Origin of the sequence: Streptomyces sp. NPDC059398 (assembly GCF_042751845.1) — a bacterium.
Taxonomy (GTDB): domain Bacteria; phylum Actinomycetota; class Actinomycetes; order Streptomycetales; family Streptomycetaceae; genus Streptomyces.
The window spans coordinates 1-43,106 of record NZ_JBHYWP010000073.1 but is presented as its reverse complement, the minus strand read 5'-3'; the positions used below and the strand labels follow the sequence as shown (position 1 = coordinate 43,106).

Sequence of the window (43,106 nt, the reverse complement as noted above, 5' to 3'; positions counted from 1 at the left end):
CTCACGTGGTGGGCCCGCCGCGCGCGGGGGGCGCGGGGGGGCGGGGGGGGCCGGCTCAGCCGTCCAGCTCGGCCAGAGTCGCGTTCGACGGGCCGCGTTCGGTCCGGAGGGTGCGGGAGACGTCCTCCGCCGCGCGCAGCACCCGTACCGCGTTCTGCCAGGTCAGCTTCGCCAGGTCCGGCTTCGACCAGCCGCGGGCGATCAGCTCGCCGATCAGGTTCGGATAGCCCGCCACGTCCTCCAGGCCGGCCGGGGTGAAGGCCGTGCCGTCGTAGTCGCCGCCGATGCCGATGTGGTCGACGCCCGCGACCTCGCGCATGTGGTCCAGGTGGTCGGCGACCGTCGACGCGGTGGCCATCGGGCGGGGGTGCGCCTCCTCGAAGGCGCGCTGGACCTTCAGCCCGGCGGGTGTGGTGTTCAGGTGGTGCAGCCCGTGGGTGCGCATGTTCTCGTCCGCGCGTGCGGTCCAGGCGACCGCATCGGGGAGGATGAACTTCGGGACGAAGGTGGCCATCGCGATGCCGCCGTTGGCCGGGAGCAGCGCGAGTACGTCGTCCGGGATGTTGCGCGGGTGGTCGCAGACCGTACGGGACGAGGAGTGCGAGAAGATCACCGGCGCCGTCGATGTCGCCAGCGCGTCACGCATCGTGGACGCCGCCACGTGCGAGAGGTCCACCAGCATGCCGGTGCGGTTCATCTCGCGGACGACCTCGTGGCCGAAGGCGGTGAGCCCGTGGGCCTTCACGACATCGGTCGCGGAGTCCGCCCAGGCGATGTTGTCGTTGTGCGTGAGCGTCATGTAGCGCACGCCCAGCGCGTACAAGGAGCGCAGCGTGCCCAGCGAGTTGTTGATGGAGTGGCCGCCCTCGGCCCCCATCAGTGAGGCGATCCGGCCCTGGCTCCTGGCCTTCTCCATGTCGTCGGCGGACAGCGCGCGTACCAGGTCGTTGGGGTAGCGGGTGAGCAGCTGGTCCACCGCGTCGATCTGCTCCAGCGTCGCGCTGACCGCGTCCTCGCCCGCCATGTCGCTGCGGACGTAGACCGACCAGAACTGCGCGCCGACGCCGCCCTTGCGCAGCCGGTGCAGATCGGTGTGGAGGTGGCCCGTCTGGTCGCGGGCGATGTCCAGCGCGTCGAGGTCGTACCGTACGTTCTCGCGCAGCGCCCAGGGCAGGTCGTTGTGGCCGTCCACCACCGGGTACTCGGCGAGCAGGTCAAGCGCTTCGGTGAGGTGATTGCTCATGAGGACCGCCTACTTTCCGAATCCGAAGGTTTCCGCCCCCGCCGCCCTGGCGCGCAGCCGGGCGCCCTTCTCCGTCGCCTCGTCGTTCAGCTTCTGCTGGAACTCCCGCATCCGCTCCTGGAGACCGGCGTCGGATGCGGCCAGGATGCGGACCGCGAGCAGCCCCGCGTTGCGCGCGCCGCCCACCGAGACCGTCGCCACCGGGACACCGGCCGGCATCTGCACGATGGAGAGCAGCGAGTCCATGCCGTCCAGGTACTTGAGCGGTACGGGGACGCCGATGACCGGCAGTGGGGTGACCGATGCCAGCATGCCCGGCAGATGGGCCGCTCCCCCGGCGCCAGCGATGACCGCCCTGAGGCCCCGGCCGTCCGCCTCCTCGCCGTACGTGATCATCTCGCGCGGCATCCGGTGCGCGGAGACGACGTCCACCTCGTACGCCACCCCGAACTCGTCCAGGGCCTTGGCCGCGGCCTCCATGACCGGCCAGTCGGAGTCCGAGCCCATCACGATGCCGACGACGGGGGACCCGGAGGCCGTGGAAGCTGACGGAGAGGTCATTCGGTGATCGTCCCTCGCAGATATCCGGCGGCGTGACGGGCGCGCTCCAGCACCACGTCGAGATCGTCGCCGTAGGTGTTGACGTGGCCGACCTTGCGCCCCGGCTTCACGTCCTTGCCGTACATATGGATCTTGAGCTGGGGGTCGCGGGCCATGCAGTGCAGGTACCCCTGGTACATGTCCGGGTAGTCGCCGCCCAGGACGTTGCACATGACCGTCCAGCGGGCGCGCGGGCGCGGATCGCCGAGCGGGAGGTCCAGGACCGCGCGCACGTGGTTGGCGAACTGCGAGGTGATCGCACCGTCCTGGGTCCAGTGGCCGGAGTTGTGCGGGCGCATCGCCAGTTCGTTGACGAGGATGCCCGGCGTGCCGTCGGGGCCGCGGACCTCGAAGAGCTCGACCGCGAGATGGCCGGTCACATCCAGTTCGTCGGCGATCCGCAGGGCGAGCTGCTGGGCCTCGCCCGCCAGCTCCTCATCGATGCCGGGCGCGGGGGCGATCACCGTGTCGCAGACCCCGTCGACCTGCCGGGACTCCACGACCGGATAGGCCACGGCCTGGCCGTGCGGGGAGCGGACGACATTGGCCGCCAGCTCCCGTACGAAGTCGACCTTCTCTTCGGCGAGGACCGGGACACCCGCCTTGAAGGGGGCCTCGGCGTCCGCGAGGGAGCGTACGAACCAGACGCCCTTGCCGTCGTAGCCGCCCCGGACCGTCTTGAGGATGACCGGGAAGCCGCCCACCTCGTCCGCGAAGGCGACCGCGTCGGCCGGGTCCGAGACGATGCGGTGGCGCGGGCAGGGGGCGCCGATCGCGGTGAGCTTCTCGCGCATCACCCCCTTGTCCTGGGCGTGCACCAGTGCGTGCGGGCCCGGCCGGACGGGAATGCCGTCCGCCTCCAGGGCGCGCAGATGCGCGGTGGGCACATGCTCGTGGTCGAAGGTGATCACATCGCAGCCGCGCGCGAAGTCGCGCAGCGTGTCCAGGTCGCGGTAGTCGCCGATGACGACTTCGCTGACCACCTGGGCCGCCGAATCCTGCGGGGTGTCACTGAGCAGCTTGAATCTGAGGCCGAGGGGGATACCCGCCTCGTGGGTCATCCGGGCGAGCTGTCCGCCACCGACCATGCCGACTACGGGGAACGTCACGTACCCCAGGGTATCCGCAGCCCAGGACCGGCGTACCAGCACGTCACGGCCTGGCCGGGGCACCCGAACGGAGCACTGACTAGCATGGGCGCGTTGACACACTCGACCGAACGGGGCTTTCCACCACCATGAGCGATTCCGGCGGGATGCGGACGCGGGTGCAGCGGCTCTGGCGCGAGGTCGCCAAGTTCGGCGCGGTGGGCGCGCTGGGCCTGCTGGTCAACATGGCGGCGTTCAATCTGCTCCGCCACACGACATCCCTCCAGGTGGTACGGGCCAGTGTGCTGGCGACCGTCATCGCGGTGGTCTTCAACTACATCGGTCTGCGGTACTTCGCCTACCGGGACCGCGAGAAGAGCGGCCGGGGCAGGGAGATGGGGCTCTTCCTGCTGTTCAGCCTGGTCGGGGCGGTCATCGAGAACGGGATCCTCTACGCGGCGACGTACGGCGCCGACTGGAACTCGCCCCTGCAGAGCAACTTCTTCAAGTTCCTCGGTATCGCCGTCGCGACGCTCTTCCGCTTCTGGTCCTACCGCACCTGGGTGTTCCGGGCGCTGCCCGCGCAGGTCCCGGCCCCCGGGCCCCTGGTGGAGGCCGGGCCGGAGTAGGGCCCGCACCGGGCCACCGGGCCACCGGGCCAGGGTCACCGGATCGTCGGCCGCGGGTTCCCGGAGTTCTGCGAGGGGTCCTGCGGGCCCTGTTCCTTGGACGGGTTCCTCGACACCCGGCTCAGGAAGAGCGCGAAGACCGGCGGATGCTGCTGGAGCATTTCGAGCCGCCCGCCGTCCGCCTCGGCCAGATCGCGGGCGACGGCGAGGCCGATGCCGGTGGAGTTGCGTCCGCTGATGGTCCGCTCGAAGATCCGCGCCCCGAGGTCGGGCGGCACCCCGGGCCCCTCGTCGGTCACCTCGACGACCGTCTGTGTACCGGTGACCCGCGTACGGACCGCGACGGTGCCACCACCGTGCATCAGCGAGTTCTCGATCAGCGCGGCCATCACCTGGGCCACCGCGCCCGGCGTGCCGATGGCCCGCAGCCCGCGCTTGCCCGACCGTACGATCGCGCGCCCCGCGCTGCGGTAGGCCGGGCGCCACTCCTGGAGCTGCTGGGTGACGACCTCGTCCAGATCGAAGGTGACGGCGGAGCTGGTGCGCGGGTCGCGGGAGTTGGTCAGCAGCCGCTCCACGACGTCCGTCAGCCGCTCGACCTGGGTCAGCGCGATGGTCGCCTCCTCCTTCACCGTGTCCAGGTCCTCGGTGAGGGTGATCTCCTCCAGCCGCATGGAGAGCGCGGTCAGCGGCGTACGGAGCTGGTGGGAGGCGTCGGCCGCGAGCCGGCGCTCGGCGGTCAGCATCCGGGTGATCCGCTCGGCCGACGAGTCCAGCACATCGGCGACCCGGTCCAGCTCCGGCACCTGGTACCGCTTGTGCCGGGGGCGCGGATCGCCGGAGCCGAGGCGTTCCGCGGTCTCGGCGAGGTCGGTGAGCGGCGAGGTGAGCTTGTTGGCCTGGCGTACGGCGAGCAGCACCGCCGAGACGATGGCGAGGAGGGCAACCGCGGCGATGATCAGCAGGGTGCGGCCGACCTCGCGGGTCACGGTGGAGCCCGCCTCCTCGACGGTGACCTCCTCACCGTCGGCGCCGGTCGCCCTGGACCGGATGACGCTGCCCTGCGGCTCGGTGCCGAGCCTGATGGTGTCCCGGCCGGGGATCTTGATCACCGCGTAGCGGTGGGCGTCGACCTGGTCGTGCAGGATCGTCTCGGTGACCTGTTCGTCGCTGAGGATCCGGCTCTCGACGATGCTCGCGAGGCGCAGCGCCTCGGAGTCCACGCTCTCCTGGGCGCTGTTGCTGATGGTGCGCGTCTCGACGATGACGAGCGAGACACCGAAGACGGCGATCACGACGAGTACGACGGCGAGCGTGGAGTTGATGAGTCGGCGGCGCATGCGGCAAGTGTCGCAGTCGGCGCCCGCGGGGCCGGGACGGTGCCGCCCCGGCTACGGCCCCCGGCCTCAGCTCTTCTCGAAGCGGAAGCCGACGCCCCGCACGGTGGCGATATAGCGCGGGTTCGCCGCGTCGTCGCCGAGCTTCTTGCGCAGCCAGGAGATGTGCATGTCGAGCGTCTTGGTCGACGACCACCAGGTGGTGTCCCAGACCTCGCGCATCAGCTGGTCCCGGGTGACGACCCGTCCCGCGTCCCTGACCAGAACCCGCAGCAGGTCGAACTCCTTGGCGGTGAGCTGGAGTTCCTCGTCGCCCATCCAGGCGCGGTGCGACTCGACATCGATCCGTACGCCATGGGTGGCGGGCTGCGGGGCGGTGTCGGCGGCGCCGCGCCGCAGCAGGGCCCGCACCCGCGCCAGCAGTTCGGCGAGGCGGAACGGCTTGGTGACGTAGTCGTCGGCGCCGGCGTCCAGGCCGACCACCGTGTCGACCTCGTCGGCGCGGGCGGTGAGCACCAGGACCGGCACCGTGTGCCCGTCCGCGCGCAGCCGCCTGGCCACTTCCAGACCGTCCATGCCGGGCAGGCCCAGATCCAGGACGACCAGGTCGATCCCTCCTTGAAGGCCGGCGTCGAGCGCGGTCGGTCCGTCTTCCCGCACCTCGACCTCGTAACCCTCCCGACGCAGTGCGCGGGCCAGCGGCTCCGAGATGGATGCGTCGTCCTCGGCGAGCAGTACACGGGTCATGAAGGTGATGGTAGACCGCGACAGGTCGTGCTCGTGAGGTGATCGCACAGGGCTGCGGGCGCGGGGGCTCCGGTTTGAGCCAGGCCGGATCCGGACGGTGGACCCTGGGCGGCCGTACGGGTTGTTACCTTCGAATACGGTCGCCGGTTCCGGCATTCACCTGTGATCCATGTCTCAACCCCTTTCAAATGCCGCAGCTGCCTCTTTATGGTGGCGAGACGCCTGTAGCAGTACGTGGACGTCTTTGGCATGCCTTGTTGCGCCAAAGACTCCTTCTTCTGTGCGCGGTTGGCACCCCGGCCGCGTGGACAGTGAATGACCTAGCGGCCGGGCCCCGTGTGCGAGGAAGCACGTGGAGCGTGGATCCCGACACGGTCTCCCCCTTCGGTACGGAACCCATCCGGCTGGCCCCTCTGGCGTGGGGCGGGGAAGGACCGTGCCGGTGCCGGCCACCCCCCACCGGGCGCGTCACCGATCTGCGACGCGTCCCGAAAAGCAAGGAACGACCATGGCGTCAAGCCTGACGAAGGCTCCGGAGACCCCGGAAAAGACCTTCTTCGGACACCCCCGCGGCCTGGCACCGCTCTTCATGACGGAGATGTGGGAGCGTTTCAGCTTCTACGGCATGAGGGCGCTGCTCCCCCTGTACCTGGTGTCCAGCGCCGGCCCGCATCTGAGCGGGGCCACCGCCACGGCGATCTACTCGATCTACCTGGCGATGGTCTATCTGCTCACCATGCCGGGCGGCTGGTTCGGCGACCGTGTCTGGGGTGCCCGCAAGACGGTCACCATCGCGGCCTCGGTCATCATGGTCGGGCACCTCGTCCTGGCGCTGCCCGGCACAGGCTCGTTCTTCGCGGGTCTCGCGCTCGTCGCGTTCGGTTCCGGACTGCTGAAGGCCAACATCTCCACGATGGTCGGGCACCTGTACAAGGGCCCCGACGACCCGCGCCGGGACGGTGGCTTCACCGTCTTCTACATGGGCATCAACATCGGCTCGTTCTTCGCGCCGCTGGTGATCGGCACGGTCGGCGAGAACGTCAACTGGCACCTCGGCTTCGCCCTCGCGGCGGTCGGCATGGGTCTGGGCCTGCTGCAGTTCCTCATCGGCACCCGCCATCTGAACGAGCGCAGCTCGATCGTCCCGAAGCCGCTGTCGGCGCAGGAGCGCAGCTCGGTCCTGACCAAGGGCCTGATCTGCCTGATCATCGCCGCGGTCTTCTACGGCATCGTGGTCTTCAGCGGCGCCTTCACCCAGAACTGGGCGCTCTACCCGATCACCGTGCTCGGGCTGCTCATCCCGATCGGTGTCCTGGTGCGCATGAAGCGCGACCGGGAGCTGTCCGGCCTGGAGCAGAAGAAGATCTCCGGGTACATCTGGTTCTTCGTAGCCGCTGCCGTCTTCTGGATGATCTACGACCAGGGCGGCTCCACGATGTCGCTCTTCGGCGAGAACTCCACGACGAACAGCCTGCTCGGCTTCCACTTCCCGACGTCCTGGTACCAGTCGGTGAACCCGGTCTTCGTCATGGCGCTGGCCCCGGTCGTCGCCTGGATCTGGCTGGCCCTCAACAAGAGGGGCAAGGAGCCGAGCACGGTCGTCAAGTTCGTCTCGGGTCTCTTCCTGATCGGTGTCTCCTTCTTCGTCTTCATGCTGCCGCTGATGTCGACGACGGACGGCTCCAGGGTCAGCCCGATGTGGCTGGTGGCGATCTACTTCGTGCAGACCGTCGGTGAGCTCTGCCTCTCCCCGGTCGGCCTCTCGGTGACGACGAAGATGGCGCCGGCGAAGTACGCCAGCCAGATGATGGGTGTCTGGTTCCTCGCCGTCACGGCGGGCGACTGCGTCACCAGTCTGCTGTCGCTCTCCGGCGTGAACCTCAACAAGTCCGGCATGGTCGGCCTTGAGGCGGCGCTCGCGGTGGTCGCGGCCGTCGCGGTCTGGATGTACCGCGGCAAGGTCAAGGAGCTCATGGGCGACGTCCGCTGACGCGTTCCGCTCGTGCTGTACGCAGGCCCCGCCGCACCGGTCAGGGCGGCGGGGCCTGTTCCGTAGGTGCGGGGGCCTGTTCCGTAGGTGCGGGGCCCTGTTCGTAGGTGCGGGGCCCTGTTCGTAGGTGCGGGGCCCGTCGCCGTGAGGGTGGCGGGCCGTCGGCCCCGTGTCCGGGGTCAGCGGGTGCCGCGCAGCCTCCTCCAAGGGGTGAAGGTGAAGACCGCGCCGCCCAGCAGGATCACCGTGCCGGCCACCAGGCCGAGCGCCCGCAGGCCGCCGTTGTCGCTCGCGCCGGTCTCGGCGAGACCACCGCTGGTGCTGGCGGAGCCGCCCGAACCGCCGGTCGCCGAGCCGCCGGTGGCGCCGCCGGTCGATGTGCCGCCCGACGCACCGCCCGGCTGGGCCGAAGTGTCGAGTTGCAGGGAGACGGCGACATTCGCGGGCGGGGTGCAGGTGGTGGTCGTACCGAGCGCCTTGACCGTCAGTACGCCGGGGCTGAGTGTCGTCTTGCCGTCCGCGCCCGGCTTGTAGGTGCCGGTGAGATCGGGGATCTCGATGGGCGCGCCCGACTTGATGGCCGACTTGTTGGCCGGGCCCGCCACATGGACCGTGCCCTTGTCGGAGCCGCCGAGCTTGACCTCCATGGACGGGACGACCGAACCGGCGGGGATGTCGGCCGGGCTGTCCATGACGGACTTGCTGAACTTCACGGTGAGGCCGTAGTCCCCGCCGCTCTTCTTCGCGTTGATCTGGACCGGCGATGTGGCGTTCTTGTCGCCGATGGGCGTCTTGCAGGCGTACGGGACGGAGACCTGCTTGCCCGTGAAGTCCGTGGCGCCCCCGGTGCCGCCCGAACTGCTGCCGCCCGTGCTGCTCCCACCGGTGGTGGTGCCCCCGGTGGTGCTGCCGGCCGTCGTGCCGCCGGTGGTGGTCCCGCCGGTGGTACCGGCCGTGGTACCGCCGGTCGTGGAGCCCGCGGTGGTGCCACCCGTGGTCGTACCGCCCGTGGTGGTGCCGCCGCTGGTGGTGCCGCCGCCGTCCGTGACCTTGATGGTGGCCGACGACTTCACCGTCTCCTTGGGCGAGCACTTGGTGTCCGTGGAGATCGGCTTGCTGACGTTGATGTTGTACTTGTCGGCCGTCAGCGTGACGTCACCGGCCTTGGTCAGCTTCAGCTTCCCCGTCATGTCGGAGAGGACCATCGGGGCGCCCTTGGCGATGGGCGGATTGGTCCGGGGCCCCTGCATGGCCAGGTCGGCGGTCTGCGCCCCGGCCACCTTGACCGTGCCGGTGGGCTGCACGGTGTTGGCGTCCAGGTCGAGGATGTCCGGGTTCTTGGAGGCGGCCGAGACCGTCTTCCACACGACGTCGACCTCGTCGCCCACCTTCGCTGTGGCGGGCGCCGTGATCGCCACCTCCGTCGTGCCCTCGATGGCCGGCAGGCCGGAGATCGCGGGCGGTATGCACTCGGTCTTGTACGAGACGTCCGCGGCATGGGCGGGGCCCGCGGCCAGCATGATCCCCGCACCGCCGAGCATCAGCGCGAACCCTGCCGCGCTCATCCTCCGTTGTCTGATCACGGGTTTCCCTTCGTCGTGGGGTGCTTCTCGGCCGGGTGGTTCTCAGACAGGTGGTGCTCGGACGGTGCGGTGTCCGGGGTGAACCACGGCAGAGCCGTGGTCGTCGGGGGATGCGGCCCGGCACCGGACGGCGGTGCCGCCCGCTCGGGCCTGCGGAAGGCGGGCATGCGTACGGTGATCCCCGGCAGCAGCGCGTTCCGGTGACGGCCCGCGCCACCCGGCGTACCGCGTGCGGCCCGCGGCCTGACCTTGTCGACGACCGCCATGCCGATACGGAAGACGGCGGCCGGTACGACCACGCACAGCAGCAGCCAGAAGAAGGTGACGCCCCAGGGGCGCCCCACCCCCCAGGGCTGCTCGATCAGCACCTTGCCCGCGTACTTCACCGCGATCTGGTAGTCGCCGTGGGCGCCCGCCGACAGTTCGGCGTCCAGTCTGATCCGCGCCTTCTTGCCGGGCGCGACCGTGCCGTGCCACTGGCGGTCCTCCCACTGCGGGGCGAACACCCCGTGCGAGGTGCCGAGGGAGAAGAGCGGGTCCTTGACGGGCGTCGAGCCGAGATTGCCCACGGTGAAGACGACGGTCCTGCTGGGCGGCGCCCCGAACCAGGTGAGGAGGCCGCTCGACCCTTCGAGCCGGGCGCCGGAGAGTACCGCGAGCCGCCCGCCCGGCGGGGGCTTCGGCAGGGCCGCGACCGGATGGCCCGCGACCTTGAACACGACATCGGCCGCGGCCTGTTCACCGGTCACCGTGGCGATGTGCACCACGCACGGGCATGGTTTGGGCGGCTCGGCGACCGGCAGCTTCTTGGTGAACGCGCCCTTGGAGTCGGTGGTGACGGCCCGGCCCTCGGAGTTGGCGCAGGCGTTGGTGCCGCCGATCACGCCACGGGCCGGGGTGGCCTGACCGCAGATCAGCAGCATCAGCAGCGCGTCGCGGCGCCAGCCGGTGCCCTTGACGGTGATGTCGCCGCCCTTCCCCGCCTGTTGCTGGGAGAGCGTAGCGCCCGGCTTCCCGGCCGCGGCGGCGCCGGGGGCCGGTACCAGGGCCAGAGCGGGCAGCAGCGCCAGGAGGAAGGCCAGGGACGCCCCCCAGCTCCCGAGGGCCCGCAGCCACCGGGCGGGTTCGATCTTCACGTTGCCGCTCCCGCCGTCGCCGGTTCGCTGTCGGTGGTGCTGGTGCTGGTGCTGGTGCTGGTGCTGTCAGTGCCGCTGTCGCTCTCGTACGCTCCCGTGTCCCGGGCACGTCGGCGGCGTACGGTGAACCAGCCGCCCGTACCGGCGAGCACCAGTGCCACCACCCCCGCCACCCGCCACCACGGCACGAACACCGCGGAGGCCGATCCCGTCCCGCGCGCCCCTCCGCCTGCCGTCACCACGAGGTGCACGGAGGCCGAGTCGAGCGCCGGCGGATGCGGCCACTTCTCCGTGAGCCGTACGCGCCGTCCGGGCAGCAGTTCCACCGGGAGCGTGCGCTCCTCGATGGAGTGGCCGCCGCTGAGAAGGCCGTCGGAGCGCAGAGCGAGGTGCGGGGTGAGGGCCGTGTTGCCGCGGTTCACCAGCGTGTAGTGGACCAGCCCCGGGCCCTTGTCGACCCGTACGTCCTCCACCGTCAGGGCCGAGAGCGTCGGCCCGCTCACCCGCAACTGCACCCGCACCCCGGTCTCGTGGCCGCCGGACGCCGCCACGATCGCGGCCGGGTGGTCGCCCGGTCCTGCGGTGGCGGGGACCGTGACGCTGAAGGGGACCCGGGCGCTGGTGCGCGCCGGGACCTTCACCGTGCGCGCCGCCGGGGTGATCCAGGTGTCGTCCGCGGCGCGGAGCGCGGACCCGCCGGATGCCGTGTTGTACGCCTCGGCGCCCCGCAGCCGTACCGTCACCGCCTTCCTGCCCGTATTGGTCAGCGCCAGGGTGTCCTCCAGGACGGTTCCCGGCGCGCCCTCCAGATAGAAGTACGGGCGGCCGTCCGCGCTGGGCCTGGTCCCCTCGCCGGACGCGGGCGCGGCCGTCCAGCCGGGCCCCGCGGCCGACGGCCCAGCGGCGGACGCGGACGCGGGTACGAGCGCGGGCCCGGCCGGACAGAGCAGTACGGCGGCCGTGAGCACGGCGGAACGGATGGTGCGCGTGAGCATGAAAGGGCTCCCTGTTGCTGTGCCGGTCGGTCTCAGACCGCCTCCCTGTGCCCGGCGGGTCTCACGCGGACCGCTGGCTCCGCCGGGTCAGCCACAGCACGCCGGCGGCTCCGCTGAGCAGCACGGTCCCGCCGAGCGTGCCGAGCGCCATCGTGGAGTCGAGCGGCCCGGTCTTCGGCAGGCTGCCGCCCGACGCGCTCTGCGACGTACCGGAACCCCCGCTCGAACTGCCGCCGCTGCTGCCGCCCGTGGAGCCGCCGCCCCCGCTCGTACCGCCACCGCCCGATCCGGCGACCGTCAGCTCCAGGGAGGGCTTCGGGCTGTTGGACGGGGTGCAGGTGGTCGTCGTGCCGAGCGCCTTGATGGTCAGCGTCGACGCGGTGAAGGTGACCTTGCCGCTCTTCTTGGGCGTGTAGGTGCCCGACAGGTCGCTGATCTTGATGGGTGAGTTGGCGGGGATGGCCGCCGAGTTGGTCGCGCCCGAGACCGGGACCGTCCCGCTCTCCGCGCCGCCGAGTTTGATGAGCGCGCTGGGCTTCATGGCGCCCTTGCCCAGTTCGACCGGGCTGGAGGAGACACCCTTCTGGAAGGACATGGTGAGGGTGTAGCCGCTGCCGCTCTTGACGCCCTTGATGTCGATGGGCGAGACGGCTCCCTTGTTCCCGATCGGCGTCTTGCACTGGTAGTTGACGTCCACCACGTCGGCCTGAGCTGCTGGTGCGGTCATCAGCACCACCGAGCCCGCGACGGCCGCCGCCAGCGCAAACGCTGTCCGCTTCTGGTACGACACCTCGAAACCCCTTATGCCGGATGCCGCCGCTGGGTAACTGACGACACATCAGATTGGGCGCTCAAGGTACGCCCGAGCCCTTGCCGAGGGAAGACAAAGAGCGCACCGGATCGGCGCGTTCACGGGAGATGCCCGAAGTGCAGCGCACCGGGGTTCAGCGCCCCGGACCGGTCGGAACCTTTCCGGAGCGCGCTTCGTCCTGCCCTGTGGCTGATCAACACGAGCGGCCCGTACGGAACGAACAGCACGAGGCGCCCGGACGCCGTGACACCGGAGGAGAAGAGAGCAGTTGCGGAACGGCGAAGGAGACAGCAGCGAACCCCAGGCGGCCGAGGACCCGCCGACCGGCGACGAACCCTGGTGGGCGGGGACCGGCGGGCCGGGAGGCGTACTCCTCATCGCGGCCGGCGTCGCGCTGCTGCTGTGGTTGCTGCTGTCCGGCAAGTCGGCCGACGACGACTGGGCCCTCTACTACGGAGCGGGCAAGGTCATGGCCATCGGATGCGTGGCCGCCGGGTCGGCCCTTCTGGCCCGTCGCCGCCGGGGAGACGGCTGAGGGCGGCCCGGCGGGCCGTGTCGCGGGCACGGAACCAGGGGTGACGGTGGCTGCCCAGCGCGTCAGCCACTGCCCGGCAGCCGCTGACGCCCCCTGTCAGCCATACGAGCCATATGAGCCGTCAGGGGGCTGAGCGGTCGGCTCAGGCCGGTGCGGCCAGCTCGGCCCAGACCATCTTGCCGGGACTGCCCGGTGTGCGGACCACGCCCCAGTCGAGGCAGAGCCGCTCCACGATGAACATGCCGTGCCCGCCGGGCCGGCCCGCCCGGTGCGGGCTGCGCGGTGCGGGCTGGCCCGCGCCGCGGTCGTCGACCTCAAGACGGAGCACTTTCTGCCCGTACGAGACACGGAGTTCCTCGGGGCCCTCGGCGTGCAGGCACGCGTTGGTCACCAGCTCGGACACGACCAGCAGGACGTCCTCAGCCGCGGCACGGCGGTCGGCGCTCTCGGCGGGCAGCCAGGCCCAGTCGTAGAGCGCCTGGCGCGTGAAATCACGCGCCAGAGGGACAATGCCGCTCGCGCTCAGCAGGGAGAGCGTGCGGCTACGGCCTTCGGCGGACACGGTAAAGGCTGGTCCGGCGCCGTCGCGCTCGGGGCCGAGGTCCCCCGGCGGCTGCTGCCGGGTGGTGCTCATCAGCGCTTCACCTCACCGATTCACCAGTTCAAAAAAGTCAGCGGTACAGAGATTGCGGAGGGACTCCTGCCCTGCTTAATGGTGACAACACTCATTTCTTTCTACAGAGTGTGCGGATCAGTCGCGCAGCGCATCTTCAAGAGAATCGTGCACGGTGAAGACCGCCTCGGCACCTGTGATCTCGAACACCCTGGCCACCACAGGGAGCATTCCGGCCAGATGAACCCCTTCCCCGGCGGACTCCGCCTTGAGGCGGGCCCCCAGGAGCACGTTCAGCCCCGTCGAGTCACAGAATTCCAGCTGGGAGCAGTCGATGACCAGCCGTGACCGGCCCTGCTCCAGCGCTTTGTCCAGCGGCTCGCTCAGCAAACCGGCCGTGTGGTGATCCAGCTCACCGGCCGGAGTCACGACCTCGCTCCGGCCCTCGGACCTGACTTCGACCCGAAGCCGGCCCTGGTTCGCGCTGCCGACCGTCCCGCGGTCCATGTCCGTCCCTCTTCGCCGTGTTGGAGATGTCGCTGACGTGCGACGAAGACTACGCCTTCCGCACGCCGACCGGTAGCGGAACAACCCCAACGAACTAGTGCAATACGGACATTTGACACTTGCGCTTGTGCATCCGGAGCCGATAGGGGTAGTAGCGACCACATTCGAACATGGCCGGCTTCGGAGGCGCCGCTACACCGCAGCACACAGGCATCGGCAGCCATATGCCGAGAACCATGGAGGACACCATGTCACCCCAGCTCGACGAAACCCACAGCGGTACGTCGACTGCACGTCCTACCCCGTCCGACCCGATCGAGTCCGGCATCGAGGATTTTCCTGAGATTCCGCCGTACACCGAAGTGGGTCCGCTGGACGCCAGGGCACTGTCGAAGACGCTCTTCTCGCGGCTGGAGTCCCTCCAGGAGGGAACGCACGAGTACGCGTACGTGCGCAACACGCTCGTCGAGCTCAACCTGGCCCTGGTCAAGTTCGCCGCCTCCCGGTTCCGCTCCCGCAGCGAACCGATGGAGGACATCATCCAGGTCGGCACGATCGGCCTGATCAAGGCGATAGACCGCTTCGAGCTCAGCCGCGGCGTGGAATTCCCCACCTTCGCGATGCCGACGATCATCGGCGAGATCAAGCGCTTCTTCCGTGACACGTCCTGGTCGGTGCGGGTGCCGCGCCGTCTCCAGGAGCTGCGTCTCGACCTCGCCAAGGCCGGTGACGAGCTCGCTCAGCAGCTCGACCGCTCCCCGACCGTGGCAGAGCTCGCCGAGCGTCTCGGCCTGAGCAAGGAAGAGGTCGTCGAGGGGATGGCGGCGAGCAACGCGTACACCGCGAGCTCGCTCGACGCCCAGCCCGAGGAGGACGAGTCCGAGGGCGCGCTGGCCGACCGGATCGGCTACGAGGACCACGACCTCGAAGGCGTCGAGTACATCGAGTCGCTCAAGCCGCTGATAGCCGGGCTTCCCGCACGCGACCGGCAGATCCTCTCGCTGCGCTTCGTCGCCAACATGACGCAGTCGGAGATCGGCGAAGAGCTGGGCATCTCGCAGATGCATGTGTCGCGGCTGCTGTCGCGCACCCTGGTGAAGCTGCGCAAGGGGCTGACCCTGGAGCAGTGAGGCACGTCCCGAGGAGCGTCCGTCCGGTCCGCCGGCCGGGCAGCGCCTCGACGGAAGAGCCGGTCCCGCTCGTCGGGACCGGCTCTTCCGCGTGTGCGGCTGTTCAGGGGCCCGTCAGACCACCCGGGCTCCGCGCTGCCACACCGCCGAGACCAGCGGGACGCCGGGCCGGTAGGCGAGGTGGACATGGGACGGGGCGTCCAGCAGCGTCAGGTCGGCCCTGGCACCCGGCACCAGACGGCCGATGTCCGTACGGCGCAGGGCCCGCGCGCCGCCCGCGGTGGCCGACCAGAGCGCCTCGTCCGGGCTCATCCCCATGTCGCGCACCGCCAGGGCGATGCAGAACGGCATGGAGGATGTGAACGACGAGCCCGGGTTGCAGTCCGTGGAGAGCGCGACCGTCGCTCCGGCGTCGAGCAGCCTGCGGGCGTCCGGCCAGTCGGCGCGGGTGGAGAACTCGGCGCCCGGCAGCAGCGTGGCGACCGTGTCGCCGTCCGCCAGGGCCCTGACGTCCTCGTCGGTGAGATGGGTGCAGTGGTCGGCCGATGCGGCGTCCAGCTCGACCGCGAGCTGCACCCCGGGGCCGTGGCCGAGCTGGTTGGCGTGGACGCGCGGATGCAGGCCCCTGGCCCGCCCCGCCGTGAGGATCGCGCGCGCCTGGTCGCCGTCGAAGGCGCCCTTCTCGCAGAACACGTCGACCCAGCGGGCGTGCGGCGCGCAGGCGTCGAGCATCTCGCCGGTGACCAGGGCGACATAGCCGTCCGGGTCGTCGGCGAACTCGGGCGCGACGATATGGGCGCCCAGGTAGGTGACCTCGTCGGTGTGGCGGGCCGCGATCCGCAGGGCCCGTGCCTCGTCCTGGACGGTCAGGCCGTAGCCGGACTTCGTCTCCAGTGTGGTGGTGCCCTGGCGGAGCGCCTCCTGGAGGTAGGACGCGACGTTCGCCGAGAGCTGTTCGTCGGTGGCCGTACGGGTGGCGGCGACCGTGGTGCGGATCCCGCCCGCCGAGTAACTGCGTCCCGACATACGCGCGTTGAACTCGGCCGTCCGGTCACCGGCGAAGACCAGGTGCGAGTGCGAGTCGACGAACCCCGGGATCACCGCCCGGCCGCCCGCGTCGACCGCGTTGTCAGTGGCGGGTGCTTTGCTTGATTCACCGACCCAGGCAATGCGGTCGCCGTCGATGACGAGCGCCGCGTCCTGGATCAGACCGAGCGGGGATCCGTCCCCGAGGGAGGGGTCGTTGGTGACCAGACTGCCGATGTGGATGAGGGCGGTGGCGGGCTTCGTCGTCGCGGGGGTCGCCGTCGCTGGGTTCGTCATCGCGGTGTGCTTCTCCGGATTCGGGTGGGGGATCAGGGGCGCAGCGCCGCGATCGACTCGGCCAGCGCGTCCGGGACATCCGGGACGAGCGCGTGGACTCCGTCGCGTACGACATGGCGGCCTGCCACGACCGTGTGGCGTACGTCGGCGGCGGAGCCGGCGAATACGGCGGTCTCCGCTCCGAGCCGCGGTACCGGGCCCGCGGTTCTGACCGTGTCGAGGGCGACCGTCGTGAGGTCGGCGAGCGCGCCGGTCTCGATGACGCCTCCCTCGGGCCAGCCGAGCGCGTTGTATCCGCCGCCGGTGGCGGCGCGGAGCAGCGCCGCCGCGGTCCAGTGGCCGCGGGTGCGGGTGCGCAGCCGCTCGTCGAGCTCCATGGCGCGCGCCTCTTCGAGGATGTCGATCACGGCGTGGCTGTCGCTGCCCAGGGAGAGCGGGCTGCCCGCCTGCTGCAGCCGGACGGCCGGGCCGATTCCGTCGGCGAGGTCGCGTTCGGTGGTGGGGCACATACAGGTGCCGGTCTCCGATTCACCGAGCAGCCTGATGTCCTCGTCGGTGAGATGGGTGTTGTGGACGCCGGTGGTCCGGGGTCCGAGCACTCCGTGGTCGGCGAGCAGCCGGGTGGGGGTGCAGCCGTGTGCCTCCAGGCAGGACTCGTTCTCGGCGGTCTGCTCGGAGAGGTGGACATGCAGCGGGGCGTTCCGGCTCCCGGCCCAGGCGGCCACGGTGGCGAGCTGACCGGCCGGGACCGCGCGTACGGAGTGGACGGCCGCGCCGATCCGGGCGTGGTCGCGGTCCTTCAGGAGGGAGACCCGCTCGGCCCAGCTCTGTGCCGAGCCGTCGGAGAAGCGCCGCTGGTGCTTCTCGGGCTCTGCGCTGCGGTACTTGTCGATCATCCCGGACGCCAGGTAGGCGGTGTCGAGGAGGGTGATGCGGATACCGGCGTCGGCGGCGGCCGCGATCAGCGCCTCCCCCATCGCGTTGGGGTCGTCGTAGGGGGTGCCGCCCGGGGCGTGGTGCACATAGTGGAACTCACCGACCACGGTGATCCCGGCCATCGCCATCTCGGCGTACACCGCGCGGGCGAGCGCGTGGTAGGAGTCCGGGGTCAGCCGGGCGGCCACGCCGTACATCACGTCGCGCCAGGTCCAGAAGGTGCCGGAGCCGACCTGAGCGGCGGACCGCAGGGCGCGGTGGAAGGCGTGGCTGTGGGCATTGGCCAGGCCGGGGATGGTCAGTCCGCGCAGCGCCGTCGCACCGGGCGGCGGTGTCGGCACCTCCTTGCGGACGGCTGTGATCCGGCCCTGGTCGGTCTCCAGGACGACGCCCGGCTCGACATGGGTGTCGAGCCAGGCGTGCTCCAGCCAGTACGTCACCTGCACGCCAGGCCCTCCAGTACATCGGCGAGTGCGGTCACCCCGGCCAGGCAGTCGTCCTCGCCGGCGTTCTCCGCCGGGGAGTGCGAGACACCCGTGGGGTTGCGTACGAACAGCATGGCGGTCGGGACGGACGCGGAGAGGATCCCGGCGTCGTGTCCCGCGCCCGTTCCGAGAACGGGCACATCGGTGCCGCCACCGCCGAGGATCTTGGAGAGCTCGTCGCGCAGGGCGTGCTCGAACTCGACGACGGGGGTGAAGGACTCCCGGGTGACCCGGACGTCCACGCCGTCCCGCTCGCCGCGTTCCTTTGCCGCCTGCTCGATACCGGCGATGACGGTGTCCAGCGTCGGCTGGTCGGCGGCGCGCGAGTCGAGCCAGCCGCGCACCAGGGAGGGGATGGCGTTGACACCGTTCGGCTCGACGGAGACCTTGCCGAAGGTGGCCACGGCGCCCGCGAGTTCGGCCTGGCGGCGGGCGGCGATGACCGTCTCGGCGTACGTCAGCATCGGGTCGCGCCGGTCCACGAGACGGGTGGTCCCGGCGTGGTTGGCCTCGCCGTGGAAGTCGTACCGCCAGCGGCCGTGCGGCCAGATCGCCGAGGCGATACCGACCGGGTCGCCGCTGAGGTCGAGGGCGCGCCCCTGCTCCACATGGAGCTCGACGAAGGCACCGATCCTGGCGAGCCGCTGGGGGTCGGCGCCGATGGCAGCGGGGTCGTATCCGGCCCGCTCCATGGCGTCGGGCAGCGAGATGCCCTCGCCGTCGCGGAGCTGGTGGGCCTGGTCGACGGTGAGCTGTCCCGCGGTGAGCCGGGAGCCGACACAGGCGAGCCCGAAGCGGGCGCCCTCCTCGTCACCGAAGTTGCTGATGGCCAGCGGCCGGGTGAACTCAGCACCCCGGCGGCGGAGTTCATCGAGCGCGGCGAAGGAGGAGACCACCCCGAGCGGTCCGTCGAAGGCACCGCCGTCCGGTACGGAGTCCAGATGCGAGCCGGTGACGACGGCGTCGGTACCCAGCGGGTCGCCGAGCCAGGCCCACTGGTTGCCGTTGCGGTCGAGTTCGTAGGTGAGACCGCGGGTCTCGGCCTGGTCCTTGAACCAGGCGCGGGAGTCGGCGTCGGCGGCGGTCCAGGCGTACCTGCGGTACCCGCCGGAGGCGGAGCTGCGGCCGACCGGCAGCAGCTCGGCCCACATCTCGTGGAACGAGGAGGTCACTGACGGCCGCCCTCGCTGTCGGCGCTGCCGGCACCATGGGCGCTGCCGGTGCCGTCGGCGCTCTCGGCTCCACCGGTGTCGCCCTCGCGCATGGGCACCCGGACGCCGCGCTCGTCGGCCACCCGCTCGGCGATGTCGTATCCGGCGTCGACATGGCGGATGACGCCCATGCCCGGGTCGTTGGTGAGCACCCGGCGGATCTTCTCGCCCGCGAGCGGGGTGCCGTCGGCCACCGAGACCTGTCCGGCGTGGATGGAGCGGCCCATGCCGACCCCGCCGCCGTGGTGGATGGAGACCCAGGAGGCGCCGGACGCGACGTTGACCATGGCGTTGAGCAGCGGCCAGTCGGCGATGGCGTCGGAGCCGTCGAGCATGGCCTCGGTCTCGCGGTACGGAGAGGCGACCGAGCCGCAGTCGAGGTGGTCGCGGCCGATGGCCAGCGGGGCGGCGAGGGTACCGTCGGCGACCATGTCGTTGAAGAGGGCGCCGGCCTTGTCGCGTTCGCCCTGGCCGAGCCAGCAGATACGGGCGGGCAGGCCCTGGAAGTGGACCCGCTCACCGGCCATCTTGATCCAGCGGTGCAGCGACTCGTTCTCCGGGAAGAGCTTCAGGAGCGCCTTGTCCGTCTTGTGGATGTCCGATGCCTCACCGGAGAGCGCGGCCCAGCGGAACGGGCCCTTGCCCTCGCAGAAGAGCGGCCGGATGTAGGCGGGCACGAAGCCGGGGAAGTCGAACGCCCTGCTGTAACCGGCCAGCTGGGCCTCGCCGCGGATGGAGTTGCCGTAGTCGAAGACCTCGGCCCCTGCGTCCATGAAGCCGACCATCGCCTCGACGTGCCGGGCCATCGACTCACGGGCGCGCTGGGTGAAGTCGGCGGGCTTCTCGGCGGCGTAGGCGGCCATGTCGTCGAAGTCGACGCCGACCGGCAGGTAGGCGAGCGGGTCGTGCGCGGAGGTCTGGTCCGTCACGATGTCGATCGGCGCGCCTTCGGCGAGCATCCGGGGCAGCAGCTCGGCGGCGTTGCCGAGGAGGCCGATGGAGAGCGGCTTACGGGCGTCGCGCGCCTCGACGGCGAGCTGGAGGGCGTGCTCCAGGGAGTTCGCCCGGACGTCCAGGTAGCGGTGCTCGATACGGCGGTCGATGGCGCGCGGGTCGACGTCGATACAGATCGCGACGCCGTCGTTCATCGTCACGGCGAGCGGCTGGGCGCCGCCCATGCCGCCGAGCCCCGCGGTGAGCGTGATGGTCCCGGCGAGCGTGCCGTTGAAACGCTTGGCGGCGACGGCCGCGAAGGTCTCGTAGGTGCCCTGGAGGATGCCCTGGGTGCCGATGTAGATCCAGGAACCGGCCGTCATCTGGCCGTACATGGTGAGACCGAGGGCTTCGAGCCGCCGGAACTCCTCCCAGTTGGCCCAGTCGCCCACCAGGTTGGAGTTGGCGATCAGCACCCGGGGCGCCCACTCGTGCGTCTGCATCACGCCGACCGGGCGGCCGGACTGGACGAGCATCGTCTCGTCCTGCTTGAGCGTCCGCAGGGTGCGCACCATGGCGTCGAAGGAGCGCCAGTCACGGGCAGCCTTGCCGGTGCCGCCGTAGACGACGAGCTTGTCGGGGTGCTCGGCGACCTCCGGGTCCAGGTTGTTCTGGAGCATGCGGAGGGCGGCCTCCTGCTGCCATCCCAGGGCACTCAGCTCCGTACCGCGCGGTGCCCGTACCGGCCGGGGTCCTGACATGGTCTGCCTCCTCGTTCTCACACTGTTGCACGAACTATTCACATCTTGACCAGGTGAATAGAGCTAGTCAATACGTCCGGGGCACCCCGGACCCGTACCGGCGGATGATTGGCCGGATCACGTGGTGCGCGAAAGGCTTGCGCATCGGGGTCTTGGGCGGGTTCCGGAACGGTCTGAACACATTCCGTAACAACCCCGCCGGCCCCGTGAAGTACGTGAAGTACGTGAAGTACGTGAAGTACGTGAAGTACGTGAAGTACGCGGCGGTGCGGGCGCCGCCCTGTGGGCGGCCCGCGACGAGGTCGCGCCGCCGGGAGGCGGACCCTAATCCCGTCGCGCATGTTCCGCTGGAAAATGCCAGAACTCCCCTCAGGAGGCTGAGCGTTGCGTAACTTGGCCGTCACTGCCGCACGGCCGCCCCCGCGGTCACGCGCACCACGCTGGGAGGGGAGTTCCGCGTGCCCGGAATCGACGAGTGTCTGCTGGAAGCCATGCGGCTGCCCGGCTCCCTCGGTGCCGCCGTGGTCGACTGGACCAGCGGGCTCGCTCTCGGCACCATCGGCGAGTCACCGAACAAGGACCACGAGACGACCGCGGCCGAGACCGCGGAGCTGGCCCGGATGGCCGCCGAGCACCCGGCGTTCGCCCCCGCCCCGGCCGCTGCGGGCACGACCGGAGGCACCGCGGGCACGGCGACGGGTACCGCGGGCACGACTGAGGACACTTCGGGCATGACCGGAGGCACCGTGGGCCCCGGCGCACCGTCCGGCGCCGAAGTCCCCACATCCTTCCCCCGAGAGGGACTTCCCGTAGAGGACGTCATCGTCACCAACCGCACCGGTTACCACATCCTGCGCTTCGTCGAGACGACCTTCGACAGCAGTGTCTTCCTGCACCTCTGGCTCGACCGCGACGAGGGCAATCTGGCACTCGCCCGATTACGGCTGCGGGATCTGGCCGGGCGACTGGTGCTGTGATGACCACCGCGACAGGCCCCAGACCCCCGGGCGTCTCGCCCATGCTCGTGCGCCTCGCGGGGGAACGCGCCACCGGCGCCCTGCTGCGTGACCGCGGCACGCTCTATCTGGTCGACGGCCAGGTGGTGCACGCGGAGAGCCCGGCCGCCCCCGGGATAGACGTCCTGCTGACCGCGTCGGGGCGGTTGCGTCCCGAGGGCTGGCGGCAGGCCCTGGACCGGGCCGGGGCGCACGGCCGGGTGGGCCGGTTCCTGGTCGAGAGCGGCCAGGTCACCGACGGCGAGCTGGAGATCTGCCACATCGGCGCCCTGCACGACGCGGCGTACTTCGCACTCGCCCCCAGCAGCGGCCCCTCCCGCTTCCGCTACGGCGTGGCCCACTGGATCGGCACCGTGCACCCGGTCCCGGCCGAAGCGGTGGAGCGGGAGGCCGCCCGCCGCCGGGAACTGCTCGACCGGCTCTGGCCGTACCCGGACATCGACACCGCCCCGGTGGTACGGGCCCGGAACCACCCCGGCAGCCCGGTCGTCCCGGTCACCCCGCGCCAGCGGGCCGTGCTCGCCCTGGTGGACGGGGTCCGCACACCGCCCGGTATCGCCCGGGAGCTGGGCCGTCCGGCCTTCCACACCCTCATCGACATCCGCAGACTCGCGGCCGCCGGCGCCGTGGAGACCCCGCACGCCCCCGTACCGCAGCCGTCCCCGGTCCCCGCCCGGTACGCCGACGCGGTCGCGGAAGTGTCGCAGGACCCGGATGTCGCCCTGCTCCGCCGGCTGCGAGACGCATTGGAGGCCACGCTGTGATCCGCGCTCTGCGGCAGCGCGCCGAGAGGAGACAACTGATGTCCGCGGAGGCCGAAGTGCTGGACGAACTAAGGCGGTTGAGAGTCCGGGTGCCCCTGATCAGCGGGGCGCTCGCGGCCAGCGCCGACGGCCTGGTGCTCGCGCAGGACACCACGTCCGCCGAGGCCGAGTCGGTCGCCGCGCTCACCGCGGCGGCCCTCGGGGTCGCACAGCGGCTGACCGAGACGACCGGGCAGGGCGCCTTCCGTGAGCTGCTGGTCCGTGGCGAGCACGGCTATGTGGCGACGTACGCGGCAGGCCCGTCCGCCGTGCTCACGCTGCTCGCCCAGCCTCGTATCAACGTGGGCCGACTGCATCTGGAGGCCCGCAGGTCGAGCACCCGGATCGGCGAGCTGGTCAACGGCGCCCTCGACCGGCCGGACAGCCCACGGCCGGACAGCCCACGAGCGGACAGCCCGTGACCGGCGGCCCCGCCCGGGGAGCCGACTCCCGGGCCCGCCGCCCCCGTACCCGCCCCCGCGCCTCCCCGGAAACCACCGGCCGGGACACCCACGGCTCAGACACCCACGGCTCAGACACGCACGACTCAGACACCCACGACTCAGACACCCACGGCTCAGACGCTCACAAGAAGAGAGGAAGTACGCCTCCCATGGCGAACACCGAAACCGCACTCAAGGACGCGATGGACTCGATCGAGGGCACCATCGGGGTGGCGCTCGTCGACTACACCAGCGGAATGGCCCTCGGCACGCTCGGCGGCCGCAAGGACCTCGATCTCGCCGTGGCCGCGGCCGGGAACACGGACGTGGTGCGTGCCAAGGTGCGGACGATGGAGCACCTCGGCCTCAAGGACGAGATCGAGGACATCCTGATCACGCTGGGCGGGCAGTACCACCTGATCCGGCTGCTCAAGGGCCGCGGGAACAACGGCCTCTTCCTCTATCTGGCGCTGGACAAGTCCCGTTCGAACCTCGCGATGGCCCGCCACCAGCTGAAGAACATCGAGGCCGGCCTGGAGGTGTGACCGGCCGTGCCCGGCCCCGTCAGCGACGCCGTGCCCCGCCGGGTGCGGCGTCGCCCGCGAGGACACCCGTCGAGCTGTAGCCCCTGACCGGTTTCCCGGCGGGGCCCCGCGCGATCCAGTCGGTACGGACCCAGAGGAGCAGATCGTCCGCGCGTTCGCGGCGGCCGAGCCGTACCGCCCTGAGCCAGAGTCCGGCCCCCGCTCCGGCGAGGACCAGCCCGCCCGCGGCCGGCAGCGCGAACGACGAGCCGAGCGCCGCGACGAAGGCGGCCAGCAGCCACCAGCGGTGGGCGCGCCGCCAGTTCCGTACCGTCACCCGCCGGTCCTGGAGGAAGTCGGACCGGCCCGCCCGCACGGGCGACTTCGCCAGATGGACGAATCTGCGCCTGCGGACCAGGGCGACCACCGCGCAGGTGATCAGCGCGAGCGCGGCCCCGGCGAGCACTCCGATCCTGCGCCCGGTCAGTCCTGGCGGCAGCATCCCGGCGGCAGCGGCCACCAGCCCCAGCCACCCCATCGGGGCGGCCCCGGCCCGTACCAGCACCGCGACCCTCGCCACGGTCCGCGGCCGGCTCTTCCCCGGACGGTCCGGCCGCCGTTCCCGGCCCCGCCCCTTTGTCTGCGTCTGCGTCTGCGCACTGCCGCGCCCCACGTCGCGTACTCCCTCGCTCGTCTGCTCCGGACCGGGCGGAGATTAGCGACGGTTTCTGAGTACGCCGTGAGAAGCCACCGGGGCCGCACAGGCCACGGAGACAGCTGCTCCGTCACTCCGTGAACAGCCCGGCTACTCCATGAACAGCCCCCGCGCCGCCGCCCGCGCGTCGAACTCCTCCAGCCGGGACTGGGCATCCGGCAGGTCGTCGCACATCGCCTCCAGGAGGACCCGCCCCAGCAGCATCGGCCCGCACACCGTGTCGAAGGCCAGCCCGGTGCCGACCGCCGCCGGGATCAGGATGTCGCTGTGCCGGGCGACCGGCGCGAAGGCCGAGTCGGCGACCGTCACCACGGTCAGCCCGGCCGACTGGGCGTACGCGAGCGCCTCGACCACCTCACGCGGGTGGCGGGGCAGCGCAAAGCAGAGCAGCACCGTGGCCCCCGCCCGTACCGAGGCGTCGATACGGTCGGCCAGCATCGTGCCGCCCTCGTCCAGCAGCCGTACGTCCTGGTGGACCTTGGCCGCGAAGTACGCGAAGCCCCTGGCCTGCGAGGAGGCCGCGCGCAGCCCGAGTACCGGCAGGGAAGGGGACTGGGCGAGCAGCCGGCCCGCGCGCTCCACCAGGGAGGGATCGGCCAGTATCTCGGCGAGCTGGCGCAGATTCTCCATCTCGGCGTGGACGGCCTGCTGGTACTCGTTGAGGCTGTCGTCGTCCGCCTCGCGGCCGGCCGGGGCGACCTCCCGCAGATGGCGGCGCAGCGCCGGGTAGCCGTCGAAGCCGAGCGCCACCGCGAACCGGGTGACGGACGGCTGGCTGACCCCGGCCAGTTCGGCCAGTTCGACCGAGGAGAGGAAGGGCGCCTCGGCTGCCTGCCGCACCATGCAGTGCGCGATGCGCCGCTGGGTCGGTGTCAGCCGGTGCCCTTCGAAGAGCTGTTGCAGCCGTGCGGCCGGGCTGTCGCTCATGCCGTCGTCCCCCTCAAGTTCCGCATCCACATCAGAGTTCATTGAACCGCCCGCCCCTGGCAGCCGTCCGCCGGGGAGCGTGGTCCGCCCCCGGTGGGCCGTCCGCCCGGGAGAGGTACCGGCCGCGGAAGGCCCGTCCGCCTCAGAGGTCATGGAACCGGTCGAGCAGCGCGGCGGCCGTCTCCACGTCGTCGGTGAGCGGCCGGTCCGCGACGTCCGGGTCGAGCGTGGCGTCCGCCAGGGCGAAGGCGCGGCCAACCGGAAGATCGGGGTCGATACGCAGCTCCCGCTGACGCAACGCCCTTACCGAGGCGACCAGTTCGCAGCCCACGACATAGCGGTACGCCCGTCCGGCCCGCAGCGCCTGACGGGCCGCCAGCGAGGCGAAGCTGGCCTGCTCCTCGACACCGCGGGAGAGGACGGCATGCCCGAGCGAGGCCGGTGCGGAGAGCGCGCTCAGCTCACCGAGGGCCGCCCCGGCCGCGTACTCCAGGATCATCACGCCCGACGAGGCCGCCTCGCCGTCCGCGAGGAAGGGCCTGAGCCGGGTGAAGCCGGGCTCGTTCAGCGCGGAGAGCCGCGAGGTGGAGAGCCGCGCGGTCTGGGTGAGGGCAAGCCTGAAATGGTCGAGCGCCAGGGCCAGTTGGGCCATGTAGAAGCCGCCGTGGTGGTAGGCGGCCATGTCCGACGCACGGATCAGCGGGTTCTCGGCAGCCGCGTTGATCTCCACGGCGATGGTGCGCTCCAGCAGGTCGGCCGCGTCCTGCGCGGGTCCGTGGATCTGCGGGACACAGCGGAAGCCGTACGGGTCCTGGATGCGGCCGAGCGGCGGGGTGGGCCGTTCGGGTGCGCCGAGGAGGCGGCGGCTGCGGGCGGCGACGGCGTACGAACCGGGGTGCGGGCGGGCCGCGTGCACCGGCTCCGCGTACGCCTCGAACGAGCCGTCCACGGCGAGCAGCGAGAGCGCCGCCACCACCTGGGTGGCGTCGACCAGGGCGCGCAGCTCGTCGAGTGCGAGCGCGGCCTGGCCGAGGGTGAGGGCGTTGCTGCTGATCAGGGCGAGGGCGTCGTTGTTGTCGAGGCTCAGCGCCGCGGGCGCCCGGCCGCCCTGCCAGGGGTGTTCACCGGCCAGCGCGAGGCCCATCTGGGCGAGGGCCGCGATGTCGCCGGTCCCGACCGAGCCGAAGGCGTTGACGACGGGGTGGGCGCCGGACTCCAGGGCTTCGCAGAGCGCGGTGACGACGGTGGGCCGCAGCCCGGCCCCTCCGGCGAGCAACTGGTTGGCCCGCACCGCCAGCATGGCCCTGACCTCGTGGCCCGGCAGCGGGTCGCCTATCGCCCCGGCGTGCGAGCGCAGCAGCCGCAGTCCGTGGTCGGCGGCGGCCTCGGACGGCACCGACTCGTTACGGTTGGCGCCGACACCGGTGGAGCGTCCGTACACGCGGCCGGACGCGGCGAGCTCACGGGCCGCGTCCCAGGACTGTTCGGCGCGCTTCATCGCTTCGTTTCCGGGTACGGGCTTGGCCGTACCGCGGGCGAGCCGGACCACATCGGCGACCGGAAGGGACTCACCGTCGAGGACCACGATGCCGGTCTGGGTCTCCACCGTGCGGTACGACATCATGCGCGAACGCCTCCTTTTTCCGACATTCGGTCTTGCCTGATGGACCGGCGTCACCGGTGTTCTATCGCAGCCCATTGACAAATTATTCAGACACCGAGAACTCTGCATGACCATATGCAGTCGGGCAAGGGATGACCGATGATCAAATTCGACGCCGTGCACAAACGTTTCCCGAACGGCACCACAGCGGTCCACGACCTCAGCCTGGACATGCCGGAAGGACAGATCACGGTCCTCGTCGGGTCGTCCGGGTGCGGCAAGACCACCACGCTCCGCATGATCAACCGCATGGTCGACCCGTCGTCGGGCACGATCCGCCTGGCGGGCAGGGACATCCTCGAAGCGGACGCCGCCGAGCTGCGGCGCGGTATCGGTTACGTCATCCAGCAGTCCGGGCTCTTCCCGCACCGGACGGTCCTGGACAACGTGGCCACCGTCCCGCTGCTGCTCGGCTGGGGCCGCAGAAAGGCGCGGGCCCGCGCGGCGGAGCTGCTGGAGACGGTCGGGCTGAACGCCGACACCGGCAAGCGCTACCCGCACCAGCTCTCCGGCGGCCAGCAGCAGCGCGTCGGGGTGGCCCGCGCGCTCGCGGCGGACCCGCCGGTGCTGCTGATGGACGAGCCGTTCGGCGCCGTGGACCCGGTGGTCCGCACCCAGCTCCAGGACGAGCTGCTGCGGCTGCAGAAGGATCTGAACAAGACCATCGTCTTCGTCACCCACGACATAGACGAGGCCGTCCGGCTCGGCGACCGCATCGCGGTCTTCCGTACCGGCGGCCATCTCGTCCAGTGTGCCGAGCCCGCCGAACTGCTCGCCCGGCCCGCCGACGACTTCGTCGCGGACTTCCTGGGCGCCGAGCGCGGGCTGAAGCTGCTGTCGCTCTCCACGCTCGGCGGGATACCCCAGGCCACCGCCCCGGCCGTCCGCGCCGACGAGCGGATATCCGACGCGCTGCGGACGGGCCGCTGGCAGCTGGTGACATCGGCCGACGGCAAGCCGCTGGGCTGGCTCGACACGGACAACGCCCCGGCGGCCGGGACCGCGGGCGACGCCCCGCTGCTCCCCGTCCGGGCGCTGCGCGACAGCGACTCGCTGCTCTCCGCGCTCAACGAGTCCGTCGCCTCCCCGGCCGGCCTGGTGGCCCGGGTCGACGCCGCCGGCACCCTGACCGGCGTCACCTCCCGTGACGCCATCCACGACCGCGCGGGCGAGGCCCATCTGACCGCGGGAGCCACCGGCGCCCTCACAGCGTCGGGCACCACCGCGAACCCGGGAGCCACCACGGACTCCGGAACCACCACGGCCCCGGCCACCACCGCGGACTCCGGCATCCCCGCGGACTCCGGCACCCCCGCAGCCCCGGGGGCCGCCACGGACTCCGCTACCTCTGCGGACGGCACCCCCGCAGACGGCGCCCCCACGGACTCCGGTACCGCCGCATGACCGTCGACTGGGGCTGGTTCCCCGATCACACGGGCGAGATGGCGCACCTCACCGCCGACCATCTCTCCACCGCGGTGCCCGCCGTCCTCATCGGCCTGCTGATCGCGCTCCCGCTGGCGGTCCTGGCCCACCGGGTGCGGGCGCTGCGCGGCTTCGTACTCGGCCTCTCCAACATCCTCTACACCATCCCCTCGCTGGCCTTCTTCGTCCTGCTGCTGCCGATCACCGGGCTCACCCGGACGACGGCGATCACCGGACTGACCGCGTACACGCTGGTGGTGCTCGTACGGAACACCGTCGAGGGACTGGACGCGGTGCCCGCCCGGGTGCGCGAGGCGTCCACCGCCATGGGCACCCGGCCGCTGCGCACCCTGCTCACCGTGGAACTGCCGCTGGCGCTCCCGGTGATCATGGCGGGGATCCGGGTCTCCACGGTGATGTCGATCTCGCTGGTGAGCGTCGCCAGCTACATCGGATACGGCGGCCTCGGCCAGCTCTTCACCGACGGCTTCCAGCGCAACTACCCCACCCCGGTCGTCGCCGGGGTGGTCCTGACCCTGCTGCTCGCCCTGGTGGCGGACGCGGTGCTCGTCACCGTCCAGTGGCTCTGCACGCCCTGGGCCAGGCAGCGCCATTCCATGAAGAGGGGCGCCTGACCCATGCTGGAACTCCTCAAGAACCTCGCGTCCTGGCTGACCAGCTCCGCCCAGTGGTCCGGCTCGGAAGGCATCGCGCACCGGCTGGTCGAGCATCTGCAGTACTCGCTGCTCGCCACCCTCGTCGCCGCCGTCATCGCGCTCCCCGTCGGGCTGCTGATCGGCCACACCGGACGCGGTGCGTTCATCGCGGTCAACCTGGCGTCCTTCGGCCGTGCGCTGCCCACCGTCGGCCTGGTGACCCTGGTCTTCCTGGCGGGCGGGCTCTCGATCTGGCCGGTGTACGTCTCGCTAGTCGCCCTCGCCGTACCGGTGATCATCACCAATACGTACGCGGGCATGGCCGCCGTCGACCCGGAGGTCAAGGACGCGGCGAAGGGCGTGGGGCTCCGCGGCCACCAGGTCCTCTGGCAGGTCGAACTCCCGCTCGCGCTGCCCCTGATCATGACCGGCATCCGGCTGGCGACCGTCCAGGTCGTGGCCACCGCCACCATCGCCGCCTATGTCAGCTTCGGCGGACTCGGCCGGTACGTATTCGACGGGCTCGCCCAGCGCGATCTGGTGCAGGTGCTCGGCGGCGCGGTGCTCGTCGCCGTCCTCGCCGTCCTCGCCGACCTCGCCCTGGGCGGGGTGCAGCGGCTGCTGCTGCGCGGCCGACCCGACACCGCCCGCTGACTTCTGGAGACCCGAGATGAACCGACGTACCGCACTCACCGCCCTGCTGGCCGGCGCATCCGCACCCGCGCTCGCCGCCTGCTCGTCCGGCATCACGTCCCTCAACGGGGGCGGATCCGGCGGCGACTCGGGGAGCAGCTCGGGCGGGCTGGTCATCGGCACCGCCAACTTCACCGAGAACCAGATACTCGGCTATCTGTACGCGGGGGCCCTCAAGGCCGCGGGCATCAAGGCCACGGTCAAACCCAACCTGGGCTCCCGCGAGATCATCGTCCCCGCGCTGAAGGGGGGCGACATCGATCTGCTCCCGGAGTACCAGGGCAGTCTGCTGCTCTATCTGAACAAGAAGGCCACCGAGACGGAGGCGGGCGCGATGCAGAACGCGCTGGCCGCCGTGCTGCCCGCGAGCCTGGAGGTGCTGCCGTACGCGGCGGCCGAGGACCGCGACAGCTTCGCGGTGACGCGTGAGACGGCCGACAAGTACGGTCTCAAGACCCTCGCCGACCTCAGAAAGGCCAACGGGAAGCTGGTGTTCGGCGCCGCGGCCGAGATGAAGAAGCGGGTCGTGGGGGTGGTCGGCCTCAAGGACCAGTACGGCGTGGAGTTCAAGGAGTTCAAGGCGCTGGACTCGTCGGGGCCGCTGGTCAAGGGCGCGCTCAAGAAGGGCGATGTGGACGTCGCCAATGTCTTCACGACGGACGTGGACGTCGCGGCGAACAAGTGGGTCGTCCTGGAGGACCCGAAGCATCTGGTGCCCGCCCAGCACGTCGTCCCGCTGATCGCCGCCCGCAAGGCGGACGGCAAGGTCCGCAAGGCGCTGGCCCTGCTGGGCAACGCGCTGACGACGGAGGAGCTGACGCAGCTGAACCGCCTGGTCGACAAGGACAAGAAGGACCCCGACAGGGTCGCGGACGCGTGGCTGAAGCAGCACAAGGTGACGGCGTAACGGAGCCACCCTCCCGGGGCGCCGCCCCGGGCCCCGGCCTCTCAATCCCCGGTCCTCAATCGCCGGACGGGCTTGGATCCGTCCGGCGATTGAGAAGCCATGTCACGCTGGTCGAGCCGCAGTTCAGCGGTCTTGCGTCCGTCGGGCGATCAGGACCTCGATTCCGTCCAGGATCCGGGTCAGACCGAACTCCACGTCATCGTCGCCGACCTCGTCGTCGTATTCGTGGTGCGCCATCATGGACGCCAGAATCGGATATCCGTGCTCGTGCAGGAGCGGTTGGAGGAACCGTGCGACAGCGGCCGACTCGACCGGCGCCGCACTGCTGTCGCGCACGTCCCGGCGGGCACTGGCGATGCGCCGCGCGTAGCCGTCGAGCAACAGCGCACACCGCAGCGATTCGGCGGAGCTCAGCCCGGCGCCGGTGAGCGCTTCCAGCAGTACTTCTGTCCAGCGCAGCAGGTTCGGGGTCGCGGGCGCTCCGCGGATGGGCAGGTCGGGCAGCCATGGATGGGTGTCGCAGCGCTCGATCATCGCCCTGGTCCACCTGGCGGCGGCGGCCCGCCACCGGCCCGTGCCGGTTTCCAGGTCAGGCGCCGGTCCCCACGCGGTCTCGGCTGCGAGCACCAGCAGTTCGTCCCGCGAGCTGACGTACCGGTAGACCGCGTTGGCGGTGAGCCCCACCCGCTTGGCGATGTTCGGCATGGACAGGGCCGCGAAGCCTTTCTCGTCGGCCAGCCCGACCGCTGCTTCGACGATTCCCTCGACGCTCTGCGAGGGCTTCCGGCCCAGCCGCCCCGTCTTGACGGGCAGCCCCCACGCCAGGGCGAGGCCGGGTGGCAGCCGCTCGTCGTCACTTGTCGGCATCGGGCTCACTCATCTCCATGTCTCGTCCACAGGGGCACTGTTCCGTCCACGGGGCATTGACTTTGTGGGTGCCCCACACTTTATATTCGTGTGGGCCACACACGAACTCTCTGAGGATGTGAACATCGGTGTCTTCCCTACGTCAGGATCTCTTACCGGCGCACCGCCGTCGGCAGGTCACGGTGCGGTCGCGCCTGCGGGCCCTGCTGACCGTCCTGCTCTGCGGCGCCATGATCAGCGGCGCAGCCGGAAGCTCACAGGCAGCGCGTCACGCCGGGGGAGGCCGGAGCGCCCCCGCCCCCGTGGTCAGGACGGACACCGGCCTGGTCGAGGGACGCCTCGGCGCAAACACCCGGATGTTCCAGGGCATCCCTTACGCCGCCCCGCCGGTCGGGCGGCTGCGCTGGGCGTCACCCCGGCCGGCCGCGTCCTGGTCAGGCGTACGGAACGCCACAGGGCCCGGCAACCGGTGCGCACAGGCAGCGGGCCTCATCGACCAGCAGAGCAGCAGTGAGGACTGCCTCTATCTGAACGTCACCACGCCGGTGCGCGGCAGCGCCCGCGATTTGCCGGTGATGGTGTGGATCCACGGCAACGGCTTCATCAATGGCGCAGGGAGCCTTTACGACGCACAGCGCCTGGCCGCCATGGGCAAGGTGATCGTGGTGAGCTTCAACTACCGGCTCGGTGTCTTCGGATTCCTCGCCCACCCCGCGCTCGACCACGGTCCGGCGAGGCACCTGTCGGGCAACTTCGGCCTGGAGGACCAGCAGGCCGCGCTGCGGTGGGTGAGGCGCAACGCGGCGGCATTCGGCGGCGATCCGGCGAACGTCACGCTCTTCGGTGAGTCGGCCGGCGGTACCAGCGTCTGCGCGCATCTCGTGGCGCCCGGGTCGGCGGGCCTCTTCCAGAAGGCGATTCTGCAGAGCGCCCAGTGCACAGGACGCAAGTGGTCACCGGGTCCGGCGACCTGGTTCCCGCTGCCGCGCGCGGAGCGCGAGCGGCACGGGCTCGACGTAGCGGCCAAGGTCGGCTGCTCCGCCCCCCGCACAGCAGCAGCCTGTCTGCGCGCCGTACCCGTGGCGGAACTCGCCAAGTGGTCCGACTACGGACTCGGGTCGGGACCGGCGGTCGGCGGCGGCATCCTGCCCGTGAGCCCGGAAAAGGCTTTCGCCACCGGCCACTTCAACCGGGTCCCCGTCATCCAGGGAACCACCCGGGACGAACACCGCCTCTTCACCGCGGCCATCGAAGCCGCGACCGGCCGGAGGACGACCGACGCCGCCTACCGGCAGCAGATCCGGACGCTCTTCACCCCGGCCGACGCGGCCCGCGTCCTGGCCCGCTACCCCGTCGGCCGCTTCCGGTCCCCCGGCGAGGCGCTGTCCACCGTCGTCAGCGACTGGGCCTGGGGGTGCACGGTCCTCGATCGGGACCGGACCCTGAACCGTCAAGTGCCGACCTATGCCTACGAGTTCGACGACGCCCGGGCCCCCTGGTTCAGCACCCTCAAGAAACCCGATTTCCCCACCGGGGCGTTCCACGGCAGCGAGTTGCAGTATCTCTTCACCGACGAGCAGCTCCCCGGCCCGGCCACACCCGCTCAGCACCGGCTCGCGGACACGATGGTGCGCTACTGGGCCCAGTTCGCCCGCACGGGCAACCCGAACGGCCACGGCGCGGCCCCCTGGCCCCGGTTCGGAACCGGCGAGCATGTCCAGACGCTGCAACCGGGGAAGACGGAACCGGCCGATCTCGCCCAGGAACACCAGTGCGGCTTCTGGAAGACCATCGGCAGCTGACGGCTGCCACGGCGCCCGCCTCCACCGGGCCCCTGGCCCGTCAGCCCGCATCAGCCCCCTTGCGACAAGCGGGGCCGGCGCTTGAGCGCAGACCTCAGCAAAAACGAGCCCGGCCGGCGCCAGAGGGCAGACCCCAGCCCAAATCAAGCCCAGCCGGCGCCAGAGGGCAGACCCCAGCCCAGAACAAGCCCGGCCGGCGTTTGAGGCCACACGTCAAGCCCGGCCGGCGCTTGATGCCCCGGGGCCCGGGGGCAGCGCCCCCGCAGCCGACCCGCGCTCCACCAGGCGAGGCGCACACAGAATCCGCTTGCGCCGCACCCGCCGCCCCTCGATCGCCGCCACAGCCAGCCGCGCCGCCTCCGCCGCGATCTCCGCGAGCCCCCAGTCCAGGGTGGTCAGCGCGGGCGTCAGCACCCGGGAGACCGGGTGGTCGTCGAAGCCGACCACCGACAGGTCCCGGCCGATCACCAGGCCCGCCTCGGCGACCGCCGCGTACACCCCGTACGCGATCGAGTCCGAGAAGCAGAAGACCGCGGTGGAGCCACCGTCCACCACCCCACGCACGACCCCGCGCGCCACCCCGGTCGCCTCACCCAACTCCTGTGCGCACGGCACTACTTCGACGTCGAGACCGAGCCGTTCCGCGGCCTCGCGCACATAGACGTCGGCAGGGCGGTCGGGGGTGCTCGGCCCGGTCGGGGTCAGCACCGTCACCCGGCGGTGCCCGAGCCGTGCCAGGTATCCGAGCACCGCGTCGATCCCGGCGCGGTTGTCGAAGAGCACCTCCCCGGCGGTCCTGGCCCGCTGGAGCGAGTCGCCGACGGAGACCACGGGGACCGCGTCCGCGATCTTCGCCCACCCCTCGGCCGAGGGGTCGACGGGCGAGACGAGCAGACCGTCCACCCGCTGGTCCCTGAGCTGCTTGGCGAGGACCAGTTCCCGCCGGGGGTCGCCGCCCGCGTCGAGGATCAGCGCATAGCGGTCGCCCGCCAGGAGTTCGCGCCCTATGGCCGCCATCAGCTGCTGCTGCCAGAGGTCCTGGAGGTCACCGGCGATGACGCCGACCATGCTCGTACGGCCGCTGGCGAGGGCGCGGGCGATGGGGTCCGCCTCATAGCCCAGCTCGGCGGCGGCCTTGCGGACCCGCTCCTCGGTCTCCTTGGACACCTGCTTGCCGCGCAGCGCGTACGAGACGGCGGCAGTGGAGAGGCCGGTGGCCTCAGCCACCTCGCGGAGGGTGGTGCGCTTGCTCGGCCTGGCCATGGAGGAAGCCTACCCGCGCCCCGGTGCCGCTCCCCGACATCGCGCCTTACTGCCTCATCCTGCCGCCCCATCTTGACGCCGCAAGGGGTTAACCGCTTCACTTAAGCGCATCAGTTAACCGCTTCACTTCCCTTCACTTCCCTTCGACCCGAGGTCGGCCTTGCACGTAGACGTCCACCAGCACCTCTGGCCACCGGCCTTCACCGCCCTGCTGCGCGCCCGGACCACCGCCCCGTACCTGGACGGCTGGACCCTCCATCTGCGAGGCGAGCCGCCGTACGAGGTCGATCCGGCCGATCACGACATCGCGGCCCGCACCGCACTGGCCCGTGCCGACGGGCTCGGCCTCGCGCTCGTCTCGCTCTCCAGTCCGCTCGGCATCGAGTACCTGCCGCCCGCCGAGGCGGACCCGCTGCTCGCCGCCTTCCACGACGGCGCCCTGGCCCTTCCGGCACCCTTCGGCGTATGGGCGTCGGCCGGGCTCGTCGCACCGGACCCGGAAGTGCTGGCCCGCGCCCTGGACCGGGGGTGCGTGGGTCTCCAGCTGCCCGCGACCGCGCTCCAGGACGAGGCGGGCTGGGCGCACTGCACACCACTGCTCGACGCCCTCAGCCGCGCGGGCCGGCCGCTCTTCGTCCACCCGGGCGCGGCGCCGCCAGGCGGCCCCGGCACCCCGCCGTGGTGGCCGGCGCTGGTGCCGTACGTCCAGCAGTTGCACGCGTCCTGGTTCGCCTTCCGCGCGTTCGGCCGACCGCGCCACCCCGGGCTGCGGGTCTGTTTCGCCGCCCTGGCGGGCCTCGCCCCGCTGCACGGCGAGCGGCTCGCGGCCCGGGGCGGCGGCCGGGGCGCGGGCGACCGCGACGTCTTCTACGAGACCTCCTCGTACGGCACCCGGGCCGTGGACAGCCTGGTCCGGGTGGTCGGCATCGACGGAGTCGTGAACGGCAGCGACCGCCCGTACGCCCGCCCCGCCACCCACCACCACCCTCCCAACGAGGCGCTGCGCGCCACACCTCTCGATCCCGCCACCCACCACCACCCTTCCAACAAGCCGCCACGCACCGCACCCCCCGGTCCCGTAACCCCCGACCTCGGCGCCGAAGCCGCCCTCCACGCGCTGCGCGCGACCAACCCCGCCCGCCTCCTGAACGGAGCAACCCCGTGACCTACGACGCCGCACTGCCCGACCGCGCCCTCGACAAGCGTGAACTCCAGTCCCTGGTGGACGACCTGGCCACCCGCCCCGAGCTGTGGCGCTCCGAGGTCGCCTTCTCGGACACCGAGCGGCACTACGCCTCACTGCACCGTGACGAGTACGTCGACATCTGGCTGCTCTGCTGGACCCGGCAGAACGACACCGGCTGGCACGACCACGACATCTCGTCGGGTGCGGTCCGGGTGATCCAGGGCGTACTGACCGAGTCGAACCCGCGCATCGGCGGCCAGCACCTCGCGACGGCCGTCGGCGCCGGCACCTCCTTCTGCTTCGGCCCCGACCACATCCACCGGCTGACCGGGGCGACCGATGACGCGGTCTCGATCCACGCGTACTCGCCGCCGCTCTGGCGGCTCGGCCAGTACGACATCAGCGACGACGGTCTGATGCGTCGAATTTCCGTCTCATATGCGGACGAACTACGCCCAATGGACAGTTCGGCGGCCTGAAGAAGCAGCTAATTGACCTGGACCTATTGACCTTCCATTCATCACGACACACTCTGCATAGATCGATACATCGCGGTCGGCACACCTACCGGCCCGCGTGGGCAACGCAGTGGTGAGAGGGAGGCCGTCCGGTGGCAGGCCTGGTGGAACAGCGGTCGATCGATGTCGTCCCCGACGAGGAGCGCCATGGCAGCGCCTTCTCCCAGTTCACCCTCTGGGTGGGCGCGAATCTGCACATCACCGCCGTCGTGACCGGGGCGCTCGCCGTGGTCTTCGGCGGCGGCGCGCTCTGGTCGATCGTCGGGCTGCTGCTCGGCAATCTGCTGGGCGGGGCGGTGATGGCCCTCCACTCGGCGCAGGGCCCACGGCTCGGGCTGCCCCAGATGATCTCGTCCCGGGCGCAGTTCGGCGTCAAGGGCGCGGTGGTGCCGCTGGCCCTGGTGATCCTGATGTACGTCGGGTTCTTCGCCAGCGGTACGGTCCTGGCGGGCCAGGCGGTGGGCAAGCTGACCCACCTCGGGGACACCACCGGGATCGTCGTCTTCGCGGTGATCACCGCCGCCGTGGCCACCATCGGCTACCGGGTGATCCACACTCTGGGCCGGGTGGCGAGCATCATCTGCGCCATCGCCTTCATCTACCTCGGGATCCGGCTGCTCGACCGCATCGACCTGGGAACGGTCCTGCACGACCACAGCTTCTCGTTCCCGCTGTTCCTGCTCGCGATCTCGCTCTCGGCCTCCTGGCAGCTGGCGTTCGGCCCGTATGTGGCGGACTACTCGCGCTATCTGCCCCGTACGACCAGTGGCCGCGCCACGTTCTGGTGGACGCTCGGCGGTACGACACTCGGCTCGCAGTGGTCGATGACCTTCGGCGTCCTGGTGGCGGCGACCGCGGGCGACGCCTTCCTGAACAGCCAGGTCGGCTATGTGGTGGGCCTGGGCGGCACCGGTCTGATGGCCTCGCTCCTCTACTTCGTCATCGCGCTGGGCAAGCTCACGATCAACGTGCTCAACACGTACGGCGGCTTCATGTCGATGGTGACGAGCATCAGCGGCTTCCGCGGCCAGAAGACCCTCACCCCGCGCGGCCGCTCCCTCTACATCCTGGTCATCATGGTGGCCGGCACGGTGGTGGCGCTGGCGGGCAAGGACAGCTTCCTCGACTCCTTCAAGGACTTCCTGCTCTTCCTGCTGGCCTTCTTCACACCGTGGTCGGCGATCAACCTGGTCGACTACTACCTGGTCTCCCGCGAGCGCTACGACATCCCGGCCCTCTCCGACCCGAAGGGCCGCTACGGCGCCTGGCGCTGGGACGCCCTGCTGGTCTACGGAATCGGCCTGGTCGCCCAGTTCCCCTTCCTCGCCACGTCCTTCTACACCGGCCCGCTGGTCAGCCACCTCGGCGGCGCGGACATCTCCTGGATCGTGGGGCTCGTGGTCCCGGCGGCGGTGTACTGGGTGCTGGCGCGGCGCAACACCGCGCACATCCCGGAGGCCACCATCCTGGCCCCGGCCGCCGACCCCGTACCGGAGCGGGTGCCTTCCCCGTAGGGCGGTACGCGGTACGGATCCTGGGGGGGTGGAAGTACCCCTGCGGATTGGGGGGTTAGCACCACTGCCTCCCCGGCCCCGGATTCATACCGTGGACACCATGGAAGCCAGCGACCAGGAGTTGAAGAAGGAACTCGACGCCGCCCTGCACGCCCGCAGGGAACTGGGCGAGGATTACGACTCGGCCCTGGTCGAATCGTTCCTGGAGAAGGTCGAGCAGCGGCTCGACGGCACGGTGGACCGCCGGGTGCGCCGGCAGATGGCCGAGCAGCAGATGGTCGTCGCCCGGGGCAGCAGCCGCCCGCAGCAGCCCGAGAGCGGCTTCGGCGAACGGTTCGGGTTCGGGATCGTCACGATGATCCTGGCCGTCCCGCTGTCGGCGATCGCGGTGATCAACGCGGAGCTGCCGGGGCTGATCGTCACCTGGCTGGGGATCGTGGGCGTCAATACGGTCCACGCCGCCCGGGACGGCGGCCTGTTCCGGCATCTGCGCAGCCGCTCGAAGCCGTCGCCGTCCTCGTCGGGATCCGACTGGGAGGGGTGAGGTCGCCGGGGGGGCCGGCTGACGGGGGGGCTGGCTGGCGGGGGCTGACTGGCGGCGCCGGTCCCGCGTACGCCCTGCCGCCGTGCCAGGAGGTCGGGGGAATCGGGGGCAGGGACCACAGGTCGCAGGATCGTGGGGCCGCGGGGGGCCACGCGAGACAACCCGGGAAATCACCGGGGACCACGCGACCACGGGGAGAATCGCGGGGGCCGTCGCACCCCCGGCGGACCGGGGGGCGGGACGACGACGGTCCCCGCGAGGGACGCGGGTCCGGGTCAGGGCCGGGTTGCCGCGTCCATGGCGTCCTGGAGGCCGGGAGCCGCTCCGGAGGTCCGTGACGCCGTTCGTGGTGCCGGGGGTCTCCCCTCCGGCATCCACCAATCTGCCGCAGCCGTGTTAAGCCGGTGCTGCGCGGGCGTGTCACCCGTGTACCACTTGGGCGAACCCTGACCGCGGCCGGACGCCGGAAAGACCGTCAGGCGGTCCGGACGCCGAAGTAGTGCCCCTCTTCGAGGTCCGCCACGAGTCCGGGGTGCTCGGGCTGCCAGCCCAGCAGTTCACGCGTCAGGCTGCTCGACGTCGGGACACCGGCCCCGAGAGCACCGCCCAGCCAGCCGAAGTGCCCGGCCGCGTCCCCGGGGGCGACGGAGGCCACCGGAAGCCCGAGATGGCGGCCGACCACCTCGGCGATGGTGCGGACCGGCACGCCCTCCTCGCCGGTCCCGTGCAGCACGGAGCCCGCCGGGGCCTTCTCCAGAGCCAGCCGGAAGAGCCGTGCGGCGTCGAGCCGGTGCACCGCCGGCCACTCGTTGGACCCGTCCCCCACATACCCGGAGACGCCCTTCTCCCGTGCGGTGGCGATCAGCACCGGTACGAAGCCGTGGTCCCCCTCCCCGTGCACCGAGGGGGCAAGACGTACGACGGACGAGCGGACACCGCGCGAGGACAGGGAGAGCGCCGCATCCGCCGCGGCCGTCCGGGGTGAGTCCGGTGCGGGCATGTCCTTCTCCGTCGCCACCCGGCCCAGGGCCGGAAGCCCGAGCGTGCCGGATGCGATGACCAGCGGGCGGCCCGATCCCTCCAGCGCGGCGCCCAGCGTCTCGATGGCGCGCAGATCGACACGTACAGCGTTCTCGTGCTGCGAGAAGTCATGGATGAACGCGAGGTGGATCGCCCCGTCCGACGCGGCAGCCCCGGCGTGCAGGCTGTCCGTGTCACCGAGGTCGCCGCGGTGCACCCCGGCCCCCATCGCGGTGAGCGCGGCGGCCGAGGCGTCCGACCTGGCGAGCCCGGTGACCTGGTGTCCGGCGCCGATGAGTTCGGCGACGACGGCCGAGCCGATGAAGCCCGACGCTCCGGTGACGAAGACACGCATGGGAGAACCTCCGGATTTCCGGCGTCCCGGTTCGGGGTTCAGGGTTCAGGAGCTGCACCCGGACGGCCGACGCCATTGATGTCAGTGACTGTCGTCGTCACCGTAACATCTGACGGCAGTCACTGTCATCGCGTAGGATCTGCGGCATGAGTCGATGGGAGCCGAACGGGAGGGACCGGCTGGCGCAGGCCGCGCTGGAGCTCTATGTCGAGCGAGGGTACGAACAGACCACGGTGGCGGAGATCGCCAAGCGGGCCGGGCTCACCGAGCGCACGTTCTTCCGGCACTTCGCCGACAAGCGTGAGGTGCTGTTCGGGGGCTCGGAAGTACTGCAGGATCTGCTCGTCGGCCACCTCACCGAAGCCCCCGCGTCGGCGGCGCCGATCGACGCGGTAGCGGTGGCGCTGGAACCGCTGGGCGGCTATTTCCATGAGCGCCGCGAGCAGGCCAGGCGTCGTCAGACCGTCATCGCCGCGAATCCGGAGCTGCGGGAGCGCGAGCTGATCAAGCTGGCCTCACTCGCGTCGGCGCTGGCCGAGGCGCTGCGGCAGCGCGGTGCCGGGGAGCCGACCGCGAGCCTGGCGGCCGAGGCGGGGGTCGCCGTCTTCCGGGTCGCGTTCCAGAGCTGGATCGGCGACAGCGGCGAACGGGATCTGTCGCAGCTCATCGGGGAGGCGCTCACCGAGCTCAAGGCCGTGACCGCCGGAGCCTGAACCCCACGCACCGGACCACGCACCGGACGGCGAGGCCGAGCCCCGCGCGCGGGGCCCCGGGGCTCTCCCCCGCGCGCGGGTCCCACGCCGCCCGCACCCCCGGGGCCACTGGGGCACGAATCCCCGGGGGCGCGAACCGTACGACCCCAGTGGTCCGCCGCCCCCCTGCCCTGCGCCCCTAAGCGGTCCGGGCCGTGCGGGCCAGATACGACAGCAGGTCCTGACGGCTGACCACGCCCGTCGGCTTCCCCTCGACCAGCACGATCGCCGCGTCCGCCTTGCCCAGAACGGCCATCAGATCGGCGACCGGCTCGCCCGAGCCGACCAGCGGAAGCGGCGAGGACATGTGCTTCTCCAGCGCGTCACCCAAGGAGGCCCGCTGAGTGAACAGCGCGTCGAGCAGCTCGCGCTCCACCACCGAACCGATGACCTCGGCGGCCATCACGTCCGGGTGGCCGGCGCCCGGCTTCACGATGGGCATCTGGGAGACGCCGTACTCGCGCAGCACGTCGATCGCGTCGCCGACGGTCTCCTCCGGGTGCATGTGCACCAGATGGGGGATGCCGTCCTCCTTGCCGAGCAGTACATCGGCGACACGGGGCTCGGTGCCGGGCTGCTCCAGGAAGCCGTAGTCGTTCATCCACTCGTCGTTGAAGATCTTCGAGAGATAGCCGCGCCCGCTGTCCGGCAGCAGCACGACCACGATGTCGTCGGGCCCGAGCCCCTCGGCCACCCGCAGCGCCGCCACGACCGCCATCCCGCAGGAGCCGCCGACCAGCAGGCCCTCCTCCTTGGCGAGCCTGCGGGTCATCTGGAACGAGTCCTTGTCGGACACGGCGACGATGTCGTCGGTCACCGTCCGGTCGTACGCGGTCGGCCAGAAGTCCTCACCGACGCCCTCGACCAGATAGGGCCGCCCCGAGCCCCCCGAGTACACGGAGCCCTCCGGGTCGGCGCCGATGACCCTGACCCGTCCGTCGGACACGTCCTTGAGGTACCGGCCGGTCCCGCTGATCGTGCCGCCCGTGCCGACACCCGCGACGAAGTGGGTGATCCGCCCCTCCGTCTGCTCCCACAGCTCGGGCCCGGTGGTCTCGTAGTGCGAGCGCGGGTTGTTCGGGTTGCTGTACTGGTCGGGCTTCCACGCGCCCGGCGTCTCGCGGACCAGCCGGTCGGAGACGTTGTAGTACGAGTCGGGGTGGTCGGGGTCCACTGCCGTGGGGCAGACGACGACATCGGCGCCGTAGGCCCGCAGTACGTTGATCTTGTCCGTGGACACCTTGTCCGGGCAGACGAAGATGCACTTGTAGCCCTTCTGCTGGGCCACGATCGCCAGCCCGACGCCGGTGTTGCCACTGGTCGGCTCGACGATCGTGCCGCCGGGCACCAGCTCGCCGCTCTGCTCCGCCGCCTCGATCATGCGGACGGCGATACGGTCCTTCACAGAACCGCCCGGATTGAAGTATTCGACCTTGGCCAGGACGGTCGCCCTGATCCCTGCGGTCACATTGTTGAGCCTCACCAGCGGGGTGTTGCCGACGAGGCTGATCATCGAGTCGTGGAATTGCACCATGGCGGTCAGCGTATTGGACAAGATTGGGCAGCACAGGTCTGCGGGCAATTAGGTGGTGCGAGCACGGCGCACGAGTCCGGCGCAGGGGCACGGCGCAGCAGCACAGCGCTCGGGTACGGCGCACGAGCACGACGCACGAGTACGGCTATGGAGGAGGCGGCAGTGTCGAGGGCGAGGGTGGCGCGACGGATCGCCGCGGGCGCGGCATACGGCGGCGGGAGCATCGGGCTGGTCGGAGCGGCCGCGGTGGGAGTGCTGCTGGCCGAGGTCCAGCTGGCGAAACGTTCCGTGGGCGGCGGACGGGCCCCTCAGGCACCGAGCGCGGACGGGCGGTACGGACTGGCGTTCGCGGGCCGTACGGGGCATCTGGAGCCGTTACGGCTGGCCATGCTCGGCGACTCGACAGCGGCGGGCCAGGGCGTGCACCGGGCGGGCCAGACCCCGGCAGCGCTGCTCGCATCGGGGCTCGCCGCGGTGGCGGAGCGGCCGGTGGACCTGCGGAACGTCGCGCTGCCGGGTGCGATGTCGGACGACCTGGACCGGCAGGTCGGGCTGGTGCTCGGCGACCCCGGGAAGCTGCCCGAGGTCTGCGTGATCATGATCGGTGCGAATGACGTGACCCACCGGATGCCGGCCACCCAGTCCGTACGCCATCTCGCGACATCGGTCCGCAGGCTGCGTACGGCGGGGGCCGAGGTCGTCGTCGGGACCTGCCCCGACCTGGGCACGGTCGAGCCGGTCTACCAGCCGCTGCGGTGGCTGGCCCGGCGGGTCTCCCGGCAGCTGGCGGCGGCCCAGACGATCGGGGTGGTCGAACAGGGCGGCCGTACGGTGTCGCTGGGCGAGATGCTGGGCCCGGAGTTCGCGGCGAACCCCCGCGAGCTCTTCGGCCCGGACAACTACCACCCCTCGGCCGAGGGGTACGCGACGGCCGCGATGGCGGTACTGCCCACGCTCTGCGCCGTACTCGGTCTGTGGCCGGAGACCGACCACCTGGACGCCACCCGCGACGAGGACATGCTGCCGGTGGCCAAGGCCGCGTCGGCCGCGGCTTCGGAGGCGGGCACCGAGGTCACGGGCGCCCGCGCACCCTGGGCCCTGCTGAAACACCGCAGGAGGCGGCGGCTTCCCGAGACGGCGGAGGCGGCCGGGACTGCTGAGGCCGCCGGGAGTGCCGAGGCGGCCGAGATCGCGGAGGCTCCTGGAACAGCTGGGGCTACGGGGACAGCTGGGGTGACCGGGGCGGCTGCGACGGCTGAGACCACGGATGCTCCCGCGCCTCCCGAGGAGCGAGAGCACGGGCGGCAGCCCACCGGGAACCGCCCCACCGGGGCGCACCCGCCGGCCGCTCCCCAACCCGGCTCCGGTCCTGCCGCAGGGCAGTAC

General features: G+C 71.2%; 40 protein-coding genes and 1 pseudogene. 19 read left to right on the top strand and 22 right to left on the bottom strand.

What is annotated here, in order from left to right; translation table 11 throughout:
- Positions 1-55 precede the first annotated feature (55 nt).
- Genes ACFXBC_RS23950 through ACFXBC_RS23940 form a run of 3 tightly spaced genes read right to left on the bottom strand, consistent with a single transcriptional unit; the run spans position 56 to position 2,952 of the window.
- A complete protein-coding gene (locus tag ACFXBC_RS23950; protein ID WP_385027966.1) occupies positions 56-1,243 on the bottom strand; it encodes a dipeptidase in 1,188 nt (395 codons plus the stop codon).
- Between the two features lie 9 nt (positions 1,244-1,252).
- A complete protein-coding gene (gene purE, locus ACFXBC_RS23945) occupies positions 1,253-1,804 on the bottom strand; it encodes a 5-(carboxyamino)imidazole ribonucleotide mutase (RefSeq protein ID WP_385027963.1) in 552 nt (183 codons plus the stop codon).
- Complete coding sequence (locus tag ACFXBC_RS23940) at positions 1,801-2,952, bottom strand: 5-(carboxyamino)imidazole ribonucleotide synthase (protein ID WP_385027960.1); 1,152 nt, start codon at positions 2,950-2,952, stop codon at positions 1,801-1,803. The genes purE and ACFXBC_RS23940 overlap by 4 nt, the downstream gene beginning before the upstream one ends.
- A gap of 128 nt (positions 2,953-3,080) precedes the next feature.
- On the opposite strand from ACFXBC_RS23940, the gene ACFXBC_RS23935 reads away from it, so the two are divergent.
- Complete coding sequence (locus tag ACFXBC_RS23935; RefSeq protein WP_385027957.1) at positions 3,081-3,560, top strand: GtrA family protein; 480 nt, start codon at positions 3,081-3,083, stop codon at positions 3,558-3,560.
- 35 nt (positions 3,561-3,595) lie between these two features.
- On the opposite strand, the gene ACFXBC_RS23930 is transcribed toward ACFXBC_RS23935, so the two are convergent.
- Positions 3,596-4,900: an ATP-binding protein gene (locus ACFXBC_RS23930; RefSeq protein ID WP_385027954.1), complete on the bottom strand. Its 1,305-nt coding sequence runs from the start codon at positions 4,898-4,900 to the stop codon at positions 3,596-3,598.
- Positions 4,901-4,966: 66 nt separating this feature from the next.
- Positions 4,967-5,644, bottom strand: coding sequence for a response regulator transcription factor (locus ACFXBC_RS23925; RefSeq protein WP_328317821.1), 678 nt, complete (start codon positions 5,642-5,644; stop codon positions 4,967-4,969).
- Positions 5,645-6,152: 508 nt separating this feature from the next.
- Here ACFXBC_RS23925 and ACFXBC_RS23920 point away from each other — a divergent pair.
- Positions 6,153-7,634: a peptide MFS transporter gene (locus tag ACFXBC_RS23920; protein WP_385027951.1), complete on the top strand. Its 1,482-nt coding sequence runs from the start codon at positions 6,153-6,155 to the stop codon at positions 7,632-7,634.
- A gap of 179 nt (positions 7,635-7,813) precedes the next feature.
- Here the strand turns inward: ACFXBC_RS23920 and ACFXBC_RS23915 are convergent, their stop codons facing one another.
- The 4 genes from ACFXBC_RS23915 to ACFXBC_RS23900 all read right to left on the bottom strand — a co-directional run bounded on the left by ACFXBC_RS23915 (position 7,814) and on the right by ACFXBC_RS23900 (position 12,138).
- Positions 7,814-9,199: a hypothetical protein gene (locus ACFXBC_RS23915; protein WP_385027948.1), complete on the bottom strand. Its 1,386-nt coding sequence runs from the start codon at positions 9,197-9,199 to the stop codon at positions 7,814-7,816.
- A gap of 14 nt (positions 9,200-9,213) precedes the next feature.
- The gene (locus tag ACFXBC_RS23910; protein ID WP_385027945.1) at positions 9,214-10,353 is read right to left on the bottom strand and encodes a hypothetical protein; all 1,140 of its coding nucleotides are present in this window, start codon (positions 10,351-10,353) and stop codon (positions 9,214-9,216) included.
- Positions 10,350-11,348 (bottom strand): hypothetical protein, encoded by a 999-nt coding sequence (locus ACFXBC_RS23905; protein WP_385027943.1) that lies wholly within the window; start codon positions 11,346-11,348, stop codon positions 10,350-10,352. The genes ACFXBC_RS23910 and ACFXBC_RS23905 overlap by 4 nt, the downstream gene beginning before the upstream one ends.
- A 61-nt stretch (positions 11,349-11,409) precedes the next feature.
- Positions 11,410-12,138 carry an LPXTG cell wall anchor domain-containing protein gene (locus tag ACFXBC_RS23900; protein WP_385027940.1) on the bottom strand — a complete coding sequence of 243 codons (729 nt, stop codon included), beginning with the start codon at positions 12,136-12,138 and terminating at the stop codon, positions 11,410-11,412.
- A 289-nt stretch (positions 12,139-12,427) separates the two neighbouring features.
- Here ACFXBC_RS23900 and ACFXBC_RS23895 point away from each other — a divergent pair, with 289 nt between their 5' ends.
- Positions 12,428-12,694 carry a hypothetical protein gene (locus tag ACFXBC_RS23895; RefSeq protein ID WP_385027938.1) on the top strand — a complete coding sequence of 89 codons (267 nt, stop codon included), beginning with the start codon at positions 12,428-12,430 and terminating at the stop codon, positions 12,692-12,694.
- Positions 12,695-12,836: 142 nt separating this feature from the next.
- Here the strand turns inward: ACFXBC_RS23895 and ACFXBC_RS23890 are convergent, their stop codons facing one another.
- Both ACFXBC_RS23890 and ACFXBC_RS23885 read right to left on the bottom strand, forming a co-directional pair.
- Complete coding sequence (locus ACFXBC_RS23890) at positions 12,837-13,328, bottom strand: ATP-binding protein (protein WP_385027935.1); 492 nt, start codon at positions 13,326-13,328, stop codon at positions 12,837-12,839.
- A 117-nt stretch (positions 13,329-13,445) separates the two neighbouring features.
- Positions 13,446-13,814, bottom strand: a complete 369-nt coding sequence (locus ACFXBC_RS23885) for an STAS domain-containing protein (RefSeq protein WP_385027932.1) — start codon at positions 13,812-13,814, stop codon at positions 13,446-13,448.
- A 236-nt stretch (positions 13,815-14,050) separates the two neighbouring features.
- Between ACFXBC_RS23885 and ACFXBC_RS23880 the strand changes: the two genes are divergently transcribed.
- On the top strand, positions 14,051-14,944 hold the full coding sequence (locus tag ACFXBC_RS23880; RefSeq protein ID WP_385027929.1) for an RNA polymerase sigma factor SigF: 894 nt from the start codon (positions 14,051-14,053) through the stop codon (positions 14,942-14,944).
- A gap of 114 nt (positions 14,945-15,058) precedes the next feature.
- Here the strand turns inward: ACFXBC_RS23880 and hutI are convergent, their stop codons facing one another.
- Genes hutI through hutU form a run of 4 tightly spaced genes read right to left on the bottom strand, consistent with a single transcriptional unit; the run spans position 15,059 to position 20,593 of the window.
- Positions 15,059-16,267, bottom strand: a complete 1,209-nt coding sequence (hutI, locus tag ACFXBC_RS23875) for an imidazolonepropionase (protein ID WP_385027926.1) — start codon at positions 16,265-16,267, stop codon at positions 15,059-15,061.
- 32 nt (positions 16,268-16,299) lie between these two features.
- Positions 16,300-17,649: a formimidoylglutamate deiminase gene (locus ACFXBC_RS23870; protein WP_385027923.1), complete on the bottom strand. Its 1,350-nt coding sequence runs from the start codon at positions 17,647-17,649 to the stop codon at positions 16,300-16,302.
- Complete coding sequence (locus tag ACFXBC_RS23865; RefSeq protein WP_385027981.1) at positions 17,640-18,839, bottom strand: allantoate amidohydrolase; 1,200 nt, start codon at positions 18,837-18,839, stop codon at positions 17,640-17,642. Before ACFXBC_RS23865 ends, ACFXBC_RS23870 begins: the two co-directional genes overlap by 10 nt.
- Positions 18,840-18,856: 17 nt before the next feature.
- The gene (gene hutU, locus ACFXBC_RS23860) at positions 18,857-20,593 is read right to left on the bottom strand and encodes a urocanate hydratase (protein ID WP_385027921.1); all 1,737 of its coding nucleotides are present in this window, start codon (positions 20,591-20,593) and stop codon (positions 18,857-18,859) included.
- A gap of 458 nt (positions 20,594-21,051) precedes the next feature.
- On the opposite strand from hutU, the gene ACFXBC_RS23855 reads away from it, so the two are divergent.
- The 4 genes from ACFXBC_RS23855 (at position 21,052) to ACFXBC_RS23840 (ending at position 23,400) form a co-directional block, all read left to right on the top strand.
- The gene (locus tag ACFXBC_RS23855; protein ID WP_385027919.1) at positions 21,052-21,570 is read left to right on the top strand and encodes a hypothetical protein; all 519 of its coding nucleotides are present in this window, start codon (positions 21,052-21,054) and stop codon (positions 21,568-21,570) included.
- Positions 21,570-22,373, top strand: coding sequence for a transcriptional regulator (locus ACFXBC_RS23850; RefSeq protein WP_385027916.1), 804 nt, complete (start codon positions 21,570-21,572; stop codon positions 22,371-22,373). Before ACFXBC_RS23855 ends, ACFXBC_RS23850 begins: the two co-directional genes overlap by 1 nt.
- A 38-nt stretch (positions 22,374-22,411) precedes the next feature.
- Positions 22,412-22,834, top strand: a complete 423-nt coding sequence (locus ACFXBC_RS23845) for a roadblock/LC7 domain-containing protein (RefSeq protein WP_385027913.1) — start codon at positions 22,412-22,414, stop codon at positions 22,832-22,834.
- A gap of 191 nt (positions 22,835-23,025) precedes the next feature.
- Positions 23,026-23,400 carry a hypothetical protein gene (locus tag ACFXBC_RS23840; RefSeq protein WP_385027910.1) on the top strand — a complete coding sequence of 125 codons (375 nt, stop codon included), beginning with the start codon at positions 23,026-23,028 and terminating at the stop codon, positions 23,398-23,400.
- Between the two features lie 19 nt (positions 23,401-23,419).
- Here ACFXBC_RS23840 and ACFXBC_RS23835 read toward each other — a convergent pair whose 3' ends face one another.
- From ACFXBC_RS23835 to ACFXBC_RS23825, 3 genes are all read right to left on the bottom strand, one after another.
- Positions 23,420-23,917 (bottom strand): hypothetical protein, encoded by a 498-nt coding sequence (locus tag ACFXBC_RS23835; RefSeq protein ID WP_385027978.1) that lies wholly within the window; start codon positions 23,915-23,917, stop codon positions 23,420-23,422.
- 267 nt (positions 23,918-24,184) lie between these two features.
- A complete protein-coding gene (locus tag ACFXBC_RS23830; RefSeq protein ID WP_385027975.1) occupies positions 24,185-25,021 on the bottom strand; it encodes a MurR/RpiR family transcriptional regulator in 837 nt (278 codons plus the stop codon).
- Positions 25,022-25,163: 142 nt separating this feature from the next.
- Complete coding sequence (locus ACFXBC_RS23825; protein ID WP_385027972.1) at positions 25,164-26,642, bottom strand: aromatic amino acid ammonia-lyase; 1,479 nt, start codon at positions 26,640-26,642, stop codon at positions 25,164-25,166.
- Between the two features lie 141 nt (positions 26,643-26,783).
- Here ACFXBC_RS23825 and ACFXBC_RS23820 point away from each other — a divergent pair, with 141 nt between their 5' ends.
- From ACFXBC_RS23820 to ACFXBC_RS23805, 4 genes are read left to right on the top strand one after another with little or no spacing between them, the layout of a single operon-like run.
- Positions 26,784-28,088, top strand: coding sequence for an ABC transporter ATP-binding protein (locus tag ACFXBC_RS23820; protein WP_385027907.1), 1,305 nt, complete (start codon positions 26,784-26,786; stop codon positions 28,086-28,088).
- Positions 28,085-28,744 carry an ABC transporter permease gene (locus ACFXBC_RS23815; protein WP_385027904.1) on the top strand — a complete coding sequence of 220 codons (660 nt, stop codon included), beginning with the start codon at positions 28,085-28,087 and terminating at the stop codon, positions 28,742-28,744. Before ACFXBC_RS23820 ends, ACFXBC_RS23815 begins: the two co-directional genes overlap by 4 nt.
- Positions 28,745-28,747: 3 nt before the next feature.
- Positions 28,748-29,419: an ABC transporter permease gene (locus tag ACFXBC_RS23810; protein ID WP_385027901.1), complete on the top strand. Its 672-nt coding sequence runs from the start codon at positions 28,748-28,750 to the stop codon at positions 29,417-29,419.
- Between the two features lie 16 nt (positions 29,420-29,435).
- The gene (locus tag ACFXBC_RS23805; RefSeq protein WP_385027898.1) at positions 29,436-30,365 is read left to right on the top strand and encodes an ABC transporter substrate-binding protein; all 930 of its coding nucleotides are present in this window, start codon (positions 29,436-29,438) and stop codon (positions 30,363-30,365) included.
- A 123-nt stretch (positions 30,366-30,488) separates the two neighbouring features.
- Here ACFXBC_RS23805 and ACFXBC_RS23800 read toward each other — a convergent pair whose 3' ends face one another.
- A complete protein-coding gene (locus tag ACFXBC_RS23800) occupies positions 30,489-31,232 on the bottom strand; it encodes a TetR/AcrR family transcriptional regulator (protein ID WP_385027895.1) in 744 nt (247 codons plus the stop codon).
- Positions 31,233-31,360: 128 nt separating this feature from the next.
- Between ACFXBC_RS23800 and ACFXBC_RS23795 the strand changes: the two genes are divergently transcribed.
- Positions 31,361-33,034: a carboxylesterase/lipase family protein gene (locus ACFXBC_RS23795; RefSeq protein WP_385027892.1), complete on the top strand. Its 1,674-nt coding sequence runs from the start codon at positions 31,361-31,363 to the stop codon at positions 33,032-33,034.
- Between the two features lie 213 nt (positions 33,035-33,247).
- On the opposite strand, the gene ACFXBC_RS23790 is transcribed toward ACFXBC_RS23795, so the two are convergent.
- A complete protein-coding gene (locus ACFXBC_RS23790; protein WP_385027889.1) occupies positions 33,248-34,297 on the bottom strand; it encodes a LacI family DNA-binding transcriptional regulator in 1,050 nt (349 codons plus the stop codon).
- Positions 34,298-34,457: 160 nt separating this feature from the next.
- Here ACFXBC_RS23790 and ACFXBC_RS23785 point away from each other — a divergent pair, with 160 nt between their 5' ends.
- The 4 genes from ACFXBC_RS23785 to ACFXBC_RS23770 all read left to right on the top strand — a co-directional run bounded on the left by ACFXBC_RS23785 (position 34,458) and on the right by ACFXBC_RS23770 (position 38,059).
- Positions 34,458-35,462, top strand: a complete 1,005-nt coding sequence (locus tag ACFXBC_RS23785; RefSeq protein ID WP_385027886.1) for an amidohydrolase — start codon at positions 34,458-34,460, stop codon at positions 35,460-35,462.
- Complete coding sequence (locus ACFXBC_RS23780; protein ID WP_385027883.1) at positions 35,459-35,962, top strand: cysteine dioxygenase; 504 nt, start codon at positions 35,459-35,461, stop codon at positions 35,960-35,962. The genes ACFXBC_RS23785 and ACFXBC_RS23780 overlap by 4 nt, the downstream gene beginning before the upstream one ends.
- A 131-nt stretch (positions 35,963-36,093) precedes the next feature.
- Entirely contained in the window at positions 36,094-37,515 is a 1,422-nt protein-coding gene (locus ACFXBC_RS23775; protein ID WP_385027880.1) for a purine-cytosine permease family protein, read from the top strand.
- Positions 37,516-37,615: 100 nt separating this feature from the next.
- Positions 37,616-38,059, top strand: a complete 444-nt coding sequence (locus tag ACFXBC_RS23770; RefSeq protein ID WP_385027878.1) for a hypothetical protein — start codon at positions 37,616-37,618, stop codon at positions 38,057-38,059.
- Between the two features lie 475 nt (positions 38,060-38,534).
- Here ACFXBC_RS23770 and ACFXBC_RS23765 read toward each other — a convergent pair whose 3' ends face one another.
- Positions 38,535-39,434 carry an SDR family oxidoreductase gene (locus ACFXBC_RS23765; protein ID WP_385027875.1) on the bottom strand — a complete coding sequence of 300 codons (900 nt, stop codon included), beginning with the start codon at positions 39,432-39,434 and terminating at the stop codon, positions 38,535-38,537.
- Positions 39,435-39,580: 146 nt separating this feature from the next.
- On the opposite strand from ACFXBC_RS23765, the gene ACFXBC_RS23760 reads away from it, so the two are divergent.
- Positions 39,581-40,147 carry a TetR/AcrR family transcriptional regulator gene (locus ACFXBC_RS23760; protein ID WP_385027871.1) on the top strand — a complete coding sequence of 189 codons (567 nt, stop codon included), beginning with the start codon at positions 39,581-39,583 and terminating at the stop codon, positions 40,145-40,147.
- 178 nt (positions 40,148-40,325) lie between these two features.
- Here the strand turns inward: ACFXBC_RS23760 and ACFXBC_RS23755 are convergent, their stop codons facing one another.
- On the bottom strand, positions 40,326-41,717 hold the full coding sequence (locus ACFXBC_RS23755; protein ID WP_385027969.1) for a cystathionine beta-synthase: 1,392 nt from the start codon (positions 41,715-41,717) through the stop codon (positions 40,326-40,328).
- Positions 41,718-41,897: 180 nt separating this feature from the next.
- Between ACFXBC_RS23755 and ACFXBC_RS23750 the strand changes: the two are divergent.
- A pseudogene (locus tag ACFXBC_RS23750) lies at positions 41,898-42,863 on the top strand (SGNH/GDSL hydrolase family protein); the annotation flags it as partial.
- Positions 42,864-43,106 lie beyond the last annotated feature (243 nt).

What these genes read in the sequence shown, in the direction of transcription:
- purE (WP_385027963.1), bottom strand. Translation starts at nt 1,804, where the DNA reads ATGACCTCTCCGTCAGCTTCCACGGCCTCCGGGTCCCCCGTCGTCGGC.
- ACFXBC_RS23885 (WP_385027932.1), bottom strand. Translation starts at nt 13,814, where the DNA reads ATGGACCGCGGGACGGTCGGCAGCGCGAACCAGGGCCGGCTTCGGGTC.
- ACFXBC_RS23835 (WP_385027978.1), bottom strand. Translation starts at nt 23,917, where the DNA reads ATGGGGTGGCTGGGGCTGGTGGCCGCTGCCGCCGGGATGCTGCCGCCA.
- ACFXBC_RS23800 (WP_385027895.1), bottom strand. Translation starts at nt 31,232, where the DNA reads ATGCCGACAAGTGACGACGAGCGGCTGCCACCCGGCCTCGCCCTGGCG.
- ACFXBC_RS23825 (WP_385027972.1), bottom strand. Translation starts at nt 26,642, where the DNA reads ATGTCGTACCGCACGGTGGAGACCCAGACCGGCATCGTGGTCCTCGAC.
- ACFXBC_RS23950 (WP_385027966.1), bottom strand. Translation starts at nt 1,243, where the DNA reads ATGAGCAATCACCTCACCGAAGCGCTTGACCTGCTCGCCGAGTACCCG.
- ACFXBC_RS23790 (WP_385027889.1), bottom strand. Translation starts at nt 34,297, where the DNA reads ATGGCCAGGCCGAGCAAGCGCACCACCCTCCGCGAGGTGGCTGAGGCC.
- ACFXBC_RS23915 (WP_385027948.1), bottom strand. Translation starts at nt 9,199, where the DNA reads ATGAGCGCGGCAGGGTTCGCGCTGATGCTCGGCGGTGCGGGGATCATG.
- ACFXBC_RS23930 (WP_385027954.1), bottom strand. Translation starts at nt 4,900, where the DNA reads ATGCGCCGCCGACTCATCAACTCCACGCTCGCCGTCGTACTCGTCGTG.
- ACFXBC_RS23890 (WP_385027935.1), bottom strand. Translation starts at nt 13,328, where the DNA reads ATGAGCACCACCCGGCAGCAGCCGCCGGGGGACCTCGGCCCCGAGCGC.
- hutU (WP_385027921.1), bottom strand. Translation starts at nt 20,593, where the DNA reads ATGTCAGGACCCCGGCCGGTACGGGCACCGCGCGGTACGGAGCTGAGT.
- ACFXBC_RS23760 (WP_385027871.1), top strand. Translation starts at nt 39,581, where the DNA reads ATGAGTCGATGGGAGCCGAACGGGAGGGACCGGCTGGCGCAGGCCGCG.
- ACFXBC_RS23845 (WP_385027913.1), top strand. Translation starts at nt 22,412, where the DNA reads ATGTCCGCGGAGGCCGAAGTGCTGGACGAACTAAGGCGGTTGAGAGTC.
- ACFXBC_RS23880 (WP_385027929.1), top strand. Translation starts at nt 14,051, where the DNA reads ATGGAGGACACCATGTCACCCCAGCTCGACGAAACCCACAGCGGTACG.
- ACFXBC_RS23865 (WP_385027981.1), bottom strand. Translation starts at nt 18,839, where the DNA reads ATGTGGGCCGAGCTGCTGCCGGTCGGCCGCAGCTCCGCCTCCGGCGGG.
- ACFXBC_RS23815 (WP_385027904.1), top strand. Translation starts at nt 28,085, where the DNA reads ATGACCGTCGACTGGGGCTGGTTCCCCGATCACACGGGCGAGATGGCG.
- ACFXBC_RS23805 (WP_385027898.1), top strand. Translation starts at nt 29,436, where the DNA reads ATGAACCGACGTACCGCACTCACCGCCCTGCTGGCCGGCGCATCCGCA.
- hutI (WP_385027926.1), bottom strand. Translation starts at nt 16,267, where the DNA reads ATGACGAACCCAGCGACGGCGACCCCCGCGACGACGAAGCCCGCCACC.
- ACFXBC_RS23810 (WP_385027901.1), top strand. Translation starts at nt 28,748, where the DNA reads ATGCTGGAACTCCTCAAGAACCTCGCGTCCTGGCTGACCAGCTCCGCC.
- ACFXBC_RS23765 (WP_385027875.1), bottom strand. Translation starts at nt 39,434, where the DNA reads ATGCGTGTCTTCGTCACCGGAGCGTCGGGCTTCATCGGCTCGGCCGTC.
- ACFXBC_RS23850 (WP_385027916.1), top strand. Translation starts at nt 21,570, where the DNA reads ATGACCACCGCGACAGGCCCCAGACCCCCGGGCGTCTCGCCCATGCTC.
- ACFXBC_RS23925 (WP_328317821.1), bottom strand. Translation starts at nt 5,644, where the DNA reads ATGACCCGTGTACTGCTCGCCGAGGACGACGCATCCATCTCGGAGCCG.
- ACFXBC_RS23935 (WP_385027957.1), top strand. Translation starts at nt 3,081, where the DNA reads ATGAGCGATTCCGGCGGGATGCGGACGCGGGTGCAGCGGCTCTGGCGC.
- ACFXBC_RS23770 (WP_385027878.1), top strand. Translation starts at nt 37,616, where the DNA reads ATGGAAGCCAGCGACCAGGAGTTGAAGAAGGAACTCGACGCCGCCCTG.
- ACFXBC_RS23840 (WP_385027910.1), top strand. Translation starts at nt 23,026, where the DNA reads ATGGCGAACACCGAAACCGCACTCAAGGACGCGATGGACTCGATCGAG.
- ACFXBC_RS23920 (WP_385027951.1), top strand. Translation starts at nt 6,153, where the DNA reads ATGGCGTCAAGCCTGACGAAGGCTCCGGAGACCCCGGAAAAGACCTTC.
- ACFXBC_RS23820 (WP_385027907.1), top strand. Translation starts at nt 26,784, where the DNA reads ATGATCAAATTCGACGCCGTGCACAAACGTTTCCCGAACGGCACCACA.
- ACFXBC_RS23905 (WP_385027943.1), bottom strand. Translation starts at nt 11,348, where the DNA reads ATGCTCACGCGCACCATCCGTTCCGCCGTGCTCACGGCCGCCGTACTG.
- ACFXBC_RS23830 (WP_385027975.1), bottom strand. Translation starts at nt 25,021, where the DNA reads ATGAGCGACAGCCCGGCCGCACGGCTGCAACAGCTCTTCGAAGGGCAC.